Source organism: uncultured Polaribacter sp. (assembly GCF_947501385.1).
Taxonomy (GTDB): domain Bacteria; phylum Bacteroidota; class Bacteroidia; order Flavobacteriales; family Flavobacteriaceae; genus Polaribacter.
Genome location: NZ_CANMVP010000006.1, coordinates 57,672 through 114,369, shown reverse-complemented (window position 1 = coordinate 114,369; position 56,698 = coordinate 57,672). Strand labels below are relative to the sequence as shown.

62 protein-coding genes and 2 tRNA genes (2 of these 64 only partly in view) are annotated in these 56,698 nt (G+C 30.3%); 37 read left to right on the top strand and 27 right to left on the bottom strand.

Annotation, left to right across the window (positions count from 1 at the left end):
• The 3 genes from Q0998_RS05785 to Q0998_RS05775 form a co-directional block, all read left to right on the top strand.
• Positions 1-58, top strand: the final stretch of a protein-coding gene (locus tag Q0998_RS05785; protein WP_299667478.1) for a hypothetical protein. It extends 1,334 nt beyond the left edge of the window; the window shows 58 of its 1,392 coding nt (coding positions 1,335-1,392); its start codon lies beyond the left edge, outside the window; the stop codon is at positions 56-58.
• Positions 58-1,272: a glycosyltransferase family 4 protein gene (locus Q0998_RS05780; RefSeq protein WP_299667475.1), complete on the top strand. Its 1,215-nt coding sequence runs from the start codon at positions 58-60 to the stop codon at positions 1,270-1,272. Before Q0998_RS05785 ends, Q0998_RS05780 begins: the two co-directional genes overlap by 1 nt.
• Positions 1,273-1,362: 90 nt before the next feature.
• Positions 1,363-2,742 (top strand): exopolysaccharide biosynthesis polyprenyl glycosylphosphotransferase, encoded by a 1,380-nt coding sequence (locus tag Q0998_RS05775; RefSeq protein ID WP_299667472.1) that lies wholly within the window; start codon positions 1,363-1,365, stop codon positions 2,740-2,742.
• Here Q0998_RS05775 and Q0998_RS05770 read toward each other — a convergent pair.
• The 3 genes from Q0998_RS05770 to Q0998_RS05760 form a co-directional block, all read right to left on the bottom strand.
• Positions 2,722-3,906: a DUF4105 domain-containing protein gene (locus Q0998_RS05770; protein WP_299667469.1), complete on the bottom strand. Its 1,185-nt coding sequence runs from the start codon at positions 3,904-3,906 to the stop codon at positions 2,722-2,724. The genes Q0998_RS05775 and Q0998_RS05770 overlap by 21 nt on opposite strands.
• 5 nt (positions 3,907-3,911) lie before the next feature.
• Positions 3,912-4,988, bottom strand: a complete 1,077-nt coding sequence (locus Q0998_RS05765; RefSeq protein ID WP_299667467.1) for a PorV/PorQ family protein — start codon at positions 4,986-4,988, stop codon at positions 3,912-3,914.
• 65 nt (positions 4,989-5,053) lie between these two features.
• Entirely contained in the window at positions 5,054-6,037 is a 984-nt protein-coding gene (locus tag Q0998_RS05760) for an alpha/beta fold hydrolase (RefSeq protein WP_299667465.1), read from the bottom strand.
• Between the two features lie 102 nt (positions 6,038-6,139).
• On the opposite strand from Q0998_RS05760, the gene Q0998_RS05755 reads away from it, so the two are divergent.
• Positions 6,140-6,883, top strand: coding sequence for a CDP-alcohol phosphatidyltransferase family protein (locus Q0998_RS05755; RefSeq protein ID WP_299667462.1), 744 nt, complete (start codon positions 6,140-6,142; stop codon positions 6,881-6,883).
• Positions 6,884-7,038: 155 nt separating this feature from the next.
• Here the strand turns inward: Q0998_RS05755 and lptB are convergent, their stop codons facing one another.
• The 4 genes from lptB to Q0998_RS05735 form a co-directional block, all read right to left on the bottom strand.
• Positions 7,039-7,776, bottom strand: coding sequence for an LPS export ABC transporter ATP-binding protein (gene lptB, locus Q0998_RS05750; protein ID WP_299667459.1), 738 nt, complete (start codon positions 7,774-7,776; stop codon positions 7,039-7,041).
• 140 nt (positions 7,777-7,916) lie between these two features.
• The gene (locus Q0998_RS05745) at positions 7,917-8,261 is read right to left on the bottom strand and encodes a carboxymuconolactone decarboxylase family protein (protein ID WP_299667456.1); all 345 of its coding nucleotides are present in this window, start codon (positions 8,259-8,261) and stop codon (positions 7,917-7,919) included.
• Positions 8,236-9,063, bottom strand: a complete 828-nt coding sequence (gene tatC / locus Q0998_RS05740; protein ID WP_299667453.1) for a twin-arginine translocase subunit TatC — start codon at positions 9,061-9,063, stop codon at positions 8,236-8,238. Before tatC ends, Q0998_RS05745 begins: the two co-directional genes overlap by 26 nt.
• Positions 9,063-10,031 (bottom strand): KpsF/GutQ family sugar-phosphate isomerase, encoded by a 969-nt coding sequence (locus tag Q0998_RS05735; protein WP_299667451.1) that lies wholly within the window; start codon positions 10,029-10,031, stop codon positions 9,063-9,065. The genes tatC and Q0998_RS05735 overlap by 1 nt, the downstream gene beginning before the upstream one ends.
• Positions 10,032-10,168: 137 nt before the next feature.
• Between Q0998_RS05735 and Q0998_RS05730 the strand changes: the two genes are divergently transcribed.
• Complete coding sequence (locus tag Q0998_RS05730) at positions 10,169-12,352, top strand: ATP-dependent DNA helicase RecQ (protein WP_299667448.1); 2,184 nt, start codon at positions 10,169-10,171, stop codon at positions 12,350-12,352.
• Here the strand turns inward: Q0998_RS05730 and Q0998_RS05725 are convergent.
• The 5 genes from Q0998_RS05725 to Q0998_RS05705 all read right to left on the bottom strand — a co-directional run bounded on the left by Q0998_RS05725 (position 12,349) and on the right by Q0998_RS05705 (position 16,931).
• Positions 12,349-12,990 carry a response regulator transcription factor gene (locus tag Q0998_RS05725; protein WP_299667445.1) on the bottom strand — a complete coding sequence of 214 codons (642 nt, stop codon included), beginning with the start codon at positions 12,988-12,990 and terminating at the stop codon, positions 12,349-12,351. The genes Q0998_RS05730 and Q0998_RS05725 overlap by 4 nt on opposite strands.
• A gap of 62 nt (positions 12,991-13,052) precedes the next feature.
• Positions 13,053-14,966, bottom strand: coding sequence for an ATP-binding protein (locus Q0998_RS05720; protein ID WP_299667443.1), 1,914 nt, complete (start codon positions 14,964-14,966; stop codon positions 13,053-13,055).
• Complete coding sequence (locus tag Q0998_RS05715) at positions 14,963-15,421, bottom strand: hypothetical protein (protein ID WP_299667440.1); 459 nt, start codon at positions 15,419-15,421, stop codon at positions 14,963-14,965. Before Q0998_RS05715 ends, Q0998_RS05720 begins: the two co-directional genes overlap by 4 nt.
• A gap of 110 nt (positions 15,422-15,531) precedes the next feature.
• Positions 15,532-16,209 carry a ZIP family metal transporter gene (locus tag Q0998_RS05710; RefSeq protein WP_299667437.1) on the bottom strand — a complete coding sequence of 226 codons (678 nt, stop codon included), beginning with the start codon at positions 16,207-16,209 and terminating at the stop codon, positions 15,532-15,534.
• Positions 16,206-16,931: a class I SAM-dependent methyltransferase gene (locus Q0998_RS05705; protein ID WP_299667434.1), complete on the bottom strand. Its 726-nt coding sequence runs from the start codon at positions 16,929-16,931 to the stop codon at positions 16,206-16,208. The genes Q0998_RS05710 and Q0998_RS05705 overlap by 4 nt, the downstream gene beginning before the upstream one ends.
• A gap of 275 nt (positions 16,932-17,206) precedes the next feature.
• Here Q0998_RS05705 and Q0998_RS05700 point away from each other — a divergent pair, with 275 nt between their 5' ends.
• Both Q0998_RS05700 and priA read left to right on the top strand, forming a co-directional pair.
• Positions 17,207-18,400, top strand: coding sequence for a class I SAM-dependent RNA methyltransferase (locus tag Q0998_RS05700; RefSeq protein ID WP_299667432.1), 1,194 nt, complete (start codon positions 17,207-17,209; stop codon positions 18,398-18,400).
• Between the two features lie 459 nt (positions 18,401-18,859).
• On the top strand, positions 18,860-21,304 hold the full coding sequence (gene priA / locus Q0998_RS05695) for a primosomal protein N' (protein ID WP_299667429.1): 2,445 nt from the start codon (positions 18,860-18,862) through the stop codon (positions 21,302-21,304).
• Here the strand turns inward: priA and Q0998_RS05690 are convergent.
• The gene (locus Q0998_RS05690) at positions 21,301-22,929 is read right to left on the bottom strand and encodes a hypothetical protein (RefSeq protein ID WP_299667426.1); all 1,629 of its coding nucleotides are present in this window, start codon (positions 22,927-22,929) and stop codon (positions 21,301-21,303) included. The genes priA and Q0998_RS05690 overlap by 4 nt on opposite strands.
• 207 nt (positions 22,930-23,136) lie before the next feature.
• On the opposite strand from Q0998_RS05690, the gene Q0998_RS05685 reads away from it, so the two are divergent.
• The 9 genes from Q0998_RS05685 (at position 23,137) to Q0998_RS05645 (ending at position 29,284) form a co-directional block, all read left to right on the top strand.
• Positions 23,137-23,694: a sigma-70 family RNA polymerase sigma factor gene (locus Q0998_RS05685; RefSeq protein ID WP_299667423.1), complete on the top strand. Its 558-nt coding sequence runs from the start codon at positions 23,137-23,139 to the stop codon at positions 23,692-23,694.
• Complete coding sequence (locus Q0998_RS05680) at positions 23,681-24,505, top strand: hypothetical protein (RefSeq protein WP_299667420.1); 825 nt, start codon at positions 23,681-23,683, stop codon at positions 24,503-24,505. Before Q0998_RS05685 ends, Q0998_RS05680 begins: the two co-directional genes overlap by 14 nt.
• A 59-nt stretch (positions 24,506-24,564) precedes the next feature.
• The gene (locus Q0998_RS05675) at positions 24,565-25,680 is read left to right on the top strand and encodes a hypothetical protein (RefSeq protein ID WP_299667417.1); all 1,116 of its coding nucleotides are present in this window, start codon (positions 24,565-24,567) and stop codon (positions 25,678-25,680) included.
• A gap of 216 nt (positions 25,681-25,896) precedes the next feature.
• Positions 25,897-26,985, top strand: coding sequence for an alanine dehydrogenase (ald, locus tag Q0998_RS05670; RefSeq protein ID WP_299667414.1), 1,089 nt, complete (start codon positions 25,897-25,899; stop codon positions 26,983-26,985).
• Between the two features lie 104 nt (positions 26,986-27,089).
• Positions 27,090-27,431 carry a 30S ribosomal protein S6 gene (gene rpsF / locus Q0998_RS05665; protein WP_299667411.1) on the top strand — a complete coding sequence of 114 codons (342 nt, stop codon included), beginning with the start codon at positions 27,090-27,092 and terminating at the stop codon, positions 27,429-27,431.
• Positions 27,432-27,434: 3 nt separating this feature from the next.
• Positions 27,435-27,731 (top strand): 30S ribosomal protein S18, encoded by a 297-nt coding sequence (gene rpsR / locus Q0998_RS05660; RefSeq protein WP_299667408.1) that lies wholly within the window; start codon positions 27,435-27,437, stop codon positions 27,729-27,731.
• A 14-nt stretch (positions 27,732-27,745) separates the two neighbouring features.
• Entirely contained in the window at positions 27,746-28,192 is a 447-nt protein-coding gene (rplI, locus tag Q0998_RS05655) for a 50S ribosomal protein L9 (RefSeq protein ID WP_299667405.1), read from the top strand.
• 130 nt (positions 28,193-28,322) lie between these two features.
• Complete coding sequence (locus Q0998_RS05650) at positions 28,323-28,790, top strand: DUF6495 family protein (RefSeq protein WP_299667402.1); 468 nt, start codon at positions 28,323-28,325, stop codon at positions 28,788-28,790.
• A 116-nt stretch (positions 28,791-28,906) separates the two neighbouring features.
• On the top strand, positions 28,907-29,284 hold the full coding sequence (locus Q0998_RS05645) for a DoxX family protein (protein ID WP_299667399.1): 378 nt from the start codon (positions 28,907-28,909) through the stop codon (positions 29,282-29,284).
• Here Q0998_RS05645 and Q0998_RS05640 read toward each other — a convergent pair.
• Together Q0998_RS05640 and Q0998_RS05635 are read right to left on the bottom strand one after the other, a co-directional pair.
• Positions 29,281-29,631: a DoxX family protein gene (locus Q0998_RS05640; RefSeq protein ID WP_299667396.1), complete on the bottom strand. Its 351-nt coding sequence runs from the start codon at positions 29,629-29,631 to the stop codon at positions 29,281-29,283. The two genes, Q0998_RS05645 and Q0998_RS05640, sit on opposite strands and share 4 nt — an antisense overlap.
• 92 nt (positions 29,632-29,723) lie before the next feature.
• A complete protein-coding gene (locus Q0998_RS05635) occupies positions 29,724-30,410 on the bottom strand; it encodes an NAD-dependent deacylase (RefSeq protein ID WP_299667394.1) in 687 nt (228 codons plus the stop codon).
• Between the two features lie 39 nt (positions 30,411-30,449).
• Between Q0998_RS05635 and Q0998_RS05630 the strand changes: the two genes are divergently transcribed.
• Together Q0998_RS05630 and Q0998_RS05625 are read left to right on the top strand one after the other, a co-directional pair.
• Positions 30,450-31,121: an RNA methyltransferase gene (locus Q0998_RS05630; protein ID WP_299667391.1), complete on the top strand. Its 672-nt coding sequence runs from the start codon at positions 30,450-30,452 to the stop codon at positions 31,119-31,121.
• Between the two features lie 6 nt (positions 31,122-31,127).
• Entirely contained in the window at positions 31,128-31,718 is a 591-nt protein-coding gene (locus tag Q0998_RS05625; protein WP_299667388.1) for a DUF1801 domain-containing protein, read from the top strand.
• A 103-nt stretch (positions 31,719-31,821) separates the two neighbouring features.
• Here the strand turns inward: Q0998_RS05625 and Q0998_RS05620 are convergent, their stop codons facing one another.
• The 3 genes from Q0998_RS05620 to tsaE form a co-directional block, all read right to left on the bottom strand.
• Positions 31,822-32,190: a DUF4258 domain-containing protein gene (locus tag Q0998_RS05620; protein WP_299667385.1), complete on the bottom strand. Its 369-nt coding sequence runs from the start codon at positions 32,188-32,190 to the stop codon at positions 31,822-31,824.
• Positions 32,191-32,307: 117 nt separating this feature from the next.
• Positions 32,308-33,504 (bottom strand): alanine dehydrogenase, encoded by a 1,197-nt coding sequence (locus Q0998_RS05615; protein ID WP_299667383.1) that lies wholly within the window; start codon positions 33,502-33,504, stop codon positions 32,308-32,310.
• 4 nt (positions 33,505-33,508) lie between these two features.
• Entirely contained in the window at positions 33,509-33,919 is a 411-nt protein-coding gene (tsaE, locus tag Q0998_RS05610; protein WP_299667380.1) for a tRNA (adenosine(37)-N6)-threonylcarbamoyltransferase complex ATPase subunit type 1 TsaE, read from the bottom strand.
• Positions 33,920-34,198: 279 nt separating this feature from the next.
• On the opposite strand from tsaE, the gene Q0998_RS05605 reads away from it, so the two are divergent.
• A complete protein-coding gene (locus tag Q0998_RS05605; protein ID WP_299667377.1) occupies positions 34,199-34,429 on the top strand; it encodes a DUF4160 domain-containing protein in 231 nt (76 codons plus the stop codon).
• Positions 34,430-34,437: 8 nt separating this feature from the next.
• Complete coding sequence (locus tag Q0998_RS05600; RefSeq protein ID WP_299667374.1) at positions 34,438-34,665, top strand: DUF2442 domain-containing protein; 228 nt, start codon at positions 34,438-34,440, stop codon at positions 34,663-34,665.
• Positions 34,666-34,758: 93 nt separating this feature from the next.
• On the opposite strand, the gene Q0998_RS05595 is transcribed toward Q0998_RS05600, so the two are convergent.
• Entirely contained in the window at positions 34,759-36,306 is a 1,548-nt protein-coding gene (locus tag Q0998_RS05595) for a bifunctional response regulator/alkaline phosphatase family protein (protein ID WP_299667372.1), read from the bottom strand.
• A 144-nt stretch (positions 36,307-36,450) separates the two neighbouring features.
• On the opposite strand from Q0998_RS05595, the gene Q0998_RS05590 reads away from it, so the two are divergent.
• From Q0998_RS05590 to Q0998_RS05535, 12 genes are all read left to right on the top strand, one after another.
• Entirely contained in the window at positions 36,451-37,662 is a 1,212-nt protein-coding gene (locus tag Q0998_RS05590) for an HD domain-containing protein (protein ID WP_299667369.1), read from the top strand.
• Positions 37,663-37,707: 45 nt separating this feature from the next.
• Complete coding sequence (gene lpxD, locus Q0998_RS05585) at positions 37,708-38,742, top strand: UDP-3-O-(3-hydroxymyristoyl)glucosamine N-acyltransferase (RefSeq protein WP_299667366.1); 1,035 nt, start codon at positions 37,708-37,710, stop codon at positions 38,740-38,742.
• On the top strand, positions 38,742-40,133 hold the full coding sequence (locus Q0998_RS05580; RefSeq protein ID WP_299667363.1) for a bifunctional UDP-3-O-[3-hydroxymyristoyl] N-acetylglucosamine deacetylase/3-hydroxyacyl-ACP dehydratase: 1,392 nt from the start codon (positions 38,742-38,744) through the stop codon (positions 40,131-40,133). The genes lpxD and Q0998_RS05580 overlap by 1 nt, the downstream gene beginning before the upstream one ends.
• A gap of 4 nt (positions 40,134-40,137) precedes the next feature.
• Positions 40,138-40,923, top strand: a complete 786-nt coding sequence (gene lpxA / locus Q0998_RS05575) for an acyl-ACP--UDP-N-acetylglucosamine O-acyltransferase (protein ID WP_299667360.1) — start codon at positions 40,138-40,140, stop codon at positions 40,921-40,923.
• 86 nt (positions 40,924-41,009) lie between these two features.
• Positions 41,010-41,576, top strand: coding sequence for an elongation factor P (gene efp, locus Q0998_RS05570; RefSeq protein ID WP_299667357.1), 567 nt, complete (start codon positions 41,010-41,012; stop codon positions 41,574-41,576).
• Positions 41,577-41,667: 91 nt separating this feature from the next.
• Positions 41,668-42,597, top strand: coding sequence for a UDP-3-O-(3-hydroxymyristoyl)glucosamine N-acyltransferase (locus tag Q0998_RS05565; RefSeq protein WP_299667354.1), 930 nt, complete (start codon positions 41,668-41,670; stop codon positions 42,595-42,597).
• Positions 42,598-42,756: 159 nt separating this feature from the next.
• Positions 42,757-43,632: a succinate--CoA ligase subunit alpha gene (sucD, locus tag Q0998_RS05560; RefSeq protein ID WP_299667351.1), complete on the top strand. Its 876-nt coding sequence runs from the start codon at positions 42,757-42,759 to the stop codon at positions 43,630-43,632.
• 122 nt (positions 43,633-43,754) lie between these two features.
• On the top strand, positions 43,755-44,501 hold the full coding sequence (gene fabG, locus Q0998_RS05555; protein WP_299667348.1) for a 3-oxoacyl-[acyl-carrier-protein] reductase: 747 nt from the start codon (positions 43,755-43,757) through the stop codon (positions 44,499-44,501).
• A gap of 45 nt (positions 44,502-44,546) precedes the next feature.
• Positions 44,547-46,574, top strand: coding sequence for a VWA domain-containing protein (locus Q0998_RS05550; protein ID WP_299667346.1), 2,028 nt, complete (start codon positions 44,547-44,549; stop codon positions 46,572-46,574).
• Between the two features lie 71 nt (positions 46,575-46,645).
• Complete coding sequence (locus Q0998_RS05545) at positions 46,646-47,536, top strand: cation diffusion facilitator family transporter (RefSeq protein WP_299667344.1); 891 nt, start codon at positions 46,646-46,648, stop codon at positions 47,534-47,536.
• Positions 47,537-47,577: 41 nt separating this feature from the next.
• Positions 47,578-48,408: a prohibitin family protein gene (locus tag Q0998_RS05540; protein ID WP_299667342.1), complete on the top strand. Its 831-nt coding sequence runs from the start codon at positions 47,578-47,580 to the stop codon at positions 48,406-48,408.
• 160 nt (positions 48,409-48,568) lie between these two features.
• Entirely contained in the window at positions 48,569-48,691 is a 123-nt protein-coding gene (locus Q0998_RS05535; protein ID WP_299667339.1) for a hypothetical protein, read from the top strand.
• Positions 48,692-48,760: 69 nt separating this feature from the next.
• On the opposite strand, the gene Q0998_RS05530 is transcribed toward Q0998_RS05535, so the two are convergent.
• From Q0998_RS05530 to Q0998_RS05520, 3 genes are all read right to left on the bottom strand, one after another.
• Positions 48,761-49,564, bottom strand: coding sequence for a carboxypeptidase-like regulatory domain-containing protein (locus tag Q0998_RS05530; RefSeq protein ID WP_299667337.1), 804 nt, complete (start codon positions 49,562-49,564; stop codon positions 48,761-48,763).
• A 69-nt stretch (positions 49,565-49,633) separates the two neighbouring features.
• Positions 49,634-49,717, bottom strand: a tRNA-Leu gene (locus Q0998_RS05525).
• A 47-nt stretch (positions 49,718-49,764) separates the two neighbouring features.
• Positions 49,765-49,837 (bottom strand) — tRNA-Lys (locus Q0998_RS05520).
• 96 nt (positions 49,838-49,933) lie between these two features.
• Between Q0998_RS05520 and Q0998_RS05515 the strand changes: the two genes are divergently transcribed.
• Positions 49,934-50,449, top strand: coding sequence for a shikimate kinase (locus Q0998_RS05515; protein WP_299667335.1), 516 nt, complete (start codon positions 49,934-49,936; stop codon positions 50,447-50,449).
• On the opposite strand, the gene Q0998_RS05510 is transcribed toward Q0998_RS05515, so the two are convergent.
• Both Q0998_RS05510 and Q0998_RS05505 read right to left on the bottom strand, forming a co-directional pair.
• Positions 50,441-50,944: a phosphoribosyltransferase domain-containing protein gene (locus Q0998_RS05510; RefSeq protein WP_299667333.1), complete on the bottom strand. Its 504-nt coding sequence runs from the start codon at positions 50,942-50,944 to the stop codon at positions 50,441-50,443. The genes Q0998_RS05515 and Q0998_RS05510 overlap by 9 nt on opposite strands.
• Positions 50,941-51,321: a S4 domain-containing protein gene (locus tag Q0998_RS05505; RefSeq protein WP_299667331.1), complete on the bottom strand. Its 381-nt coding sequence runs from the start codon at positions 51,319-51,321 to the stop codon at positions 50,941-50,943. The genes Q0998_RS05510 and Q0998_RS05505 overlap by 4 nt, the downstream gene beginning before the upstream one ends.
• Positions 51,322-51,400: 79 nt before the next feature.
• On the opposite strand from Q0998_RS05505, the gene Q0998_RS05500 reads away from it, so the two are divergent.
• Complete coding sequence (locus Q0998_RS05500) at positions 51,401-52,219, top strand: peptidylprolyl isomerase (RefSeq protein WP_299667330.1); 819 nt, start codon at positions 51,401-51,403, stop codon at positions 52,217-52,219.
• Between the two features lie 74 nt (positions 52,220-52,293).
• Here Q0998_RS05500 and Q0998_RS05495 read toward each other — a convergent pair whose 3' ends face one another.
• From Q0998_RS05495 to Q0998_RS05485, 3 genes are all read right to left on the bottom strand, one after another.
• Positions 52,294-52,887 carry a porin family protein gene (locus tag Q0998_RS05495; protein ID WP_299667328.1) on the bottom strand — a complete coding sequence of 198 codons (594 nt, stop codon included), beginning with the start codon at positions 52,885-52,887 and terminating at the stop codon, positions 52,294-52,296.
• A gap of 47 nt (positions 52,888-52,934) precedes the next feature.
• The gene (locus Q0998_RS05490) at positions 52,935-53,888 is read right to left on the bottom strand and encodes a transketolase family protein (RefSeq protein WP_299667326.1); all 954 of its coding nucleotides are present in this window, start codon (positions 53,886-53,888) and stop codon (positions 52,935-52,937) included.
• A 127-nt stretch (positions 53,889-54,015) separates the two neighbouring features.
• Positions 54,016-54,594, bottom strand: coding sequence for a Maf-like protein (locus tag Q0998_RS05485; RefSeq protein WP_299667324.1), 579 nt, complete (start codon positions 54,592-54,594; stop codon positions 54,016-54,018).
• Between the two features lie 192 nt (positions 54,595-54,786).
• Between Q0998_RS05485 and raiA the strand changes: the two genes are divergently transcribed.
• From raiA to Q0998_RS05470, 3 genes are all read left to right on the top strand, one after another.
• Complete coding sequence (gene raiA, locus Q0998_RS05480; protein ID WP_299667321.1) at positions 54,787-55,089, top strand: ribosome-associated translation inhibitor RaiA; 303 nt, start codon at positions 54,787-54,789, stop codon at positions 55,087-55,089.
• Positions 55,090-55,170: 81 nt separating this feature from the next.
• On the top strand, positions 55,171-56,292 hold the full coding sequence (locus Q0998_RS05475; protein WP_299667318.1) for an alkene reductase: 1,122 nt from the start codon (positions 55,171-55,173) through the stop codon (positions 56,290-56,292).
• Between the two features lie 24 nt (positions 56,293-56,316).
• A protein-coding gene (locus Q0998_RS05470; RefSeq protein WP_299667315.1) for a redoxin domain-containing protein crosses the window boundary here: on the top strand, positions 56,317-56,698 show its 5' portion. It continues 128 nt past the right edge of the window; only the first 382 of its 510 coding nucleotides appear in the window; its start codon is at positions 56,317-56,319; its stop codon lies beyond the right edge, outside the window.

Genomic DNA, 56,698 nt, shown 5'->3' with positions numbered 1-56,698 from the left:
TGATATTCCAAAAAATAAAAACGGAAAATTCAGAGCCGTAATAAATAACCTAAGTTGATGTTTAAAGTAATCTGGATCATAAATCAAACCGCGGGAAATTTAGATTCTGGTTGGGGAGAAAGACATTTTTTCCTCAGTAAATATTGGGTTCAAAAAGGATATAAAGTAACAATAATATCAGGCTCTTACAATCACCTTTTTCTGAAACAACCAACAATTAAAAACAAATGGTTTACAATAGAAAAAGTTGAAGAAAACATAGATTTCTGTTGGGTAAAGATTCCTAAGTATACAAGTACTGGATTTATGAAAATTATAAGTAACTTTATTTATACATTTAAATTATTTTTTTTGACTTCAAAAGTTATTGAGAAACCAGATATTATATTGGTTTCCTCAATGCCAATTTTCCCTATTTTAAATGGTTTTTTTTTTAAGAATAAATATAATGCAGAAAAGTTGATTTTTGAGATTAGAGACTTATGGCCACTAACTCCAATGAATTTAAAAGGATACTCTAAAAATCATCCATTTATAAAACTCTTAAGTTTCTTTGAGAAGTATGCTTACAATAAATCAGACCACATTGTTTCTTTATTACCCAATACCTCTAGTTATATAAATTCCATTATAAAAAGAAAGAAAGAGATTCATTATATTCCTAACGGAATCGATGAAAGTTTAGGTGAAAAAGATAATATTTCTCAAGAAACTATTAATTTAATTCCAAAAAATAAATTTATTATTGGCTACGCAGGTACTATAGGATTAGCTAATGCAATGGAATTTTTTGTAGATGCTTCATTAATGATAAATCACAATCATATTCACTTTATAATTGTAGGCGATGGGTATTTAAAGAGTAAATTAAAAATCAAGGTAGCGGAATCTTCAAATATTACTTTTATTGAAAAAATTAGTAAATCTAGAGTTCAAAGTATATTAAGTTACTTTGATGTATGTTATATTGGTAGATATAAATCGCCATTATATCATTATGGGGTTTCTTATAATAAATATTTTGACTACATGCTAGCTAGAAAACCAATATTAGAATCTTCGGAGCATATAAAAGACCAAGTTGAACAGTCTGGATGTGGTATAATAGTTGAGCCAGAAAATTCTAAAGCTATTGTAGAAGGGATTTTAAAAATTTATAATATGAGTGAAAAAGATAGAATTATAATGGGGCTTAAAGGATATAAGTTTGTGAAGAAATATCATAGTTTAGAATTTTTAAGCAACAATTATTTAAAAATTTTTAATCTCTAAATGACAATAAAAATATCATTTTTAATTTTTAAATATTTAACTTGTTCTCTTTAACTTTTAAAATTCTTCTATAATTTTACTTTTTAATAAATGAATCAAAAAAACTACTTTAATATTTCTGAAAGAAAAATATTTCTTAGAATTATCGATGTAATCGTTCTTATTTCGAGTGTTTTATTATCATTTGAATTTTTAAAATTTGATTATTTCGATTTTAAAAATGAATATATTTTTAGCTGGTTATTTTTATTGATTGTTTATTATTTAATATTTGGTGAAATTTTTCAATTATTTAACCTAAATATTTCAAATAACAGATATTTAGTTACAAGAAGTATCGTTGTAACTGCTTTTGCAACAGTTGTTTTTTATGTTTTTACTCCTTTTTTATCACCTATTTTACCGACCAATAGACTGCAAATTCTCTACTTTTTTCTTATTATCGTAATTCCAATAATTATTTGGAGATTCTTATATATTCAGATAATTTTTTCTCCAAAATATTTTAAAACAATTATTTTTATCGGGAAATCAGAAAAAATAGAAACCATGGTTCGCCGAGTTAAAAGTGATAATTTCCATCATCTGAAGGCTTATTTTTCAGATAAAAGTTTAGAAAATATAGAAGGATTTCGAAATATACATTCAGAAAAATTAGCGGAGTTTTTTGTAGACAACACTATTAACGAAATTGTTGTTTCAAAAGAAGGATTATCTCAAGAAGTCATCAATTCTTTAAATAAAGAGTTGATCTATTTATTCCAAAAAGGATTAAATATCATAAGTTTTGAAAGTTTTTACGAAGAAATTACCAATAGAGTCCCTAAAAATTATCTAGACCATGATTTTTATAAAAATATAAATTTTAGTAAAAATAATACAAATCGATTTTATCTTTTTGGATTAAGAGTTACAGATATTATGGTTTCTATTATTGGTATTTTAGTATTTTTAATTTTATTTCCCTTTATTTTAATTGGAAATTTGTTAGCAAATAAAGGTTCATTATTTTACTCTCAAAAAAGAGTGGGGCAGAATGGAGAAATCTTTAAAATCTATAAACTCCGTTCTATGATTAAAAATGCTGAAAAAAATGGAGCAGTATGGGCTAAAAAAAATGATACAAGAATTACTGCCTTTGGTAAATTTTTAAGAAATACTAGATTAGATGAGGTTCCACAGTTTTTTAACATTTTAAAAGGAGAAATGAGCATCATTGGTCCTAGACCAGAAAGGCCAGAATTTATTAAAAATTTGGAAGATCACATACCGTTTTATGCCATCAGAAATGTAATAAGGCCTGGTTTAACAGGTTGGGCACAGGTGAATTATCCGTATGCAACCTCTATTGAAGAACAAGAAATTAAACTAAGATATGATTTGTATTATATTAAAGAACGCAATGCTTTCTTAGATTTCAAAATCTTAATTAAAACAATTACTACCGTGTTATTTTTTAGAGGCCAATAAATATTTGTATAAAAATAAATAGCGAACAAATAGTATTAAAAATAAGGGAATGAAAGCCATAGAAAATAGCTGCATCTCTAAAATCCATAAAAACGGAACTGCTAAAAGCAATATTAGAAGCGTTAGTATATAAGCTCTTAACCACATTCTAATTTTCTTTTTTAACAATAGAAACGCAACAATCAAATTGGGTGCAAATGCCCATAAAATATTAAAATTATTTGGCGCTGTTGTATGTGAAGAAAACAACCATAAATAGGCAAGAATACAGCCAACAAATCCTGTTGTAAAAAAGATTGTAAAATCTAAATATTTGGATCTTTTTTTAAACTTCACATCTCTATAAGTTACAAAAGCCACAATCAATAATAGAATTATAAAAACGTTTAATGGACTGAATAAAGTAGCATCTTGAGGAATCTCATCAAAATTTAATAATACTTCTTCTTTTTTAACCAAGTCTACGAACGTGTCATCCCTTTGAATCGTACTGTGCTTAAATACTTGGTACACATAATCTGGTAAATACATGTATTCAAGCTGACTTCTTTCTTTGTCTAAAATTGTCCCAGCAATTAAATTGATACCAAAATTACCCCAAGTATTCCAATGAATCTCTTGATTCATTAAGCTTCTTAACGTTTTATTTTTTTGAATTTTTTCTGTATTGAATGCATATGTATTTCCTAAAACCTCCTTGGTAATATCTCTAAGTTTTGTAGCGCAATTGTCAAAAAACGGATCATAGAGATAGGTTGCGTTTTCAGGCAAAGCATTATTTTCTAAATAATTAAAAAACTGTTGTTTTTCATTTTGATTCAAGTTTAAAACTTGTTGTTTTAACCATCTTTTGTCTTTTTGATAGCTTGCTAAAAAGTATTTAAAATCGTACCGTGCTAATAAATAATACATTTTTCCTTGCGCAAAATTTAGAAGGAAATTAGGTGCTTCGAAATCGAAAACTCCGTAGTTGTAAATTAAATCTAAATTTAAAACAGGATCTTTAACTCTGATGGCGGAATGCCCGAATTTTTCATACAATTCTTCTCCAGGACCAGCAGTTACAATTGAAATTTCTGAATACACAGAAAGATTTACTTGAGACAGATTGTTTTGTATTATTAGAATAAATAGGATTAAGAAATAGCGTATTTTTCTATTCATATAAGTTAACGTCTAAAAAAAGTATAATCAAAAGTTATTGAAAAGATATTAGAATACAAAGCATTGCCCACACTTCCAATATTTGTTAGTGCATAATCTACTTGAATTCCCTTGTAATTGAAACCAACCCCAAAATTAGGTTGTAATGAAAGTGATTTTGAGTTGTCAAATTGAGCGACATATTGAAAATTACCAACGCCAGCTCTTAGATACACCAATTGATCATAATCTAATTGAAAGCCTATTGCCGGATCGATACTTCCAGCATCAGAAGAAAAAATATCATTTGTTTTTGCAAATCGAATATTTAAATCTACTTCTGTAAGCAAATTAAAAAAACGACCCATTCTAAAATCTCTAGCGACACCTAATTGTAACTTTGGCTTCGTGATTTCTGTAGTTTCTGGTAATTCTTGATTCTGTCCAGGAATTGCATCTTTAATTTTATCAAATTCTGCTTCATTGATTGCCCAGCTATTAAAAGTGGTAGTAATATCTCTTGCCATCAACCCAAATTTCCAATCATTTCTTTCAAACTGAATGCCTGCATCAAAACCAAAGCCCCAAGAAGAAGCAAAATCGCCTATTGTTCTTCTAACAATTTTAGCATTTATACCAAATTTCAAATCTTTAAAAATAAGTTTTCTAGCATACGCAATGTTAAATGCATAATCTGCCGCAGAAAAAAGACTAATTCGATTAAAATCGATGTTCCCTTCACTATCTATTAATTCTGTAGTATTTAAGATATCATCTACACCAAAACGAATCACAGAAATACCAAAAGCGCTATTTTTATCTATAGGCATTGCAAACGCAGCGTGGTTGTAATTTGCAATTCCTGCAAAATAAGAAGCATGCATTAAAGAACCTTGATAATCTTCTATGCCTACTAAACCAGCCGGATTCCAATAAATCGCATTTACGTTATTTGTAGTAGCAACAACGGCTTTGCTCATACCCAAAGCGGCAGCGTCTACACCAATTGTTAAAAATTCGTTGGAATAATTTCTAAATGCTTGTGCATTTAAAAGAGTAGAAAAGAATAAGAATAAAAGTAAAATTCTGAAATTCAAAAGCATAAATTTTTTCTGTAACAAATATCTAAAATCCTATTAAAATAACATCTATTTTAAGAAGATATTGTTTAAGAAAGTGGAATTCTAATATGATCTTCAATAAATCTTTCGATCCTTAATTCTAACCAAATGTTTTCATTAGGTTTGAATGAGCTCATAAAACCTACATGACCTCCATAATCTGGAATTTCTAAATAAAAATTCTTTGATGTTAAAGCTTCTTTTCTCGGATAGCATGCTGCAGATAAAAAAGTATCATCTTTTGCGTTGATTAAAAGGGTTGGTCTGTCTATTTTAGAAATATAAGGTTTAGAACTTGCTTTTGTCCAATAATCTTCGGGGTTTTTAAAACCGAAAACAGGTACTGTATACAAATGTTCTAAATGTTTAAACTTCGTAGCTTTAAATAATTTGCCTTTGTCTAACTTGTATTCAGGAAATTTAAATGCCTTTTCTAAAACTTTGTTTTTCATCGTTTTAAAAAACAGTTCTATGTATAATTTATTCTTTAATTTTTCCATTTCTACTTCTGCAGAAGCAATATCAATTGGTACAGAAATAGCAATTCCTCCTTTTATTTTTTCTGATAATTTTTGTTGATATTCACCTAAATATTTTAATGTTAAATTACCCCCCAAACTAAAACCAACAATAATCAAATTATCATAATTATAGGTTTTTAACAGATGATAAATAACAAAATCTACATCTTCTGTTTTTCCACTATGATAGGTGGCTAGTAATAAATTATCTTCCCCACTACAACTTCTTAGGTTAAAACAAACGGTATCTAATCCTTTTTTATTTAAATGATTAGAGGTAGAAGCCATGTATTTAGATTCTGAACTTCCTTCTAAACCATGAATCAATAAAACCAAGGTTTTAGAACCTACTAAAGAAAAATCTAAGTCTATAAAATCATGATCCCAAGTTGTAATTCGTTTTCGCAAATAATTACAAGTATCTTTCATAAACAGCGGTCTGTACATGGTATTGAAATGACCGTTTTTAAATGGCAAAGTAGGAGAGAAGTCTGATTCTAAAATTGGCATGAAAGAAGTTTGATTGGTTTTCTTAAAAATACGCAAAAAAAAACGATTTTAGAAAACCACCAAAGTAGGATTTCTTATTTTAGCTTTTTAATAAAAAAAAACATGAAAAAACACATTCCTAATTTAATAACACTCGGTAATCTTTTTTGTGGAACACTTGCTACCATTTTTGCTGTTCAAGGTAATTTTGTTCTTGCTGGGCTATTTGTTGTTCTTGGAATTTTATTTGACTTTTTTGATGGTCTTGCTGCACGTCTACTAAATGTTTCTGGAGAATTAGGCAAACAATTAGATTCTTTAGCAGATATGGTAACCAGTGGCGTTGTTCCTGGAATAATTATGTTTAGTTTATTATCTAACGGAGTAGTTGATGGATTTTCATTCGATGAATCTGAAACAATGCTTTGGTCTGGATTTAAATTTGCTCCAGTTCAACTTATCGGTCTAATTCTAACACTTGGTGCTTGCTATAGATTGGCAAAATTCAATATAGACACAAGACAATCTGAATCTTTTATTGGTTTGCCAACACCAGCAATGAGTTTATTTGTTATTTCTTTGCCACTAATACAAATGAATACAGATATTCAAGTGGTACAAGACTTAATAGCGAATAATTACTTTTTAGTAGCGATTACTCTAATCTTAACCTATTTGATGAATGCAGAATTACCATTATTTTCATTGAAATTAAAAGAATATTCAGTAAAAAATAATTTGTTAAAATATCTATTTCTTTTAAGTTCTTTGCTGATGATTACTACGCTACAATATTTATCAATTCCTTTGATTATTGCAGTGTATATCATTTTATCAATAATTTCTAACGTTAGAAAGAAAACGTAGACGTGAAAAAAGCATCCACTTGATAAGTGGATGCTTTTATTTATTTAGATTCCCGTTCCTGCTTGCCGCAGGCAGGTTCACGGGAATGACAATTTCAACGGAAACCCCGAGGCAGAGCCTCGAGAAATTCTTTTCGATTAAAATATAGATAATTTCTAAAAAACTTTCTTCTTTTTCAACTCAAAATCTTTCCCAAGATATACTTTACGCACCATTTCGTCTGCAGCTAATTCTTCTGGTGTTCCTTCTTTTAAGATACTTCCGTTGTACATGAGATATGTTTTGTCTGTAATGGCAAGTGTTGCTTGTACATCATGATCTGTAATTAAAATACCAATATTTCTATCTTTTAAATGTGCTACAATGCTCTGAATATCTTCTACAGCAATGGGATCTACACCTGCAAAAGGTTCATCTAACAAGATAAAATTAGGATCTGAAGCCAAGCAACGTGCAATTTCTGTTCTTCGTCTTTCTCCTCCAGAGAGTAAATCTCCTCTGTTTTTACGAACATGACCAATGTTGAACTCTTCAATTAAAGATTCTAACTTTATTTTTTGTTCTTTTTTAGAAAGTCCTGTAAATTGTAAAACAGATAGAATATTGTCTTCTACAGATAGTTTTCTAAAAACAGAGGCTTCTTGCGCTAAATAACCAATGCCTTTTTGTGCACGCTTGTACATGGCATCTTGGGTTATTTCTTCATCATTTAAATAGATATGACCCGCATTTGGTTTTACCATACCAACAATCATATAGAAAGAAGTGGTTTTTCCAGCCCCGTTGGGTCCTAACAAACCAATAATTTCACCTTGCTGAACTTCTAAAGAAATTCCTTTTACCACTTTTCTACTTCCGTAGATTTTTTGAATGTTTTCTGCTCTTAAAATCATAATTCAAAGGTACTAAAACTGTTAAAGGTCCATTCTTAAATAATTAATAAATCTCTTTTACAAATTTAGAAATACTAATTTTGAATACTGAATACTGAATACTGAATACTGAATACTGAGTACTGCTTACCGAATACCGCTTACTCAGACTCCAAAGCTTCCCAATATTCTACTGCTTTTCTCAAATGAGGAATTACAATAGTACCACCAATTAAATTAGCAATAGACATGGTTTCCATCATTTCTCCTGTAGTAACGCCGTTTTTTTTTGCAGCTTCTAAATGGTATTGTACACAATCATCGCATCTTAACACTGTGGATGCCACTAAACCTAATAGCTCTTTGGTTTTTACAGGTAAATGGCCTTCTTTAAAAGCGTTTGTATCTAAATTAAAAATTCTTTTAATAACTTTATTATCAGAAGCTAAGATTTTATCGTTCATTTTAGAACGATAATCATTAAATTCTTGGACTTTTTTGTGCATCTTTTTGTTGTTTTTTTATCACCATTTTAGAGACTTTAATACTTATTTCATATAAAATAAGTATTGGTATTGCTACAATAACTTGACTAGCAATATCTGGAGGCGTAATAATTGCTGCTAAAATTAACACAACAACTAACGCATGTTTTCTGTATTTTTTTAAGAATTCTGGAGTTACCAAACCAATTTTAGTTAAAAAATAAATTAGAACGGGCAGTTCAAAAAGTATTGAAACCCCAAGTAACATATTGGTAACAAGTCCAATATGAGAATCCATTGTAAAGTTATTCTGAATTAAATCTGTAATTTGATAATTGTATAAAAAATGAATTGATATTGGTGCAATTACATAAAAGCTAAAAGCAATTCCAGAGAAAAATAAACAAGAAGCAACAAAAATAAATCCTCTTGAATTTTTAATTTCTTTTTTTGTTAAACCCGGGGAAACAAAACGCCAAACTTCCCACAAAAGATAAGGGAAAGAGAGAATTATTCCTAAAATTAATGAAGACCAAATAGCATTCATTAACTGTTGTGTTGGTTTTAAACTTATTAAGTTGTCTTTAAATGAAACATTGCAAAAAGTGCTATCTACTCCAAATAAATTAAAGAAATCACAAAACAGTTGATAGGTAATAAAATCGGGTTTTCTATGCGCTAACAAAAAGTGTTCATAGACTTCTTTTTGAAAAATAAACAATAAAATTCCGATGATACATATTGCTGCTGCACTTCTTACCAAATGCCACCTTAATTCTTCTAGATGATCTAGAAAAGACATTTCTTTTTGTTTTTCTACCATTAGAAAATTCCTTCTTTAATTAAATCGTGTAAATGAACAACACCCACATATTTTTTATGATCATCAACCACTAAAATTTGAGTAATACTATTATTCTCTAATTTTTCTAATGCTTCTATCGCCATAGCATCTTGATACACTGTTTTTGGGTCTTTACCCATAATATCTTTTGCCGTAAAATCATTTATAGCTGTTGTTTTACTTAGCATTCTTCGAATATCACCATCTGTAATAATACCAACAAGAGCATCATTTTCCAATACAGCGGTTACTCCTAATCTTTTTTCTGAAATTTCTACAATCACTTTTGCGATTGAATGATCGATTTCAACTTTAGGGACTTGATTGTTTTTGATCAAATCAGAAACTCTCAAATACAAACGTTTTCCTAACGCGCCACCTGGATGATATTTTGCAAAGTCTTTGCTAGAAAATCCTCTTAAATCTTGTAAACAAACCGCCAAAGCATCTCCCATTACTAATTGTGCAGTTGTACTTGTGGTTGGTGCCAAATTATTAGGACAAGCTTCTTTTTCTACAAAGGTATTTATTGGAAAATCTGAGTTTTTGCCTAAAAACGAATCAACATTTCCTGTAATTGCAATTATTTTATTTCCGTAATTCCTTATCAAGGGAACTAAAACTTTAATTTCTGGTGTATTTCCGCTTTTAGACAAACAGATAACAATATCATTTTCTTGCACATTTCCTAAATCTCCATGAATAGCATCTGCTGCATGCATAAAAATTGCAGGAGTTCCTGTAGAATTTAGTGTGGCAACAATTTTAGTAGCAATATTTGCACTTTTTCCTATTCCAGTAACAATAACTCTTCCATTAGCGTTCAATATAAAACGAACTGCCTTTTCAAAATTATCATCTAACAAGTTTGCCAAATTTGCAATAGCCTGACTTTCAATTAGAATTGTTTCTTTTGCAGTTTGTAAAACTGTATTTGATTTTTTCAATAGTTATGTATTTTATCAGAATAAAAAAAAGTTATATCTTTAGATTAATAAACAAGCAAATTTACTACAAAAAATAGTTACAACAAATATAATAGCAGGTTTGTGAGTTGTTTTTAATGTTAAACGAATATTTATAAATGGATTTACATAGTCCTCTAAAAAAGTTCTTCGGATTTAATAAATTCAAAGGCTTACAAGAGCAAGTTGTTAAGAGCATCGTTAATGGTAATAATACATTTGTTATCATGCCAACGGGAGGTGGTAAATCTCTCTGTTATCAACTACCTGCATTAATGCAAGAAGGTACAGCAATTGTAGTTTCTCCATTAATCGCTTTAATGAAAAATCAAGTAGATGCCATAAGAGGTATTTCTGAACATAATGGTGTTGCACACGTTTTAAATTCGTCTTTGAATAAAACAGATGTAGCGCAGGTAAAATCAGATATTACAAGCGGCATAACAAAACTTTTATATGTTGCACCAGAATCTTTAGTGAAAGAGGAATATGTTACTTTTTTAAGAACTCAAAAAATTTCTTTTGTAGCCATAGATGAAGCACATTGTATTTCTGAATGGGGGCATGACTTTAGACCAGAATACAGAAATTTACGACATATTATCAAAGCAATTGATAATGTGCCTGTGATTTGTTTAACTGCAACTGCAACAGAAAAAGTACAAGAAGATATTTTAAAGACTTTAGGAATTACAGATGCAAATAGATTCAAAGCTTCTTTTAATAGACCGAATTTATTTTATGAAGTTCGTCCAAAAACAAAAGATGTACAAAAAGATATTATCCGTTTTGTAAAACAAAGAGCAGGAAAATCAGGTATTATTTACTGCTTGAGTAGAAAAAAGGTGGAAGAAATTGCTCAGATTTTACAAGTAAACGAAATCAATGCAGTGCCTTATCACGCTGGTTTAGATGCAAAAACAAGAGTAAAGCATCAAGATATGTTTTTAATGGAAGATTGTGATGTTGTTGTTGCCACCATAGCATTTGGAATGGGAATTGACAAGCCAGACGTTCGTTTTGTGATTCATCATGATATTCCTAAGAGTTTAGAAAGTTATTATCAAGAAACGGGTAGAGCAGGACGTGATGATGGAGAAGGATATTGTTTGGCCTTGTATGCTTATAAAGATATAGAAAAGTTAGAAAAATTTATGTCTAGCAAACCAGTTGCAGAACAAGAGATTGGGCATGCACTGCTACAAGAAGTTGTTGGTTATGCAGAAACTTCTATGAATAGGCGTAAATACTTATTGCATTATTTTGGAGAAGAATTTGACGAAATAAATGGTGATGGTGCAGATATGGATGATAATTCTAGAAATCCAAAGAAAAAACATGAAGCCAAAGATGATGTGGTAAAATTATTGTCTGTTGTAAAAGATACCTTGCAACAATACAAATCTAAAGAAATTGTAAATACAATTATTGGGAAAGAAAATGCTTTATTAACTTCTCATAAAACACATTTACAGCCATTTTTTGGAATTGGAAAAGATAAAACAGCTGCTTATTGGATGGCTTTAATTCGTCAGATTTTAGTAGTCAATTTTATCAGAAAGGAGATAGAACAATATGGTGTGGTCAAACTAACAGATGTCGGCGCAGAATATTTAAAAAACCCAACTTCTTTTCTAATGACAGAAGATCATTCTTATTCTGAAGAAAATGACAATTCTATCATTACAAACTCTAAAGCTTCAGGAGGTGTTGCAGATGATAAATTGGTGAAGTTTTTAAAAGATTTACGAAAGAAAGTGGCTACAAAACACAAAGTACCACCATTTGCTGTTTTTCAAGATCCTTCTTTAGAAGATATGGCTTTAAAATATCCAATAACACTAGATGAGTTATCTAAAGTGCACGGTGTTGGTGAAGGAAAAGCAAGAAAATTTGGTAAAGATTTTGTACAATTAATAGCCAATTATGTGGATGAAAATGATGTGTTAAGACCAGATGATTTAATTGTAAAAAGTACAGGAGTTAATTCTGGATTAAAATTATACATCATTCAAAATACAGATAGAAAATTACCTTTAGAAGACATTTCTAAATCTAAAGGTTTAAAAATGGATGAACTCATCAAAGAAATGGAAGCGATTATCTTTTCAGGTACAAAATTAGATATCAATTATGCTTTAGATGATTTATTAGATGAAGAGCAACAAGAAGAAATTTATGATTATTTTATGGAAGCAGAAACAGATAAAATTCAAGATGCCATAGATGAGTTTGATGGTGATTATGATTTTGATGAGCTGCGTTTAATGCGAATTAAATTTATTAATGAAGTTGGGAATTAAAACTGATATTTCTTATCAACAGCATATTTAACGAGTTCGCTACCAGAAGATAAGTTAAGCTTACGAATCATGTTTTTTCTATGTGTATCTATCGTTGTTTTGGCTATAAACAAGGCTTCAGATATTTCCTTAGAAGTATTTCCGTTGGCAATTAAATGTAATATTTCTTTTTCTCTGTTTGATAAAACTATTTTTTCTGACTTTCCAATGGTAACATTTTCATCGATATAATCATTCATAAAATTGAATGCCACATTTGGATCAAAAAAAGTTTCACCATTCGCAACCGTGACTATAGCTTTCGATAACATTTTTATACCAGAATTTTTTAAAATATAACCCGTTGCACCAGCATCTAGCATTTGTTTAATTGCGTCTGGCTGATCGAACATTGTCATCGCTAAAACATGAATATGAGGAAATTGTTTTTTTATGATTTTTGTGGCTTGAATCCCATCCATACGCGGCATTCTAATATCTGTAATAACCAATTTGGGCTGCTTTAAAGAAACTAATTTTACCAAATCTTCGCCATTATTCACAGCACCAATAATGTTTATTTCTTCGTCATATTCAAAAAAAGATTTTACACCATCAATTAACATTTGATGATCTTCTGCCATTAGTATCGTTATCATAGGGTTATTTTTTATCAAAAATAGCGATTTATAAAACTTTAAAAATCACTACAAGTAAGTAATTAGTCTGTAGGAATATTCATAATGATTGAGCTTCCTTTGTTTATAGTAGTATCGATTACAAAAGTTCCATTCAAATGCATAACTCTCGTTTTTATAGAGCCAATTCCCATTCCATCTTTTTGATTTACTTTGTTGATGTCAAAACCTTTTCCGTCATCTTCAACAATAATATTTAGATTTTGATCATAAGAAGAAATATTGATGGTCGCATTATTAGCCTCTGCATGTTTGATTATGTTTGTAATTAATTCCTGAATAATTCTAAAAACAGTAATTTCTAAACTATTTTCTAGTTTTTTATCCAACCCAAAATGAATGACTTCGATGTTAATTTTATCTGCGGAAGTAATTTTTTCTGCCATCATTTGTACAGCAATCAATAAACCTTGATTTGCAATGACACCCGCATTTTTTGCATGTGCCATACTTCTTACTTTTAAATAGGCTTCATCAATTAGGCTTTCTGTTTTGTTAAACAATTCCTCTTGATTTATTTTTTTCTTTTCTTTATTAAATTGAAGATTCTCAAAATGTAATTTTAAAGTTGCTAAAACAGAGCCTAAATTATCATGTAAATCTTCTGCAATGCGTTTGCGTTCTTTTTCTTGTCCATCTACCATTGCATTAATCGTAGTAATTTCTTGTTCTTTTAAAAGGGTAAGGTTTTTTTGAGTTTGGATTTCTTTTTCTTGCTCAGCTAGTTTTCTTTTTCTTTTGGAGTTTTTTAGTGATAAAATCCCAATTGTCCCTCCTAATAAAATGAATAGGAGAGCACCTATTAAGAAGTTTCTATTTTTTATTCTTTTGGCTTCTGTTTCTAAATTTTGCGCTTTTAATATTAAATTCTCTTTCTCTTTTTTTTCTGTTTGATATTTAGTCTCAATATCTTCTACTTTCCCTATTAATGATTGATTCTTCAATACATTATTAAGTGAATCATATTGTTCTAAGTAATATAATGATTTTTGAAAATTTTTAAGCTTTTTATTATTTATGGATAGGCTTTTATAAAGATTTACTTCAAATTCTGGAAATTTATCAAGTTTTATATTTTTTAATGCAATTTCTAGTTCCTTATTCTCTTTTATAAAATTCTCTTTTCTTTTTTCTATAATTGATAGGTCTTTATGTATGTGAGCAAGTGTTCTTTTTGATGTAAATTTATTTATTGCTTTTTTATTATAGTAAAAAGCGGAATCTACATTATTGTAATGATTAAGGTAGATTGAACCAATATTTTGATAAATTGTATTAGCATCTCTTTGAGATTTCATGAATATTAAAGCTTCTTGAAAACTCTTTAGTGCTTTTTCTGGTTCATTATTATCATCATAAAACACCGCTAGACTATTTAAACTGTATGCAATTCTACTTGGTGTTTTTCCTTTTTTAGATTCTTTTACATATAATTTTAAATAGGCAAATTCTTTTTCTCTATTGTCTAATTGTCTATATAATGAATACAAACCAGAATAAATTACTGTTTTTTTATCAAAATGTTTAAGTGAATCATTTTCATAAAATTTTAATGCTTTTACAAAATAATTTGCGCTAGAATCTATTTGATTTTGAGATCCCTTTAAAAATGCAATATTAATATTATGATTTGCTTTAGTTTTTTCAGATAGCTTGATTTTATACTTATTTATTATTGAAATTTGTTGTTGGCAACTATCAAATTCTTGTTGAATAAAATGATAAAAAAAAGTATTCTTATTCAATAAAAATCTATCTTCAAAAGATTTGTTTTCTTTTAAAGATAGAATGGATATTAATTCTTTTGCTTTCTTTGGTTTTCTATTTCTAATAGCTTGTTCTATAGAATCATTGAGTTGTTCAATAGATAAATTTGTTTGACAAAAAAGAGAGAGAGGAAATAAATAAAATAGTAATTTTATAAAGAATAATCTCATTTTTTAATTCCATCAAAAAGAGAATTTGTAGGTGCAAAAGGAGGATATGTAGGTATTGGGTCTGTAGGTAATCCACCATGCCTATAATCTGAACTTGCAATTTTTGTATCGGTATTTAAAATACCAATTATAATATTTTTTTTATTTTTTATTTCTAATATAATTTCTGAATAATCTTTACATTCTATTAGAACTTGAACAGCAATTACATTCCCTTTATTATTCTTTGGTTCATTCGTTTTAATATAAATATGAAAAAAACCTTCGGAATCCCTACCTAAATTAATACCGTTAATTATTTCAGTATTTTCATGAGATAAAAAATAGATCAAGATTTGTTTTTCATTTTTTTGATTTGAAAATAATCTACTGTGCGGGGCATATTTTAAAGAAAATATATCTTTGAATGTTTGTGATGGTGAATAAATATTAATCTTTGATTTTTGAATTTTCATTTTAGTTAGTTTTTATCAGTTAGTAATACTTTCCCAAATATCATAAATATTCGAAACATAGATATACCTACAAATAGGTATATTTCTTTCCTTAAATGTAGGGAAAAAAACTATAAAGTAAAAACAGTTAACAAAACACCTAAAAGAATCGCCATAAATTTTTTCAAATTAAATTGATGATTCTCAGAACTTTCAAAAAGAATGATGGTGGAGATATGTAAGAAAACCCCAACAATAAGTGCCGTTATTTCTATATAGTAGGTGGAAAAGAATTCAATTTTATCTCCTAATAAAACTCCTAAAGGACTCATCAATCCGAAGAAAAAAAGAAACCCAAAAATTGTCTTTTTAGGATATTTTGTCTGAATTAAAAAAGTTGTCAAAACAATGGCAATCGGAATTTTATGTACCACAATTGCCCATAATAAATTACTATCCGCATGATGGATTGGTAAACCTTCAGAAAAAGCATGCAAGCAAAGACTTGTAAAAAGTAAAGTTGGAAATTTCTTTCCATCTGAATGCATGTGGATATGACCATGTTCTGCACCTTTAGAAAAAGATTCTAAAACCGATTGTAAAATAATACCGACTAAAATAAAAATACCAACTGTTTTATAATTACTAGTTGCTGTATATACTTCTGGTAATAAATGTAGAATCGTAACAGAAAGTAGGTAAGCGCCACTAAAAGCTAGCAATAACCGCACAATTTTATTACTAGGTTTTGCCAATAAAACAATTAACGAACCTAAAAGTACAGAAGCAATTAGTAAGATATAATTCATTTTGCTACTAAAATTAATCGATTAGAATTTTCAGCATCAAACTTATTTAAGTTGTAATCTCCAAAAACATGGGTAATTGTAAAACCAACTTTATCAAAATAAGAAGTCATTTTTTCTAAATCTAAATATTTTACTCGCTCTGTATAAGAGTGAGTTTTTCCGTCTACTAGAAAAGAAATATGTTTTAAAATAAAACCATTTGTAATTTCTCTTGTGATATGAAAGGTAATATTTTCTACAATTTTTGTTTCTTGTTTTACCAAGTTTTCTTTTACAAGTTTGGCATTTAAAAAATCGAACACAAAATAACCATCTTTTGTCAGTCCGTTTTTTATGTTTTGTAAAATTAAAATATCTTCACGATCATCTTCAAAATACCCAAAACTTGTAAACAGGTTAAAAATTGCGTCATACTTATTATTGAAAGGCTTGCGCATATCATGAACTTTAAAATCTAAAGTGTCATTTTCAAACTTTTTAGCAGCAAGTATGCTATTTTCAGACAAATCCCCACCAGTAACTCGATATCCTAAGGAATTCAGAAAAACAGCATGACGCCCTTTACCACAAGGTAAATCTAAAATATGAGTCGATTTTTTTAAGTTTAAGAGCTCTGTGATATTTTGAATAAATAATTGGGCTTCACTCGTATTTCTGTTTTTATAGAGAATGTGATAATACTTTGTATTAAACCAATCTGTAAACCAATCTTTTGTTTTCATATATAATAGAAAAAGTATGCTTCTTTTGTTTTACAAAAAGTTATCGTTGCAGTTTTTATTTCAGTCTGTAAAAGTAACCAAATCTTACGTGCTTCGAAATGAAATTTCAACAAACTACTAATTTTTATAAAATTGACGAGTTACACTTGTTATTAATGAATAAAATAATAAATATTTCAAGAATCTAACGTGTTATTCAACTAAAAGAAAAATTCGTGAACTCGTGGCGAATTATCCTATTTATAAAACGTATTTTTGCAGTCAATTTTACAAGTATGGAAAGAGATTTTAAAATGGTAGCCACTACACTTTTTGGTTTAGAAGGTGTTTTAGCTGAGGAGTTGAAAGAGTTGGGTGCTCAAGATGTAAAAGAAGCTGTAAGAAGCGTTTCTTTTAGAGGAGACAAAGGTTTTATGTACAAAGCAAATATTGCTCTAAGAACTGCTGTTCGTATTTTAAAGCCTATAAAAACTTGTAAAATTTATGATGAAGAAGATTTATACGAATCTATTCAGAAAATAAAATGGGAAAACTTTTTAGATGTAGAAGGTACTTTCGCAATTGGAGCTGTTGTAAATTCTAAGAATTTTACTTCTAATTCGCATTATATTTCTTTGAAATCTAAAGATGCAATTGCAGATTATTTTCGTCATAAATATAGCAAAAGACCCAATGTAGATTTAAAATATCCAGACGTTAAAATTCACATTCATATTCAGAAAGACTGGTTAACCGTTTCTTTAGACTCTTCAGGAGATTCTTTGCACAAAAGAGGCTATAGAACGGCAACCAATATTGCACCAATTAATGAAGTTTTGGCTGCTGGTATGGTTTTATTATCGGGTTATACGGGCGAAGAAAATTTTATAGATCCTATGTGTGGTTCTGGAACTATTTTAATTGAAGCAGCAATGATTGCGAATAATATTCCTGCAAATATCAACAGAAAACTCTTTGCTTTCGAGCATTGGAAAGATTATGATGAAGAACTATATTTTACGATTCAAGAATCTTTATTGAAGAAAATAAGAAGCTCTCATTTTAAGATTATGGGCTTTGACAAAGCACCTTCCGCAGTTCAAAAAGCACAGGCGAATGTTGAAAATGCTAATTTAGATGAATTTGTTGGTGTGCATCATGTTAATTTTTTCAACTCTAAAAAAGAGGTTTTTGGAAATACCACTATTTTGTTCAATCCACCTTATGGTGAACGTCTAAATATCGATACAGAAGAATTTTATAAGAAAATTGGCGATACGTTAAAAAATAATTATCCAGGTTCTACTGCTTGGTTAATTACCTCAGATACCGATGCTTTAAAATCTGTAGGCTTGCGAACCTCTAGAAGAATTGCTTTAAAAAATGCCGATTTAGACTGTAAGTTTGTGAAGTACGAGTTGTATGAAGGAACCCGTAAATTTAAAGAACATACAGAAGATACTGATGCTGAGATAGTTTCTGAAGATTAAAACATTTTTTTAGTCATGCTAGGAACGAATTAATCTATCAGTAAGTATCGTGATTTTTTTTAGAAGCTATTTCCTGCTTTTCGCACTCGCTTTTTTTATTCAGAAAAAGAATAAAAAAGAGCTCAAACAATTGCTACAATCAGGGCTAAGTATGTTTGCCAACTTTATTTATAAATTGGTACTCATTTTAATTCATTCTATTTTATGCCGAACGAAAAATTAGGAGGAATCTCATATTAATATAAAAGATTTCTCAATCATTAGTTTTTCTCTAATTTCGAAACGACATTCGTTATTTAAATTAAGTTTTCATATAAATTTTACGTAATTTTGAATCTCAATTGTCATTCAGAAGGAACCTGCCTGCCGCAGTCAGGGTATGAAGGAAGAATCTCTACATTTAAAATAGAGATGCTTCACTTTGTACCTTGTCCAGAATGACAAATACTTTAAAAACATTTGCCACATTTTATAGACATCATATTACCCATTCCAATTCAGAGAACATTTACCTATACTGTAACTGAAGACGAAGCAAATTTCTTGCAAAAAGGAATGCGTGTCGCGGTTTCTTTCGGGAAAACAAAGATGTATACCGGTTTGGTTTTTAATATTCATACCAACGCACCAACGTTATATGAAGCCAAAGAGATTCATCAAATTTTAGATGAAAAACCGTTGGTGAATGAACAGCAATTACAACATTGGCAATGGATTGCTAATTATTATATGTGTTCTCTAGGAGATGTGTACAGAGCTTCTTTGCCCTCTGCATTCTTGTTGGAAAGTGAAACTATTATTTATAAAAATGATGCCTTTTTAGACGATTCTATTTTGGAAGATGATGAGTTTTTAATTTTTGAAGCGCTACAACATCAGTCGCAGTTAACCATTCATCAGGTTGTCGATATCTTAGGTAAGAAAAAAGTAATGCCTACTGTAAATGAGCTGATCAAAAAATCTGCCATTTATATCAAAGAAGAAATTTACGAACAATACAAACCTAAATTGGTAAAGTATGTTCGTTTGCATTCAGATTATAGTTCAGATGAATCTTTAAACTCCCTTTTATCAGAACTATCTAGAGCAAAAAAACAACGAGATGCTGTTTTAACGTTTTTTCAATTAGCAACTACCAAAAAACCAATCAAAGCAAAAGATTTAACAGAAAAAGCCAAGGTTTCTTCTGCTATTTTAAAATCTTTGGCAGATAAAAATATCTTCGAAATTTATCATATTCAAACAGATAGAGTTCAATACAAAGGAAATACCAACGATTTAAAAGTATTAAATGAGTTTCAAGAAAAAACACTTGCTGAAATCAAAGAGACTTTTAAGGAGAAAGACGTTACACTTTTACATGGAATAACAAGTTCTGGAAAAACAGAAGTCTATACAAAACTGATTCAAGAAGTTTTAGACAAAGGAAAACAGGTTTTATTTTTATTGCCAGAAATTGCTTTGACTACACAAATTATTGTACGATTGCAGTTTTATTTTGGTGAACAAATTTCTGTTTTTCACTCAAAATATTCAATCAATGAAAGGGTAGAAGTATGGAACAATGTTTTAGAGAATAAAACAAAAGCACGGATAATTTTAGGCGCAAGATCTTCTATTTTCCTTCCATTTTCAAATTTAGGTTTAATTGTTGTTGATGAAGAACACGAAACTTCGTATAAACAGTTTGAACCTTCACCGCGGTACAATGCAAGAGATGCAGCGATTGTTTTAGCAAAGATTCACAATGCTAAAATCTTATTAGGTTCTGCAACTCCTTCTTTAGAAAGTTATTTTAATTCACAAGAAAATAAATATGGTTTTGTAACATTGAACAGGCGTCATGGAAATGTACAATTGCCAAAAATAGAATTGATTAACGTAAAAGAAAAGTACAGAAAAAAGGAAATGAATGGTCATTTTTCGGATAGAATGCTCAAATTAATTCAAGAAGCTTTAGACCTAAAAGAACAAGTTATATTATTTCAAAATAGGCGTGGTTATTCTCCAGTTGTGGAATGTAAAACCTGCGGAGTTTCGCCTGAATGCCCAAATTGCGATGTTACATTAACGTTTCATAAATTTAAAAACGAATTGCGTTGTCACTATTGCAATTATCAACGCGCAATGCCCAATAGCTGTGGTGCTTGTGGAAGCAATACTCTAGATACCAAAGGTTTTGGAACTGAACAAATAGAATTGGAATTGAAAGCAATTTTTCCTGATTTTAAAATTGGTAGAATGGATTTAGATACCACACGTGGAAAATACGGCTATCAGAAAATTATCGGAGCTTTTGAAGCCAGAGAAATTGATGTTTTGGTCGGAACACAAATGCTATCTAAAGGATTGGACTTTGACAATGTCTCTTTAGTTGGAATTTTAAATGCCGATACCATGTTGAATTTTCCAGATTTTAGGGCGCATGAACGTGCATATCAAATGATGGTGCAAGTTTCTGGAAGAGCTGGAAGAAGTAAAAAACAAGGCAATGTGGCGATTCAGACCTACAATCCGTTTCATCAAATTCTACAACAAGTTTCGACAACTAGTTATACAGAGATGTATAAAGAACAGTTGCAAGAACGTTGGCAATACAAGTATCCGCCGTATTATAGATTGATTAAAATTACGTTAAAGCATAGAGATTTTAACAAAGTAGATAGCGGAGTCAATTGGTTGTTTAAAGCATTATACAGCTCTTTTGGTGAACATGTTTTAGGACCCACAGCGCCAGCAATTGCAAGAATTCGAAATCAATATATTAAGAATATCGTAATTAAAATTCCACCAAAACAGAGTTTGGCAAACACAAAAAATCAGATTACAAAAATTAGAAACACCTTTGAAGCGGTAAAAGATTTTAGACCCATTCGTTTTATTATTGATGTAGATGCTTATTAGAGCATATAGCTGTTTAACTTTAATAATTGCGTTTTTACATTATGAATTGTAAATTCATAAACGTTTATTTGTTTTCTTTGATTGGGTTTTCCCCAATTATAATAACTTGTAACTTTTAAAATTGTTGGTTTGTATTGTTTATTACCCAAATATGTAAAATTAACCAACCAATCTCCATATTTTAATCTCTCAATTAGAATTTCTTTTGAGGTATATCCTTTCTTTTTCTGGTCGATGATTAAATCGTTATTAATTTTTGTAGAATTTTCAATTGCATATACTTCATCATTTGGATTTACAAATTCAAGAATAAATTCAGCTTCAGAGGTATTCCATTCAAAGACTAATCGTACATCACTCTTAGTAGTTTTTTCGACATTGCTTATTTTGATTTTTTTATGGGAACCATTTTTATCTTTATGATAGCTAGAAATTATTTCAGAAGAGAAGATTTCTCCAATATCGTTATTTTCTATTTTAAAACCTTTATTTAAATAGAACTTATAAATTAACCATGTGCTCCTGTAATCTTTTAAGTCTAAAAAAGCCTGCGCTAAATCTCTATAGGATTGTGCATATTCTGGTCTAAGATTCACCAATTTTTTGTAAACGACCAAAGCTTTTGTATGTTCATTTAATTCTTGATATTTATAAGCAATTGCTTTTAAATCCTCTGGATTGCTAGTAGCCAATTCTTCATAATCTGAAAGAACTTTTAATAATATATCTTTATCGGCATATTTTTTTTCAAGATAATTTATAATATTAAAATGATAATTAACTTGAGTTTTATATTTTGAGTGTTGCTCTAAATAGACATGTAGTGCTTCTTTTGATGTGGCTGTATTTTTAAATTCATGAATGTAATCTGGAGTATATACAATTCTATCTTTATATAGTATAGCATCATAATTGTAATAATCAACATCAGAAAAGAAATAATTATCATAATTAATATCTTCAATTTTAGAATAATCAATAGTAGTTTTCACCTTTATGATGCAGCCATTTAAATCAGAATTAAGTATCGTTACATTTTTTACCTCAGAAATATAAATAGGAATGGGAATATTGTAATAAAAATCATCTATTTCCCACAAAACAGGGCCATCTAATTCTGCTCCTTTTATATAAAGAATATTTTCTCCAAAATTATTTTGTTTGGCATGTAAAAAAGGAATTTTTTCTAAAATAGCTGCTGTTAATGTTGCCGCATTTTTATCTAAGCTTTTTCCATCAATAGCTATTATAACAACATTTGTTGACGAAGACCCGATATTACTACCCCCTAATTTTAAAAGCTTGTTTTGTTTATTTTTAAGAATGGTATTTTTATTTCTCATAACAATATTAAGAGTTGCAGTTACATCTTCAACTAAAATCATACTATTTTTTAGTCCCGGATATTTAAAACTCAAAATATCTCCAGCCTTGGCATCAATTTTATAAAAACCTTTAGAATCGCTTGAAGTACTTGTAATTGTATCACTTATGGAAATTTTAACATAAGCAAGTGGAGCTTTTTCATGATATATAAAGCCAGAAATGGTTTTAAAGTTATTGTTAGTTTGTGAATACAGTATAAACGGAATAATCGCAATAAGTAAGAAGATTTTTTTTTTCATTGTTGTAGTTAGTTGGTATTAAAAAATCATCAATTTTTATGCCATAAAAGTACTATACATCAAGTCTAACACATTAATAGGCAGATAAAATCATCAACCAATGATTACAAATCAAAAAAAACTAATTATTATTTTTCCTCCAAGCAACCTTTTTAAAACTTTGGGAGTCTATATATTTGTAAGGCAGTAAAAACGGAATCAAGAGGCTTGAAAATTATAAAATTGCATAACGAGAAATCGCTCATAAAAAAAGCGAGTGAAAACAATAGAGAAGCGCAAAAACAATTGTTTGAGCAGTTTTCACCTAAAATGATGGGCGTTTGCAGGCAATATGTAAAAGATTTGCACCATGCAGAAGATTTGATGTTGCAAGGGTTCTTAAAAGTTTTTACCAATTTGCAAAAGTTTAAACATGAAGGTAGTTTTGAAGGTTGGATTCGTAGAATTATGGTGAATACTTGCATTTCTTATCTCCGTAAAAAGAATTTAGTCGATGTATCTGATGAAGATTTTGTTTTTAACGATGCAGCCACAGAAAGTTTAGAAAATACTACTGTAGAAGACATTCAGAAACTTATCGATAAATTGCCAGAAGGATACAAAATGGTGTTTAATTTATTCGCCATAGAAGGGTATAAACATTCAGAAATTGCAGAAAAATTAGGTGTTTCTGAAAGTACATCAAAATCGCAGTTATTTAAAGCGCGTAAATTATTGCAGCAAAATTATTATAAAATGAATACAATAATTCATGAAAACAAATAAATTAGACAACAACATAAAAGAGAAGTTTGCGAATAGAACTTTAGAACCATCAGTTTCTGCTTGGGAACGTTTGTCGGCACAATTAGACGAACAACCACAGCAAAAAAAGAAAGGTTGGTTTTTTTATATCGGCTATGCAGCAAGTATTTTGATTTTAATTTCAGTAGGATTCTACCTATTTTCTGAAGATGAACAAATAGTTATTCCTAAGAATATCATAGTACATACTAAAATAGATACAATTTCTATCAACAATAAAATAAATGAAATCTTTAATGAAGTTCCTATTGAGGAAGCAATTGTTAAGAATGATAAAGCAACCCAAAAACAAGAAAATATAATGAAGCCTAAGGCCTTCATTCCGAAGAAAAAGGAAGCTACAACTAGAAAAGTAATTGCTAAAAATAAACCTAAACAAATAGAGAAAACAAGAATAGCTAAATTTAAAGAAAAAACACAAAATGTCATTCCGAATCTCGAAGTTTCGGGAGAGGAATCTAAAGTATCAGAAACCGTTCAAACAGTAAAAAATAGCCGAATTAAAGTAAACGCAGAAGATTTATTGTATGCAGTAACACATACACCAAATGAAGTAAAAACATATTACGCAAAATATAATGTGAGTAGAGATGCTATTTTAAAAACGATTAAAAGTGAGCTCAAAAAATCGAATTTAAAAGTGAATCCTGAAACCATTTTAGCAGAAGTAGAACAAAGTATTCATGAAGACGATTTTCAGAATAATTTCTTAAAATCCTTAAAGAAAAAAATATCGAATATTGCTACTGCAATTGCAAGTAGAAATGATTAAAAACGTTACTGCGCTTCATCTTATTCCTAAATTAATAAAAAAACTTAAAACTCATAAAAATGAAAAAAACTCTACTATTATTAGCCTTTTTTGTCACCATAGCTGTAACATCACAAGAAAAAACATTTGAAAAAGAAGTCCGTAAGATTTCTAAAAGAATAGAGCTGATTACAAAGACTCAGAAAGATTCTTTAAAAATGAAAGTGAAAGAAATTGATCGAAAATTAGCCAATGGAGAAGTCACAAAGACCACAGCAGACACATTAAAAAAGGAAATCGCTGCATACCACGCTAAAAAAATAGAAACTCAAGTGGGCGAGCAAGAGCGTTTGTTGCAAATCTTAGTACAAGACAAAACAAATGGTAAAATTGCAAGTTCCAAGGAAGATCAATTTGATGATGACGATGTAAATACGTTTACCATTGGAAGTAAAACCTTCAAATTTAAAGATAATGATGAGTATTATGACACCCAAACAGAGAAGAGAGAAGCAAGGAAAAGAAAATTGAAGAAAAAAGGAAAAACAAGTAGAAGCACAACTAGTCAGTTTATATTTGCAATGGGTGTAAATAACGTTTTGACAGATCATAAACTAGCCTCCTTAAATGATTCTGAATATAAATTTTGGCAGTCTCATTTTTATGAATTAGGTTTTAGCTGGAAAACGAGATTTACAAAAGAGGCCTCTCAATTATATTTTAAATATGGTTTGTCTTTTCTTTGGAATAATTTAAGAGCAGACAACAATCAATATCATGTTAAAAATGGAGATATGACTGAATTACAAGTGTTTTCAGAAAATTTATCAGAAAGTAGATTAAGACATGTACAAATGAATTTCCCTGTGCATTTAGAGTGGGATTTTTCAAAAAACAAAAAATATAAAGACGGCTTTGTATACGACAGAACCAATAGATCTGTACGTTTAGGAGTTGGTGGTTTTGTTGGTTTTAAATTAGGAACAAGACAATATTTAGAATATAAAGATGCACAAGGAACAGAATTAGAACAATTACAATATGATAACTTTCATATGAATACGGTCAATTATGGTTTGAGTGCATATTTAGGTTATAGATCTACAAGTTTATATGTGAAGTATGATCTGAATCCACTTTTTAAAGATACCGAAATTAGAAACATTTCTATGGGAATTCGTTTTGATCTGGACTAGTATTTTTAGCAAATGAACCATACACTTTATAAAAAGTCAGCCGTAAAAAGCTGACTTTTATATATTCTTCATTATTATCAATTTTAATTAGATAATATTAATTTTTTTAAGAAGTATTTGTGTGAAATCAGAATAATTAGCTCAATGGATATTTTAGCTATTTAATCACAGAAAAACAAACTATTTTTACGTGCTTATAATACTTAAATAAGCAAAATGAAAATAGGAATTCCTAAAGAAATTAAAAACAACGAGAGCAGAGTAGGTATGACGCCTGCAGGTGTTTTTGAACTAACCAAGAAAAATCATACAGTTTATATACAATCTACAGCTGGCGAGGGCAGTGGTTTTTTCGATAAACATTATATAGATGTTGGCGCAACTATTTTAGCAACCATAGAAGATGTGTATGGGCAAAGTGAAATGATTGTAAAGGTAAAAGAACCCATTGCATCAGAATATCCTTTAATTAAAGAAAACCAGATTGTTTTTACGTATTTCCATTTTGCCTCTAGTGAAGCTTTAACAAAAGCAATGATTCAAAGTAAAGCGATTTGTATTGCTTACGAAACGGTAGAAGATGAAGAAGGAACCTTGCCATTATTAACACCAATGTCTGAAGTTGCCGGAAGAATGGCTGTGCAACAAGGCGCAAAATATTTAGAAAAACCAATTAAAGGACGTGGAATTTTACTAGGAGGCGTTCCAGGAGTTGCGCCAGGAAAAGTCTTAATCTTAGGCGCAGGAGTTGTAGGTGTACAAGCTGCAAAAATGGCGGCAGGTTTAGGCGCACATGTAACTATTATGGACATTAATATGAAACGTTTACGCTATGTAAATGACGTACTACCAAACCATGTAATTACGGCTTTTTCTAATGAATATAGTATCAGACAAAATATAAAAACGCACGATTTAATCATTGGTGGAGTTTTGGTAAAAGGAGGAAAGGCGCCAAAATTAATCACCAAAGACATGTTAAAAGAGATGAGACCCGGAACGGTTGTGGTTGATGTAGCTGTAGATCAAGGCGGATGTTTTGAAACCACAAAAGCAACAACACATGAAGATCCTACCTATATTATAGATGATGTTGTACATTATTGTGTCGCAAATATGCCAGGAGCAGTTCCATATACATCTACAATAGCTTTGACCAACGTAACTCTGCCCTATATTTTAAATATTTCAAACAAAGGTTGGGAAAAAGCTTGTGGAACAGACAAAGCACTATTAAAAGGATTAAGTATTGTGAAAGGAGAAGTGGTTTATAAAGAAATAAACGAAGCTTTTGATTTAAAATAAGTTTCAAACTTTTATCCTAATTAAACATTTAAAAATTAATGATGAGGATAAGTAAAAAGTTCTTATATTTGCACCCTTAAAAATAAACAATAAATATTTAATTTATGAATCATTACGAAACTGTTTTCATTTTGAATCCCGTTTTATCTGACACTCAGATAAAGGAGACAGTACAAAAGTTCGAAGATTATTTAGTTTCTAAAGGAGCTGAAATGATCTCAAAAGAAGATTGGGGCTTAAAGAAATTAGCATACCCAATTCAAAAAAAGAAAAGTGGTTTTTATCACTTATTAGAATACAAAATTTCTGGTCAAGAAATTACTGCATTTGAGTTAGAATTTAGAAGAGATGATAGCGTTATGCGTTACCTTTCTGTTAGATTAGATAAACATGCTGCTGCTTGGGCTGAAAAAAGACGTGAACGTGTTAAATCTACTAAAAAATAAGACATGGCAACAATAGAACAACAAGCAAAAGGTGGTAAATCTGCTGACGTTAGATATTTAACGCCATTAGATATAGACACGAAGAAAGAAGCAAAATACTGTAGATTTAAAAAGAAAGGTATCAAGTATATCGATTATAAAGATCCAGACTTCTTAATGTATTTAGTAAACGAACAAGGTAAAATCTTACCAAGACGTTTAACAGGAACCTCATTAAAATATCAACGTAAAGTTGCGCAAGCAATTAAAAGGTGTCGTCATTTAGCGCTAATGCCTTATGTTGGAGATTTATTAAAATAATAAAGGCGTAGACAATGGAACTGATATTAAAACAAGACGTAGAAAATTTAGGATTTAAAGATGATGTTGTAGCCGTTAAAAACGGGTATGGTAGAAACTTTTTAATTCCTACAGGACAAGCTATTTTAGCTACCTCTTCAGCTAAGAAAGTATTAGCAGAGAATGTAAAGCAAAGAGCTTATAAAGAAGCTAAAGTAATTGAAGATGCTAATAAAATAGCAGAAACAGTGAAAGGATATGATATTAAAATTGCATCTAAAACAGGTTCAGGAGACAAGTTATTTGGTTCTGTGAACAATATAGATTTAGCTGCAGCAATAGCTAAAGCAGGAACAGATCTAGATAAGAAATTTATTAAGGTTGTTGGTGGTTCTGTGAAAAGATTAGGTAAATACGAAGCTTCTGTAAGATTACACAGAGCAGTAGTTGCTGATATTACTTTTGAAGTAGTAGCTGAATAAGTTTTACTTTAAATAAATATACAAAAAGCTCGTTAGAAATAACGAGCTTTTTTTACTTCAAATTCCAAAACTTGAACTTCTAACTTCTAACTTCTAACTTCCAACTTCTAATTTCCAACTTCCAACTAAAATGAAATACAGACAACTTACCAAAGAACAATTTGAAAGTTTACATGAAGATTTTGCACGTTTTTTAGCTTCTCAAAGTATCGATGTAAAAGAATGGAATCAGATAAAACAAGAAAAACCAGACGTTGCAGAAGAAGAAATGAATGTTTTTTCTGATGTTGTTTGGGATGATGTGTTAACCAAAACACAATACATAGAACACTTTTCTAAGACTTCTGTCAACTTGTTTAAATGCGATGCCGAAGAAATTCATAGAATTGCCATAAAAATTAATTGGGATATCAATTTACTAGAACAAAAAGGATTTGAATGGTTAATGCAAAATCCTATGGACAATTCTGTAGATATCTTTAAAGGTTCAAAACCTTATCATACAGAGAGAAATCTAGAGATTTTTGACTTGATGGAAAAAGGAAGTTCCATTTCTAAAGGAGAAATTTTTGAATATTTTAATCAGTTGGTCTCTTAGTTGAGCTGCTTTAAATGAATGTCTTAAAAAGAAGAAAAAAATAAAACGATTAATTCTTTTTAAGAATTTTCTTTTTTATAATTTAGTCGATATAATTAATTTACAAATAAAAATCTATGGAATTAAAAGACTACGTTATAATTGTATTAAAAATAATTATTGGTGTAAGTATCTTAAATGTTTGGTTGTTACAATCAAAAAAGAACACAAAATGGCGAGGTGGTAATGCTAAAACTATTATTGAAGAGTTCAAATTATACGGCCTCTCTAAATCATTTTGTTATATTATTGGCTTCTTAAAAATAAGTTTAGCGCTATTGTTATTAGCTTCCATAGCATTTGAATTTTTAACTTTGATTGCAACGATAGGTTTATCAATACTACTATTGGGATCAATAATAATGCATATTAAAATAAAAGACGAATTGTACAAATCCTTTCCTGCTTCGTTATTTTTAGTACTAAACTTGATTGTTATTTTTTTATCGATTTAGAAATATTTACTAAAAGTTTTTAGCGCTATAAATAAATTGAGTGCAGCAAAAGTAAAAGCTGGTGAAGATTTAATAAAATTATCCTTTATTTTTATTCTTACTAAGAATCCAGCAAGCATTAATAAAAATAATCCAATTGAAGATAATAGCAAGATTATTGGACTAAAATAGTACCCAATTAATAAACCAGCGGCTCCTATTAACTGAAGAACTCCAATTAACTTTCGATACATTGGTAGTCTGTATCTTTCGAATTCAGCGATAATAAATTTTGAATAAAAACAATTGATCCCAAAATAAATAAAAGCCAAACTTGAAAAATAAATTAATAGTGTGAGTAAATCCAAAGGTGTAATTTAAATTAAAGAAGTTTTTTTGTATAGTATAACAATCTCAAAAATACTAAAATATTATGATCTTTTTTGATAGAAACGATAAACTAAATTTGAGATACCATTTTCAAGAATTTACGCGTTCCAGAGCTGGCAACATCTTTAATAATTGTTAAATGATTAAAATCATTCTTGGAAATAGAAGGTTTCGGGTCTATAAAATAAATAGGTGTAGTTGGTTTTATATAATTCACCAAACTTGCTGCAGGATATACTTGCATAGAAGTACCAATAACTACTAAAATATCTGCAGTTTGTGTAATTTCTATCGCTTTATCAAGCATAGGTACCATTTCTCCGAACCACACAATATGGGGTCTTAATTGACTTCCCTTTTCACATACATCGCCTAAAACTAAATCTTTTTTCCAGGTTAAAACTTCATGTTCATTCATAGAACTTCTTACTTTTAAAAGCTCTCCATGCAAATGAATGGTATTTTTACTTCCTGCACGTTCGTGCAAATCGTCTACATTTTGCGTAATGATTTCCACTTGGAAGTCTTTTTCTAATTGAACCAAATTATAATGTGCTTCATTCGGCAAAACTTCTAACAATTGTTTTCTACGCTGATTATAAAACTCTAAAACCAACTCTGGATTTGCAGCAAAACCCTCTGGAGTGGCAACCTGCATCACATCATGTCCTTCCCACAAACCGTCTGAATCTCTAAAGGTATTAATACCACTTTCAGCAGAAATTCCTGCGCCTGTTAAAACAACTATTTTCTTCATATTTAGTAAAAATAATAATTAAATGATATGTTTGTATATATGATTGACAAAAAACTATTAAATTATCTTGAAGATTATTTAACAGCAAAACGAAAAACTTTGTTTAAAAACGTTTTAGAGAATAGAACGCGTCATTTTACGGTAGTTTTAGAAGACATTTATCAAGCCCATAATGCAAGTGCTGTTGTAAGAACTTGTGATATTTTTGGAATTCAAGATGTACATATAATTGAAAATAAATATACGAACAAAGTATCTAGACACGTGGCAAAAGGCTCTCAAAAATGGTTGAATCAATATAGGTATAGAGAAGATGGCGACAACACAAAAATGTGTTTAGAGCGTTTAAAAGCAAAAGGCTATCAAATAATTGCAACTACACCACACAACGATTCTTGTGTATTACAAGATTTTGATATTTCTAAAAAAGCGGCTTTTGTATTTGGAGTAGAAGCAGCAGGAGTTTCTGATGATGTGATAGACCATGCAGATGGTTTTTTAAAAATACCAATGGTGGGCTTTACAGAGAGTTTAAATATTTCTGTAGCGGCTGCAATTATTTTACAAGATGTCACATCAAAATTGAGAAATTCTGATGTAGATTGGCAATTATCAAACGAAGAAAAAGAAATTTTGTACCTTAATTGGGTGAAAACAACCATTAAGAATGTAGAAAAAATAGAAGAACGATATTTTCAAGAATTAAAATAAATAGAAATGAATGCTGTTGAACAATATATAAACAAGAAAGAAAAATGGCGAAAAGAACTAGAAACTTTACGAGCTATTTTTTCTGATTTACCCGTTGAAGAAACAATTAAATGGGGCGCGCCAACGTATGTTTTTCAAGGAAAAAACATCGTAGGTTTGGCTGGTTTTAAGAATTATTGTGGTTTGTGGTTCTTTCAAGGAGCATTGTTAAAAGACAAGAAAAACGTATTTGTAAATGCACAAGAAGGAAAAACCAAAGCAATGCTGCAATGGCGTTTTTACTCTTTAGAAGAAATTGATACAAACTTAATAAAAGAATACATTTTAGAAGCCATAGAAAATGTAAAATTAGGTAGAGAAATAAAATCAGACAGAACTAAAAAAGAATTGTTAATTCCTGATGAGCTTCAACAAGAATTAAATGCTAACAAAGAATTTAAAAGCAGTTTTAATACACTTTCTTTAAGTAAACAAAGAGAATATGCAGATTATATTTCTGACGCAAAAAGAGAACAGACAAAATTAAAAAGACTCGAAAAAATAATTCCACTGATTTTAAATGGCGTAGGACTGAATGATAAGTACAAGAAGTGTTAGTGTTTGTAATACCTGAAGAAGCAGAAAACTATTTCAGATAAACAAACATTTTAAAAGTTTTTAATGGATTCCTGCTTTTGCAGGAATGACAGTCTAATTAATATCAGTCAACAATCACTTTCTTAATGGTTGCCGTAGAATCGCAACGTTTTACCAATAAACTTACGTTTTTTAGTTCTTTTGTTCCTGTTATATAATATTCTGCACAAGGCTGTTTTCTCGGATTCCCTTTTCCAAAATCAACATCGCCTACATATAAAATAGTAGAAATTTTTGTAGTGTCAATATCGTATCGGAGCATCGATTTTTTAGCTTCATCAGAAAAAACACGTTCTCTAATTCTAATCGTTTTTAACGTTCTTGCATCCATACCATAATCAAAAGAAGCATTTTTCTTTTGCCAGAAAAAATATACGGCAATAGAACCTAAAGACAGGCCGACTAAATAATATCCAATTCGTTTTAAAAGCATTCTATAATTTTGAACTGCAAATTTATGGAAAAGGAGTTGTTTCTTCTGATAATATTGAAAGTTATTTTATAGAGATTTATAAATTTTTATGCTTTGTTTACTTCTTCTTATAAACAATTATAAAATCAATAAATTAATATCTCTAAAAGGCAAATCAAACCAATCTGCAACGGTTTTATTGGTTAGGATTCCGTGATAAAAATACATTCCGTTTCTTAAACTTTTATCAAACCTAGCTGTATTTTCGAAACCGCCTTCTTCAGCAATATTCAATAAATAAGGCGTAAAAATATTACTAATAGAAACGGAGGCTGTTCTTGCATATCGCGCAGGAATGTTAGGCACACAATAATGAATTACCCCGTGTTTTACAAAAGTTGGTGTACTGTGTGTGGTCACGTTTGATGTTTCGAAACAACCACCTCTATCGATACTAACATCTACAACAATAGCACCTTCTTTCATTTTTTCAATCATTTCTTCTGTTGCACAAATGGGAGATCTGTTTTTGCCTCTAATAGCTCCAATAGCAACATCACAACGCATTAATGCTTTTAAAACCGATTTTGGTTGCAAAGTTGATGTGTAAATTGGTGCGTGCAAACAGTCTTGCAATTTTCTTAACTTGCTGATAGAATTATCAAAAACTTTTACTCTGGCACCTAAACCAATGGCAGTTCTTGCGGCATATTCACCTACAGTTCCCGCTCCAAAAATCACCACACTTGTTGGCGGTACGCCACCAATATTACCAAATAATAAACCATTTCCTTTGTTAACACCACTCATTAATTCGCCAGCAATTAGTATAGAAGCGGTTCCTGCAATTTCACTTAATGATTTTACAATTGGATAGGTGTCGTGTTCATCCTTTATATAATCGAAGGCAATTGCAGTAATTCTCTTATTTGCCAAACACTCAAAATATTTTTTAGTTTGTGTTTTTAATTGCAAAGAAGAAATTAAGATTGCTTGCGGATGTATGTATTCGATTTCTAGTTCTGTTGGTGGAGCCACTTTTAAAACAATATTGCATTTAAAAGCTTCTTCAACATTGTAAGAAATTTTTGCCCCAGCATCAGAATATTCCTTGTCTGTAAAGTTTGCGCCATCTCCTGCACCAGTTTCGATAACAACTCTATGTCCGTTTGCAGTTAAAGCACCAACTGCATCTGGTGTTAAACAAACTCGTTTTTCACTTAGATATGTTTCTTTTGGTAGGCCAATAAATAATTCTCCTTTTTGTTTTTTAATTTCTAGCATTTCTTCTTGAGGAAGTAATTCTTCTTTACTAAATGGAGAAAATGGACTCATATTTTTATGATGTTAGTTTTATATTACGTTGGCCATTTTCAAGAGTTGATAAATGGATTTCAACGGATTCTAAAGGTAATAAATTTTCGACATTCTCAGGCCATTCAATAAGACACCAATTGTCATTGTATAAATACTCTTCAATTCCCATGTCTAATGCTTCTTCTTCATCTTCAATTCTATAAAAATCAAAATGAAAAATTGTCTCGTTTTTTGAAGTTTGATATTCATTTACCAAAGAGAAAGTAGGAGAGGAGATGGTATCAAAAACACCCAATTGACTGCAGATTTCTTTGATGAGTGTTGTTTTACCAACACCCATTTCTCCGTACAATAAAAGTGTTTTATTTTTTGTGGATGCAATAATTTCTGACGCAATTTCAGATAAATTTTTTAAAGAATAATTTTTATTCATGTTGCAAAAATAACAAACCTCAAAGTATTTTAATACTTGCGAGGTGTGATTTTAAATTTTTATTTCAATAATATTTTCTGACTATAAACGAATAAAAAATAATATAGATTTGTTTACTGCTAAATAAAATTACTTCTGACTATAAATCACAAAAAGTAAGATCATCACTTCTAAAGAAATTGTGTTGATATGTATTTTTACAAAAAGAGTAAAGTTATTTGAGAAAAAAAAAATAGGAATATTTTTTTTTGTAATTTAGTAAAATTAGAAATCATAAATATGCCAACACTATTTAGAGCTTTTGGTTTAAGGTTCTTTTTCTATTCTAATGAGCACATTCCCATCCACGTTCATGTAAGAAATGCAGATGGTGAAGCTAAATTTGATATTGAAACAATGGAATGGGTGAAAAATAAAGGATTAAAAAACAAAGATTTAAAACTTGCAGAATCTTTAATAGAAGAAAATAAAGATTTAATTATCAGTGCTTGGTCTAATTATTTTATATGAATTAAATTATGGAAATATCAAAAATTTGGTTTGAGAATAATAGTATTTTCTTGGAGACAAAGAAAGGAATAAAAAAATCTATGCCTTTAGAATGGTTTCCTAAATTAGAAAAATCAACAAAAAAACAACGCTTAAACTATGAGCTTTCTCCTTTTGGTATTCATTGGGAAGAAATAGATGAAGATTTAAGCTTTGAGGGATTTTTTGAATTCAAAAAAGATGATATAAAGGTTTAAAATTTATTCAATTTTAGTATTCAAGACAAAAACATGTTTTTTTGAATAAATTAAAAAAACTAAAACAAAAATGAATTTGAGCTTTACTGAAAATTACTTCGGACTATAAACCGCACAAGGAATGATTACTTCTTCTAAAGAAACACCACCATGTTGATAGGTGTTTTTAAAATATTTCACAAAATGATTAAAGTTGTTCGGATAGGCAAAAAACAAATCTTCTTTCGCAAAAATAAACGGGCTATTCATTGCTACTGTTGGTAAGAAAATGTCCTTCGGATTTCTAACTGCATATACATCTTTCTCTTCGTAGGAAAGACTTCTACCTGTTTTATAACGGAGATTAGAACTGATGTTTTTATCACCAATTACTTTGGTAGGGTTTTTACAATTAATGGTTCCATGATCTGTTGTAATAATTAATTTCTGTCCTAATTGCTGTGCTTTTTGAATGATTTCAAACAAAGGCGAATTCTTAAACCAACTTAACGTTAAACTTCTGTAGGCTTTGTCATCTCCAGCCAATTCTTTAATTACTTCCATTTCTGTTTTGGAATGTGAAAGCATATCTACAAAATTGTAAACCACGGCAGTTAAATCATTTTGTTTGGTTCCGTTGTAATTATCTGCTAAATCTTTTCCATTTTTTAAATTGGTAATTTTATAGTATTCGTGTTTAATATCAAGTCCTAAACGCTTTATTTGTGCCGATAAAAATTCATTTTCATACAAGTTCATTCCACCTTCATCAGTATCATTTTTCCAAAAACTAGGATGACGCTTTTCCATTTCTGAAGGCATCAGTCCAGAAAAAATAGCATTTCTAGCATATTGAGTTGCGGTAGGTAAGATTGAAAAATAGGTGTATTCTTCGTCCTTTTTGTAGTAATTATTAATTAGTGGTTCTAAAATTCTGTATTGGTCATATCGAAGATTATCTACCACAACCCATAAAACTCCTTGATCTTTGCATAATTCAGGAACTACATAGTCTTTAAACATAGTGTGTGAAAAGGTAGGTTTGTCATGTGCTGTTAAAAAATCTTCGTAATTTTTCTTTATAAATTTAAAAAACTGTGTATTTGCTTCTTGTTTCTGGCTTTCTAAAATTCCTAACATGCCAGGATCACTAATGTTTTCTAGTTCTAATTCCCAATGAATTAGTTTTTTATACAAGTCAATCCAATCTTCATAAGAATTTACCATCGCCAAATCCATAGAAATTTTCCGAAATTCTTGTTGGTAATTAGAAGTTGTTTTTTCAGAAACCAAACGCGAATTATCTAAATTTTTCTTCAAACTCAATAAAATCTGATTTGGGTTTACAGGCTTAATTAAGTAATCCGCAATTTTAGAACCAATGGCTTCTTCCATAATATATTCCTCTTCGCTTTTAGTAATCATTACTACGGGTAAATTGGCTTGTTTTTGTTTGATTTCAGAAAGTGTTTCCAAACCTGTTAAACCCGGCATGTTTTCATCTAAAAAAACAATGTCAAAATTTTCTTCGTCTACTAAATCAATAGCATCAGCACCATTTGTACAGGTGGTAACCTTATAATTTTTTCGTTCTAAAAAAAGAATATGTGGTTTTAACAATTCAATTTCATCATCCACCCATAAAATTTGTATACTACTCATATATTGTTTTTAGATTTTAACATGTAACGTTAAAAGTAACTATTTGTTATCCTTTCTTGCTTTTAAAAATAATAAAATATTGCCAAAAAAAATAATGTTTGTATTTTGCCATAGATTGATAAAAACTCTCTTTTGAAGAAAAAAATGCCCAACAAACTTAAAATATTGAATGATCCAATTTATGGGTTTATTCAAATACCAAATTCATTAATTTTCGATATTATAGAACATCCTTACTTTCAGCGTTTAAGAAGAATTACGCAGATGGGTTTTTCTAATTTGGTGTATCCAGGAGCAAATCATACACGTTTTCATCATGCCATTGGGTGCATGCATTTAATGCAAAAAGCAATTAGAGTGTTACGCTTTAAGCAGGTTAAAATCTCTAAAGAAGAAGAAAATGCTCTGTGCATTGCTATTTTATTGCATGATATTGGTCATGGTGCTTTTTCTCATGCATTAGAACATAGTATTGTAAGCGGCATTAGTCATGAAGAAATTTCTTTGAAATTTATGAAGAAATTAAATAAAGAATTTGCTGGAGAACTGAGTTTGGCTATCGAAATTTTTGAAGGTAAAAATACCCGCAAATTTTTATGTCAGTTGATTTCTAGTCAGTTAGATATTGATCGGTTAGATTATTTAAAACGTGACAGTTTTTATACAGGTGTAACAGAAGGAAATATTTCATCAGACCGATTAATTGCCATGATGGATGTAAAAGATGATGAATTGGTCATTGAACAAAAAGGGATTTATTCTGTAGAAAAATTTTTAATTGCTAGAAGACTAATGTATTGGCAAGTATACTTACATAAAACAGGTTTGGTGGCAGAAAATATATTGGTAAATGTTCTAAAAAGAGCAAAAGAATTGGCAGAAAACGGAGATACGCTACATGCAAGTTCTTCCTTACATTATTTTTTATACAATCAAATTTCAAAAGAAAATTTTACAAATGAAACTTTAAATATGTTCTCTAAGTTAGATGATTATGATGTGTTGTCTGCTATTAAAGAATGGGTAAACCATGAAGATAAAATTCTATCACTACTTTCAAAAATGATTGTTGATAGAAAGTTGTTGCGCATAGAAATTAGACAAGAAATATTTAAAGAAACCTATATAAAAAAGAAAAAAGATAAAGTAATTAAGAAATTAAATATTACTGAAGAGGAAGCGAATTACTTTGTGTTTCATCAAGAAATCAGCAATCAGGCCTATAATTTAAAATCGCCTATCTATATTTTAAGTAAAAAAGGAAAGCTAAAAGACATTGCAAAAGCATCAGATCAATTAAATTTACAAGCATTGACAATACCCGTTGTAAAACACTTTATTTGTTATCCAAAATAAAATGAGATTAGAGGAAACGGTATAATTTTTATATTTTTGCGGTTAATGAAATTTAAAGCACAACAAATAGCAGATATTTTAGAGGGTGATCTAGTTGGTAATCCTGAAGAAGAAGTCTCTAATCTTTCGAAGATTGAAGATGGAAAAAAAGGGTCTTTAACTTTTTTATCCAATCCTAAATACAATTCATATTTGTATTCTACAAATGCCTCAATAGCAATTGTTAATAAGAGTTTTATACTCGAAAAAAAAGTAAGAACTACCTTGATAAAGGTAGACGATGCTTATAAATCTTTTTCTAAATTATTAGAATTTTATAACGAAGTAAAAAATAACAAAGTAGGTAGAGAACAGCCTCATTTTATTGCAGCATCAGCTAAAATAGGTGAAAACGAATATATTGGTGCCTTTGCTTATATTGGAGAAAATGTACATATTGGTAAGAATGTAAAAATTTATCCGAATTCATATATTGGAGACAATACCGAAATTGGTGACAATACAACGCTGTTTTCTGGAGTAAAAATTTATTCTGAAACCATCATAGGTAAGAATTGTAAAATACATTCAGGTGCTATTATTGGTTCTGATGGTTTTGGTTTTGTACCAGATAATGAAGGAGAATACAAGGCAATTCCTCAAATTGGGAATGTAATTATAGAAGACAATGTAGATATAGGTTCAGCTTGTACCATAGACAGAGCTACGCTAGGCGCTACTATTATTAGAAAAGGAGTTAAATTAGACAATCAAATACAAATTGCGCATAATGTAGAAATTGGCAAAAACACAGTTATTGCAGCGCAAACAGGAATTGCTGGTTCTACTAAAATTGGAAAAAATTGCGTAATTGGTGGTCAAGTAGGTTTTGCTGGGCATTTAACAATTGGAAATAATATTCAAATACAAGGTCAATCTGGAATTACAAAAAACTTAAAAGATAAAGCTAAAGTACAAGGAACTCCAGCGATAAAGTATACAGATTATAGTAAATCGTATGTATATTTTAAGAATTTGCCAAAATTAGTAACAAAGATCAATCAACTAGAAAAAGAATTGAAGACTCAAAACAAAATATAATGAGTAAGAAACAGAAAACAATACAACGAGAGATCAGTTTATCTGGTGTAGGTTTACATACCGGGAATACTGTAAAAATGACTTTAAAACCTGCTCCTGTAAACCACGGTTTTGCATTTAGTAGAGTAGACTTAGAAGGTGCTCCAACTATAGAAGCAAGAGCAGAATATGTTGTAAATACACAAAGAGGTACAAATTTAGAGAAAAACGGTGTTCAAATTCAGACTTCAGAGCATGTGTTGGCTGCTGCTGTGGGTTTAGATATCGATAATTTATTAATTGAAATAGATGCTTCAGAACCTCCAATTATGGATGGTTCTTCTAAATATTTTGTAGAAGCTTTAGAAAAAGCGGGTTTGCAAGAGCAAGATGCAGATATTGAAGAATATGTGGTAAAAGAAATCATTTCTTATAAAGATGATGTATCTGGAAGTGAAATTATTTTAATGCCTTCAGAGGAATACCAAGTAACCACGATGGTAGATTTTGGAACCAAAATTTTAGGGACTCAAAATGCTACTTTAGAACGCATGTCAGATTTTAAAGAAGAAATAGCAGATGCTAGAACGTTTAGTTTCTTACATGAAATAGAAATGCTATTAGAAAATGACTTGATTAAAGGTGGAGATTTAAATAACGCCATTGTATATGTAGACAAAGAATTGTCTGATAGTACCATGCAAAAATTAAAGAAAGCCTTTAATAAAGAAAACATTACGGTAAAATCTAATGGAATTTTAGATAATCTGACTTTGCATTGGGCTAATGAAGCTGCGCGTCATAAATTATTAGATGTTATAGGAGATTTGGCTTTGGCAGGCACAAGAATCAAAGGTAAAATTATAGCAAATAAACCAGGACATTTAGTAAATACGCAGTTTGCCAAGAAATTGGCTAAAATTATTAAGTTAGAAAAGAGGAACAATGTACCGCAGTATGATCTAAATTTACCACCTTTGCTAGATATCCATCAAATTATGGATATTCTTCCTCATAGACCACCGTTTTTATTGGTTGATAGAATTATAGAATTATCTGATAAACATGTAGTTGGAATGAAAAATGTAACAATGAATGAAAATTTCTTTGTTGGTCATTTTCCAGGAGCTCCTGTGATGCCAGGTGTTTTACAAGTAGAAGCAATGGCGCAGTGTGGAGGTATTTTAGTTTTAAGTACAGTGCCAGACCCAGAAAATTACTTAACATATTTTATGAAGATGGATAATGTAAAGTTTAAACAAAAAGTGTTACCTGGAGATACTTTAATTTTTAAAGCAGAATTAATTACACCTATTAGAAGAGGAATTTGTCACATGCAAGCATACGCTTATGCAAATGGAAAGTTAGTTGCAGAAGCTGAATTAATGGCGCAAATTGCAAGAAAAAAATAGATTTATGAATCAACCGTTAGCATACGTTCATCCGCAAGCAAAAATTGCAAGAAATGTAGTTATAGAACCCTTTACAACCATTCATAATAACGTAACCATCGGTTCTGGAACTTGGATAGGATCTAATGTGACCATCATGGAAGGTGCAAGAATTGGAAAAGATTGCAAAATTTTTCCTGGAGCCGTTATTTCAGGTATTCCACAAGACTTAAAGTTTGATGATGAAGAAACTACTGTAGAAATTGGCGATAATGTTACCATTCGTGAATGTGTTACCATTAATAGAGGTACATCAGATAGAATGAAAACCAAAATTGGTGACAATTGTTTAATTATGGCGTATTGTCATATTGCGCACGATTCTTTTGTTGGAGATAATTGTATCTTTTCAAACAATTCAACTTTGGCAGGTCATGTTACTATTGGAGACAATGTTGTTTTAGCGGGCATGGTTGCCGTACATCAATTTGCTTCTGTAGGCAAACATGCGTTTGTAACTGGAGGTTCTTTGGTTAGAAAAGACGTTCCACCTTATGTAAAAGCTGCACGTGAACCCTTATCTTATGTGGGTATTAACTCTGTAGGTTTAAGAAGACGCGGGTATACTACAGAGAAAATTAGAGAAATTCAGAATATATATAGAATTTTATTCCAAAGAAATTACAATTACACTCAAGCAATTGAGATAATAGAAGCTGAAATGGAAGCAACACCAGAAAGAGACGAAATTATTCAATTTATCAAAGATTCTCATAGAGGAATCATGAAAGGATATTTTAACTCAAATTAAATTGTTAGCTTAAAAGAATACATTAAAATATTACACCTAATTAATAATTTCATAAAAATTATTATCATAAAATAAAAGCATTACAAATGGCTACAACATCAGATATAAGAAACGGATTGTGTATCAAGTACAACAACGACATTTATAAAGTAGTTGAATTTTTACATGTAAAACCAGGTAAAGGGCCTGCATTTGTAAGAACAAAATTAAAAAGTGTTACCAATGGAAAAGTAATAGACAATACATTTCCTGCAGGAAGAAAAATAGAAGATATACGTGTAGAAACCCATAAATTTCAGTATTTATACAATGAAGGGGAGACATATCATTTTATGAATGAAAAAGATTATTCTCAAATTCAATTGCAGAAAACAGCTTTAGATTCTCCAGATTTAATGAAAGAAGGTGAAATTGTAACCATTATTATCAATGCAGAAGATGACATGCCATTATCCGTTGATTTGCCTGCAAGTGTCATTCTAGAAGTAACACACACAGAACCTGGTATTAAAGGAAACACAGCCACCAATGCAACAAAACCTGCAATTGTAGAAAGCGGTGCAACGGTAAATGTCCCCTTATTTATCAATGAAGGTGATAAAATTAAAGTTGAAACTACAAAAGGTACGTATCAAGAAAGAGTAAAAGAATAGATTTTAGTTTGCAGTCGGCAGTATTCAGTTTGCAGTTCCTTAAAACCGCCGACTGAATACTGCAAACTGCTGACTGTAGACTAAGATAGCAATGAAATTTAGAAACATTCAAACATTATATCAAATAGCTTCATTAATAGATGCAGAATTTATCGGTGATGCTGATTTTGAAATTCTTGGAATCAATGAAATTCATGTTGTAGAAAGTGGAGATATTGTTTTTGTAGACCATCCCAAATATTATGATAAAGCCTTAAATTCTGAGGCAACTACTATTTTAATCAATAAAAAAGTAGCTTGTCCTGAAGGAAAAGCACTATTAATCTCAGATGATCCTTTTCGTGATTTTAATAAAATTACAACACATTTTAGTCCTTTTATAGCCTCTAAAGTAAGTATTGCAGACACTGCAATTATTGGAGAGGGAACCATCATTCAACCCAATGTTTTTATTGGCAATCATGTTACTATTGGAAAAAACTGTGTAATTCACCCGAATGTTGCTATTTATGACCATTCAATAATTGGAAACAACGTGACCATTCATGCGAATACCGTTTTAGGAGCAGATGCTTTTTATTATAAAAACAGACCAGAAGGTTTTGATAAATTACTATCTGGAGGAAGAGTTGTATTAGAAGACAACGTAGACTTGGGTGCTTCTTGTACGATTGATAAAGGTGTTACAGGAGATACAACTATTGGTAAGGGAACAAAAATAGACAATCAAGTACATGTTGGTCATGACACTGTTATTGGTGAAAAGTGTTTAATAGCTTCACAAACAGGAATTGCTGGTTGTGTAATTATCGAAGATGAAGTAACCATTTGGGGGCAGGTTGGTACAAACAGCGGAATTACAATCGGTAAAGGTGCTGTAATTTTAGGCCAAACAGGTGTTACAAAATCGGTGGCTGGAGGAAAGTCTTATTTTGGAACACCAATTGCAGAATCAAGAGAAAAATTAAAGGAAATGGCCGAAATAAAACGTTTTTTAAAAGACCAAAAAAAGAATAGTTAAATTTTAACTGTTTATAAAGAAATTAGCGACTAAGAAAAGTTAGATTTCCTTTTTTAAAAACAATCAATAAGCTATTTTTGCAATATAAATTAAATCAAACTCCATTTTATTTTCCCTTTGGGAAATGTCTGTAAAGACAATGGGATTAAAAACAAACCAATGAGTGTTTTAGTAAATAAAAATTCAAAAATTATTGTACAAGGCTTTACGGGTAGTGAAGGTACTTTTCACGCTGGTCAAATGATTGATTACGGAACCAATGTTGTAGGAGGTGTAACACCAGGTAAAGGAGGTCAAGAACATTTAGGGAAACCTGTTTTTAATACCGTAAAAGAATCTGTTGATAAAGTAGGAGCTGATACTTCAATTATTTTTGTACCACCTGCTTTTGCTGCAGATGCAATTATGGAAGCTGCAGATGCAGGAATCAAAGTAATTATTTGTATTACTGAAGGAATTCCTACCGCAGATATGGTAAAGGTAAAAGCATACATCGATAATAAAGAGTGTAGGTTAGTAGGTCCTAATTGTCCAGGAGTCATTACTCCAGACGAAGCTAAGGTTGGTATTATGCCAGGTTTTATCTTCAAAAAAGGAAAAGTTGGTATTGTTTCTAAATCAGGAACATTAACGTATGAAGCGGCAGATCAAGTTGTAAAACAAGGTTTTGGAATTACTACTGCAATTGGTATTGGAGGAGATCCTATTATTGGAACCACTACAAAAGAAGCGGTGGAATTGTTAATGAATGACAATGAAACAGAAGCAATAGTTATGATTGGCGAAATTGGTGGAAATTTAGAAGCGGAAGCTGCACAATGGATTAAAGCCGATGGAAATAGAAAGCCAGTGGTTGGTTTTATCGCTGGTCAAACTGCACCTGCTGGAAGAACTATGGGACATGCAGGAGCAATTGTAGGTGGCGCAGATGATACGGCACAAGCAAAAATGAAGATTTTAGCTGAAAACGGCGTTCACGTTGTGAGTTCACCAGCAAAAATTGGAGAAATGGTCGCAAGTGTTTTAAATAAATAAATGTATTTGTGAGTTCGATGTGTTCCGAAGCTTTGGAAAAAGAGAACTATTCAAAAATAAAATAGTAAATTCCCGCCTTAAAGCGGGAGTTTGCATTTAACAAAACAACTAAATCATAGATTATGAAATTATTAGAAAATAAATCAGCAATCATTACAGGAGCAACCAGAGGTATTGGGCGTGGTATTGCAGTAGAGTTCGCAAAACAAGGCGCTAATGTTGCTTTTACGTATAGCTCTTCTGTAGTTGCAGCAAATGCTTTAGAAGAAGAATTAAAAACATATGGAGTCTCAGCAAAGGGATATCAATCGAATGCAGCAAATTTTGATGCAGCGCAAGAATTAGCAAAAGAGGTTCATAAAGAATTTGGTGCTATTGATATTTTAGTCAACAATGCAGGAATTACAAAAGACAATTTATTACTTCGTATTTCTGAAGACGATTTTGATCAAGTCATAGAAGTAAATCTAAAATCGGTTTTTAATTTAACAAAAGCAGTAATTAGACCCATGATGAAGCAAAGAAGTGGTTCTATAATTAATATGAGTTCTATTGTTGGTTTAAAAGGAAATGCCGGTCAGGCAAACTATGCGGCCTCAAAAGCTGGTATTGTAGGGTTTTCTAAGTCTGTTGCTTTAGAGCTAGGCTCTAGAAACGTAAGAAGTAACGTAATTGCCCCTGGTTTTATAGAAACAGAAATGACGGAAAAATTAGATGAAGCTACCGTTCAATCTTGGCGAGATGGAATTCCGTTAAAAAGAGGAGGTTCTCCTCAAGACATTGCAAATGCCTGTGTCTTTTTAGCTTCAGACATGAGTTCTTATATCACAGGACAAACACTTTCTGTTGATGGAGGAATGTTAACATAATTTTATCATAGCAAGGGACTTAAGTCCCTTGTTTAAAAAAACACATTGCAAACAACAACCATTTTATATATTATCATCGCTTTGTTATTGAGTCTTTCAGTAGCATTTTTTCAATATTTTTATAAAGCGAAAAGTAAGGCGAAAATAAATAGTTTACTATTTAGTTTAAAAGCCCTCGCTCTATTTTTAGTACTTCTTTTATTTATAAACCCGAAAATAAAAACAACAAAATTAGAAAATAGCAAACCAACTTTATCTGTCTTGGTAGACGATTCTAAATCTATTTCATTTTTTAAAGAAGAAAATAATATTGAAGGTTTTGTAAATAAACTTAAAGAGAATGGCACTTTACGAGATAAATTTAATTTAGAATTTTGCTTTTTTAATAGTGATTTAAGAATTTCAGATAGCGTATCCTTCTCAGGTAACGAAACCAATATTTACAAAGCACTTTCTGAAGTTGACAAATTAAATAAAAATAAAAACGCGCCAATAATACTACTTACAGATGGTAACCAGACTATTGGTAACGATTATGAGTTTATAAATTCGAAACAAACGGTGTATCCTATTGTTTTTGGAGATACAACCAAATACCAAGATTTAAAAATTAGTCAGGTAAACGTAAATAAATACAGTTATATTAAGAACAAGTTTCCAGTAGAGGTTATTTTAAATTATGATGGAAACGAATCTGTTCAAACAAAATTTTCAATTTTTAGTCGAGGAAGCACTGTTTTCTCTAAAAGCGTACAATTTTCAAAAGACGAAAATTCTAAAATAATTACAACAAATCTAACGTCAGCAAAAGAAGGAATTAATTATTATACAGCAGCCCTTCAAAAAATAAAGAACGAAAAAAACACGAGAAATAACACCAAAAATTTCTCTGTAGAAGTAATTGATGAACAGACAAAAATAGCAATTCTTACGTCTGTTTTACATCCTGATATTGGTCTTTTTAAAAAAGCGATTGAAAGCAACAAACAGCGTTCTGTAGAAGTTTTTATGATTGATAAATTTAAAAATGAATTCAATGATTATCAATTGGTTATATTATATCAGCCAAACAATCAGTTCAATGCTATTTTTAGTAAAATTAAACAAGAAAATGCTAATTTTCTATTGGTTTCTGGAGCCAACTCAGATTGGAATTTTCTGAATAAACAGCAATTGGGTTTCTCTAAAAAAGCCCTAAATCAGACAGAGAATTATGGTGCTATTTATAACCCTTCTTTTTTAACTTTTCTACAAAAAGATATTGGTTTTAATGAATTTTCACCTTTATTGGATCAATTCGGAGAAGTTACTTTTTCGAAAGATCATCAAGATTTATTATTTCAAAGTATAAACGGAGTTCAGACACAACAACCGCTCTTATCTGTTTTAGAACAAAACAATCAGAAAACTGCGGTAATTTTTGGTGAAGGAATTTGGAAATGGAGAGCTGCCAGTTATCTAAATAGTAATTCATTCCAAGATTTTGATCAATTTTTAGGAAATTTAGTGCAATATCTTTCTTCCACTAAAAAAAGGAATCGTTTAGAGGTAAATGCAGACAACTTATATCCTGCAAATTCAATAATTCGCATTTCTGCTTTTTATACAGATAAAAATTATCAGTTTGATGCGAGAGCATCCTTAGAAATTACGGTAACTAATAAAGAAACAAAAGAAATTACAAAGCTTCCTTTCTCATTAATAAACAATTCTTATCAAATAGCAATAGAAAACCTTATCTCAGGTGAATATGACTTTAAAGTCGCGGTCTTAGGACAGAATATTACCAAATATGGTAGTTTTAAAATAACGGATTATGAAATTGAAGAGCAATTTACACACGCAAATGTGAACAAATTAAAAAAATTAGCTTTAAAAACAGGAGGGAAGCTATATCATAAGAATCAGACTGAAAGTTTAATGCAAGATTTAATAAATAATACATCTTATTATACCACACAGAAACCAATTGTTAAAGAACAGAATTTAATAGATTGGAAATGGATTTTATTTTTTGTAATTGGTTTATTTACAACAGAATGGTTCATTAGAAAATACTATGGAAAAATTTAGCATATAATCAATCAATTTTTTTATGTTTATTTTGCATCCTTTTATTAAATTAATCGTCTTCTTTAAAAAATATGGGACACAGCCATCATCATGATACTTCATCAAAAAATATAGGAACCGCTTTCTTTCTGAATTTATTTTTTACCATGGTTGAATTTGTTGGAGGTTTTTATACCAATAGCTTGGCAATTACTTCTGATGCAATTCATGATTTAGGAGACAGTATCAGTTTGGGAATGGCTTGGTATTTTCAAAAAATATCAAAGAAAAAAGCAACACAAACATATTCTTATGGTTTTAAACGATTTTCGCTATTAGGAGCCATTATAAATTCAGTAATTCTATTAATAGGATCAATTTTTATCATTTCTGAAGCGATTCCTAGAATTATGAGCCCACAAGCTTCAGATGCAAAAGGCATGATGTGGTTTGCGCTTTTAGGTATTATTGTAAACGGAGCAGCTGTTTTAAAATTAAAAAGCGGAACTTCTATTAATGAACGTGTGGTTTCTTTGCATTTATTAGAAGATGTTTTAGGTTGGGTTGCAGTACTAATTGCTAGCATTGTGATGCAATTTTGGGACCTTCCTGTTTTAGACCCTATTTTATCAATTTTAATTGGGCTCTTTATTTTGTACAATGTTTTTAAAAACGGAAAAGAAAGTATTCGAATTATTTTACAAGGCGCACCAATGGAGCTTTCTGTAGAGGAAATTCAAACAAAAATCCTTCAACATAAAGGTGTAAAAGGTATTCATGATTGTCATTTATGGTCTATGGACGGTGAATATAATGTGTTCACAGCACATTTAATTGTTGAAGAGCTACTGAATCCAAAAGAAGATACATCATTAAAAAAAGAAATTAGAAATATTTTGCACGATGATTTTGGTTTAGAACACATAACATTAGAATTAGAACTTTCTCATGAAGATTGTGAGTATATAGATTGCGTTTCCTAAAGTTAAGTCGTAAATTTGAATGAATTTAAAATAATTTACAAATGGCAAATAATCAAATGGATATAAAATTCCCAAAAAGTGGCGTTTTTTTCATAATAATAGCAGTTATAGCAATTATATTAATCTCAAAATCTACCATAACAATCGGTCCTGGTGAAGGAGGTGTTATTTTTGAGTCTTTAGGAGATGGTATTGATACTGAAAAAACATACGGAGAAGGTTTTCATATTGTTGCACCTTGGAATAGAATGATTGTAAGAAAAGTACGTCAGCAATCTATTTCAGATGAAATGAATGTACTTTCAGTGAATGGATTAGAAGTTAAAGTAAACGGAACCATTTGGTATGAGCCAGAGTTTGCTAACTTAGGAAAATTAATTAAGACGAAAGGGCAAGATTATGAGCGAGAATTGTTAGATCCAGCCATTAATGCTGCGGCAAGAAGTGTGGTAGGACGTTACACACCAGAACAATTGTATTCTAGTAAAAGAGATGTTATTGAACAAGAAATTCTAGAAGAAGTTCAAAATGTTTTAAAAGATCAATATTTATCTGTAACACGTGTTTTAGTAGAAGATGTTAAGTTACCAAGTACTATTAGAATTGCGATTGAAACAAAATTAAAACAAGAGCAAGAGTCTCTAGAATACGAGTTTCGAATTTCTAAAGCAAAAAAAGAAGCTGAAAGACAAAAAATTGATGCGGAAGGAAAAGCAATTGCGAATAAGATTTTAAGTGCTTCTTTAACTGACAAAATTTTACAGGAGAAAGGAATAGATGCAACCTTAGAATTGTCTAAGTCACCTAATAGTAAAGTAATTGTAATTGGTTCAGGAAAAAATGGCCTACCGATTATTTTAGGAAATCAATAAGAACACAATACATTGAAATATAAAAATCCAGCATTTGCTGGATTTTTTTTGTTTCAAACTTTTTAAACGTATTTGCTAAAATTATGTTAAACAAAAAATATACTGTAACTAATTAAAGATGCAGTCGTCATATAGATGTAAATAAAATAGAAATACACAGATGATAATATCAACCGAAACCACCAACAAAGAGACTAAAAAAATAGCCATTGTAATGTCTAAAAGAATGACTTGGAACTCCAGGAGAAAGTATAACTATAAATACATTACAACCGTATTTTAGTTATTAATTAGTTAGTTTTTAATAGTTGATGAAGGTCAGGAACCAAGTTTCTGGCCTTTTTCAATATTATTAATTTTTTACAGGAATTTTATTGCGCTCTATTTTACCGTTTTTTAAAGCCTTGTAGTTTTCATAACAGTCTAAAACTGCTTCAATCATTTGTAAATCTGACGCTTTTTTAATAAAATAAGCAGAGTAGTTGCAATCGGTTAACAATTCAGAAAGCTCTTGTCTATCCATCTCTAAATACTCCATCATAACTTCTCTATCAAATTTACCAGCAAGCATTTTACGTAAGTTGTCTTCTTTCTTTAGTGTTTGCAACTTTTGAAGTTGTTTCGGTTTTTTTCCGAAGAGATTGTACAAGAAATCTACGGGTTGAAATAAGGCTGCAATAGGTGAGGAGAAGTTTTTGCTTCTAGGCTTGCCAACTTCGTAGGTTTGAGGTAATCCATTGATATGAATTCTTGTAAACCGATCTTTTGGTACTTGTTTTACATCCACTTCTAAAACTCCTATTAGTTTTGTAGATTTTATAACTATTTCTCTTACTTCTTCTGGTTTTTCATACAAAGCTATTTCTAATTCATTTCCTTTCAATAAATCGTTTGTAACTTTTAATTTGATGGATTCATAACCTAAATAAGATACTAAAATAGTATCATTAACTCTTGTTGGCAGTTCAAAAAAACCTTTATCATTTGTAATGGTTCCTTTTACGGTATTTAAATTTAGTATATGTGCTGCACTTAAAACTTTATTGTTTTCAGCATGTATTACCTGTCCTTTAAGAACTGTAATCGCTAATGAATCGGTTTGAGAAAACGTGCCTAAAGTAGCTAATAAGCACAAAATAAATATCAATCTTTGCATACTGCAATATTACAGATATTACATTATAATTTGGTTAATTATTTGTGAAAGAAATAAAAAATAAAAAAGTGCGCACGAGAAGATTCGAACTTCCACGTTCTTACGAACACAGCCCCCTCAAGGCTGCGCGTCTACCAATTTCGCCACGTGCGCAAAAAATTTTAAAGAAAAATGGTTAAGCGTTCGCTTAACCATTTTAGTGACCGGGCTGGGGCTCGAACCCAGGACCCTCTCCTTAAAAGGGAGATGCTCTACCAACTGAGCTACCAGGTCCTTTTCTTAAATCGGTTGCAAATATACTATCAATCATTCAAATTATTGGTATAATTTTTAAATTATTTTATAGATATTTGTTGAAATTCAAATAAAATGAAAATTATTCTTTTAGGGTATATGGCATCAGGTAAATCTACTATTGGTAACGCACTTTCTAAAAAGCTGAATATGAATTTTATAGACTTAGATGACTACATTTCTAAGCATGAAAAGTGTAGTATTCCAGAAATTTTTAAAACCAAAGGAGAAATTTATTTTAGACGCATTGAAAATAAATATTTAAAAGAAATTCTAAATTCTAAAGATAATTTTATACTTTCTTTGGGTGGAGGAACACCTTGCTATGCAAATAATATGGAACTGATGCATAACTCTGAAGCAACCTCTATTTATGTAAAAGCAAGTATTACTACTTTGGTGACAAGATTAATTAAAGAAAAAAGTAAAAGACCATTGGTTGCAGCTTTAGAAGATGAGCAAATAACAGAATTTGTGGCCAAACATCTTTTTGAAAGAAGATTCTTTTATGAACAAGCCAAAATAGTTTTAAATACTGAACATAAATCTGTAGATAGTATTGTTACAGAATTGAGAATTGCATTACACTAAATAAGCAATTGCTTCTTTTTTATGAAACTCTACTTGTACGTGTTCTTTAATAGACGTGGATAGAGAAATGCCTTTAAAATCTGCTTTTACAGGATATTTTTTATGATTTCTATTAACAAGAACAGCCGTTTTAAATCGTTTTAAGGGTACCTCTAAAAAATGCTTTATTCCATAAATTAAAGTAGTACCAGAATTTAGAACGTCATCAACCAAAACTAAAGGTTTGTTTTTATAATTTTCAACAGATATAGATGTTGTAATAGGTAGCAAAGGCTTTTTCTTATCGATCATTACTTCACAAAGCAATACATTTAAAGTAGAAATTTCTTCTAAAGCACTCGCTATTTTTTTTGCAAATGTATATCCATTCCCAATAATACCAGCAATAATTACCTCTTTTTCAGAACTATTGCTTTCGTAGATTTGGTACGCAATTCGTTTAATTTTCTGATGAATCTGCGTGTTGTCTAAAATAATGTTGTTTGTTGTGATCATAAATCTTCGGTTGTATCTTCTTGATAATTGTCTAAATCTCTTCTGTCTTTCTTCGTAGGCCTTCCAATGCCTTTTTTCCGATAGTAATCTTTTGCAAATTTTAAAAGTGCTGTTTTTTCAAACTCATCTTTTGGTGTGACATCTTTTCTAAATTGATCTACCAATTTAGCACCAACTCTACTTTCTGGTATCCCTAACACTTTAAATTGATACTTAATTTGATTCTTTCTTACCAATAGTATTTCACCACCAAAAATCTCTTTAGAGGGTTTTAAATTACTTCCTGCTATTTTTACTTGGCCTTTTTTACAAGCTGTTGTGGCGATACTTCTCGTTTTAAAAACGCGAATGCACCATAAATATTTATCAATCCTCATAAAAAAAGTTAAAATATAATGTTTGTCTTTTTACAAAGGTATAAAAATGGTAAATTGCAAGCTTAAATTTTAAGATTAAATGAATAAAATAAAAAATATTTTTTTGCTACTACTTTTGGGAATAATAGTAATTTATTCTTGTGATGATGATAGCAGAGCTTTTGTAAACCCATTTGTAGATATAGATCACGAAGCTTTAGCTATTTCTGATGATGATACGTTGGTGAATTTTCTGAAAAACCATTACTACGATAAAGATTTAGACTCGGTAAAACCATTAATTTCTGGAAAAACACCTATTTACGATGACGAGCCAAACCTTAAAATTATGGATGCAAAAAGAAATGATATAGATTATAAACTTTACGTTTATAGTATATCAAAAGGAGATCCTTCTCCTGACGTTGATAAAGGTGAACCTTCTATTTCTGATTCTATTTTTGCTAAATATTCTGGTCAGGCTATTTTGTCTACAAATGAATTAAGTTCAGAATTTGATAGAAATACAAGCGGAGCGTGGTTTACCTATAATACATTAGCTGTTAGAGGATGGTCTTATGGGTTTATGAATTTTAAAGGTGGCTATTTAAAAAAGGAATCAAATGGAGATCCTTTTAACGGGCCTATAACCTATTTAAATGGCGGTAAAGGTATTTTGTTTATTCCATCAGGTTTGGCATATACGTCTATTGTTCTAAATAATCAAAATTCTCCTTTAGTCAATCAAAATCTAATGTTTTATATAGAGCTACTAGATTTTGTAAAAGATACAGACCATGATAACGATGGTGTACCCTCTTATTTAGAAGACGCGAATGGTGACGGTGATTTAGAAAACGATTTTAGTGATCCAAGCAACCCTACATTTCCAGATTATCGAAACCCGAATATTAATTAAATGTAATACTTTTATATAAAAAAAAGGCTCTTGAGAAATCAAGAGCCTTTTTAGTTTGTGTTAAATCTAAAATCTTATAGCTGTAAAGACAGTCCAAAAATAATTTGATTTGTTCTATTATCTACAGTTACATCAGCAAATTTAGCTTCTGTGTCAGACAAACCTCTTTCCCAACGAACATCTATACCAACTTTACCAAATTCTACACCAACGCCCATTTGAAGTCCGACAGAAAATTTATCAAAATCATCAGTAGATAAATTTGAAAACTCAAAATTATCGTCCAAAATATATTGAAAAGAAGGCCCAATAAAAGCATTTGCAACTCCTAAGAACTTTTTACCAAATAAAACAGGGACGTCAATTTTATTAAATTCATAATCTACAACTTCGTCATTGTTATCAGTATATTCACTATTTACTTGCGTATACACTATTTCAGGTCGTATATACAATCCAATTACTGGAATTTTTCCACGAAACCATAAACCTGCGTGAAAACCAGATCTAGATTTTGCGCCTTCAATAACATCACTTCCTGTAGAAGAAAAAGTTGCATCTCCGTTATTATTATAGTTTACACCAGCTTTAAGACCAAAATCAATTTGAGCGTTTGATGTTTGACTTAATGCAAAAGCCAAACTCATCATTAAAATTATTTTTTTCATGTTTCTAAATTTTAAAATTATTTTTGAGGGTTTTTATTAAAACGTTTTTATTTTCTAGAAATTACTTTTTTTACTGCTTTTATAACGGCATCTACATCTAAACCATATTTCTTCATTAGTTGTTCTGGTGTACCAGATTCACCAAAAGTATCATTCGTAGCTACAAATTCTTGCGGAGTAGTATGGTTTAATGCCAATGTTCTCGCAACACTTTCTCCTAATCCTCCGAATTTATTATGCTCTTCGGCAGAAACAATACAACCTGTTTTGGCAACAGATTTTAAAATAATGTCTTCGTCTAAAGGTTTTATCGTGTGAATGTTAATTACTTCCACAGAAATACCTTCAGCTTCTAATTTTTCAGCAGCTTGTAAAGATTCCCACACTAAATGTCCCGTTGCAACAATGGTTACATCTGTACCTTCGGTTAACTGAATTCCTTTGCCAATTTCAAACTTTGCATCTTCGGGCATAAATACAGGCACTTTAGGTCTTCCAAAGCGTAAATATACAGGGCCGTCAAAATCTGCAATTGCAATCGTGGCAGCTTTTGTTTGATTATAATCACAAGGATTTATAACTGTCATTCCTGGTAACATTTTCATCAAACCAATATCTTCTAATATTTGATGTGTTGCACCGTCTTCACCTAAAGTAACTCCAGCATGAGAAGCACAAATTTTTACATTTTTGCCAGAATAAGCAACAGATTGACGAATTTGATCGTACACTCTTCCTGTAGAAAAATTTGCAAATGTTCCTGTAAAAGGAATTTTGCCCCCAATTGTTAGACCTGCGGCAATACCAATCATGTTTGCTTCTGCAATACCTATTTGGAAAAATCTTTCTGGATTTTCTTTAATAAATTGATCCATTTTTAAAGAACCAATTAAATCTGCACATAAAGCAACTACGTTTGGATTTGTTCTCCCTAATTCAGTTAGACCATCACCAAAACCAGAACGTGTGTCTTTTTTTTCTGTGTACGTGTATTTTTTCATTATAAAGTTGTTGTGTTGTAAAATTTTCGTAAAAATAAACTTTTATTTCTCTTTGAAGAAAAGAAAAGAAAAAATACAAAGAAGACTTTTTAACATAATGTGAGAAAGTATGCTGAATTGTATTCGTTTATAGATTCATCAATACTTCATAAAGCTTATGAACAGGCAAACCTACTACATTAAAATAACTACCTTCTATAGTTGTAATCCCTATAAAACCAATCCATTCTTGTATACCGTAACCACCAGCTTTGTCAAAAGGTTTGTAATTGGTGATGTAATAGTTAATTTCTTCATCAGAAAGTTCTTTAAAAGTAACTGTTGTTATATCCTGTATTATTTTTTGAAAAGAATTGCTTCTAATCGCTATTGAAGTGATGACTTCGTGTTTTTTTCCTGACAAATCTCTTAACATTTTAAAAGCTTCATCTGTATTTTTTGGTTTGCCTAATGCTTTTCCTTCTAACCAAACAATCGTATCTGAAGTTATTAGTATGTCTTTTTCTTTTAAATTGGTAAAGGATTTCGACTTTAAGTCTGCTAAGTAATCGGTAATTTCTGTTCCTTTTAATTCTTTAGGGTAAATTTCTTCGATTTCTTTTAGTTGAATTGTAAAATCAAGATTCAAGTCTTTAAAAAATTGTTGTCTTCTTGGAGAACCAGAAGCTAGAATTATATGGTAATCTTTCATTTTTTGTTGAAGCATGATGTTAAGTGTTCTGTAAGAATTAATCATTGTAAGCGCAAACAAATTTAATTATAAAAACAAAAAGTATGTTAAAATTGATACGGAATTTCAAATGAGTTCAAAATAGAACCAAATAGGCAAATGGAAGGGGAAGCGTATGCCTAATTTTACATCAGAAAATTTAATTAATAAATAAAAATATAAAATAGTATGAATATTAATTTTGAGTACCATGATGTAGAAGCTAGTGATAGATTAGAAGCATTAGCAAAAGAAAAGTTAGAAAATTTGTATACAAAGTTTCAAATGATTGTTAGAGCAGATGTATTTTTTAAAACAGAAAATACTTCTTCCACTCAAACAGGAATGATCTGTAACATCCGTTTGAGCGTTCCAGGACCAAGATTATTTGCAGAAGCGAGTCATGATAATTTTGTAAGTTCTATTCATGAGTCTGTGAAAGATTTAGATAGACAATTAACAAAGAAGAAAGGTAAAATGACAAGCTATTAAGACTTATAATTTGGAAGTCAATTGTTGATTTGTACTTCAATAATAAACTAAAATAATTTTTAAAGTAAAATAGAAAAGAAGATGATCAAAGAATATTTGTTACAACATTTTAATAATATCACAGATTTACCACTAAAGAATAGAGTTGTGATGGCACCAATGACGCGAAGTCGTGCTAATAACGAAGGAAATGTACCTACTGACGACTTACATGGTTTGTATTATGAGCAAAGAGCCTCTGCTGGTTTAATCATTACAGAAGGCTCACAAGTTTCTAAAGAAGCCGTTGGTTATATCAACACCCCCGGAATTTACAGTAAAGAACAAGTAGAAGGTTGGAAAAAAGTAACAGAAAGAGTGCACAAAGAAGGCGGGAAAATTTTTATACAACTATGGCATGTTGGTAGAATCTCGCATCCAGATTTTCATGATGGAAAATTACCTTTAGCACCTTCTGCGCTCAATGCAAATCAGAAAGTATATACGCCAGAGGGTGAAAAAGAAACAGTTACCCCAAGGGAAATGACTAAAGAGGATATTAAACAAACTGTTGAAGATTTTAAAAGTGCGGCTTTAAATGCTATAGAAGCTGGTTTTGATGGAGTGGAAATACACTCTTCTAACGGATATTTATTCCATCAATTTTTTAATAAAACATCCAATGAAAGAACAGATGAATACGGTGGAAGTATCGAAAACAGAGCCCGTTTCTTTTTTGAAGTTCTAGATGCAATTAAAGAGGTAATACCTCAAAAAAAAATAGGAGCACGTTTCAATCCTTCTTTACATGGTACTTTCGGAATGGAAATGGATGAAGAAACCATTCCTACTTTCGAATACATCATAAAGAAGTTGAATGATTATAACTTAGCTTACATTCACCTTTCTGAGCCTTTTACAGATGTGTCAAGTATATCGTATGCCGTGGAAAAAATTGCAGAACATTTTAGGCCTTTATATCATGGAACATTAATTATTAATGCTGGTTTTGATGAAGAATCTGGAAACAAAATTATTGAAGACGGCTATGCAGATATGGTTGCGTTTGGTAAATTATTTGTTTCAAATCCAGATTTAGTAGAACGTTTCGAACAAAATAAAGAACTAGCTGATTGGAATGAAGATACTTTTTATAGTACAGGACATAAAGGATATACAGATTATCCTACAGCAACAGTAGATTTAAGTGAAATTACAGCATAAGAATTTTTAAAAAATAAGAAAAAGATGATAAAACCTAGAGAAAAAGTCCCAAATCTAAAGATAAACTTAGTAAATGATACACAATGGAGTTTGCAAGATCAAAATCCTGAAAACTTTACACTAATTATATTTTATAGAGGAAAACATTGTCCGGTTTGCAAAAAGCAATTAGAACAATTGCAAAAAAGAGTAGATGATTTTACCGAAAGAGGTGTAAATTTAATTGCTATCAGTGCTAATACAGAAGAATTAGCAAAAGAAACCTATAATGAATGGGATATTGAAAGTATTCCTATTGGTTATGAGTTTCCTATTGAAGAAGCACGAAAATGGGGCTTATTTATTTCTGAAGGAATTAGTGATAAAGAACCAAAAGAATTTACGGAACCTGGATTGTTTTTAATAG

What these genes read in the sequence shown, in the direction of transcription:
- Q0998_RS05780 (WP_299667475.1), top strand. Translation starts at nt 58, where the DNA reads ATGTTTAAAGTAATCTGGATCATAAATCAAACCGCGGGAAATTTAGAT.
- Q0998_RS05775 (WP_299667472.1), top strand. Translation starts at nt 1,363, where the DNA reads ATGAATCAAAAAAACTACTTTAATATTTCTGAAAGAAAAATATTTCTT.
- Q0998_RS05770 (WP_299667469.1), bottom strand. Translation starts at nt 3,906, where the DNA reads ATGAATAGAAAAATACGCTATTTCTTAATCCTATTTATTCTAATAATA.
- Q0998_RS05765 (WP_299667467.1), bottom strand. Translation starts at nt 4,988, where the DNA reads ATGCTTTTGAATTTCAGAATTTTACTTTTATTCTTATTCTTTTCTACT.
- Q0998_RS05760 (WP_299667465.1), bottom strand. Translation starts at nt 6,037, where the DNA reads ATGCCAATTTTAGAATCAGACTTCTCTCCTACTTTGCCATTTAAAAAC.
- Q0998_RS05755 (WP_299667462.1), top strand. Translation starts at nt 6,140, where the DNA reads ATGAAAAAACACATTCCTAATTTAATAACACTCGGTAATCTTTTTTGT.
- lptB (WP_299667459.1), bottom strand. Translation starts at nt 7,776, where the DNA reads ATGATTTTAAGAGCAGAAAACATTCAAAAAATCTACGGAAGTAGAAAA.
- Q0998_RS05745 (WP_299667456.1), bottom strand. Translation starts at nt 8,261, where the DNA reads ATGCACAAAAAAGTCCAAGAATTTAATGATTATCGTTCTAAAATGAAC.
- tatC (WP_299667453.1), bottom strand. Translation starts at nt 9,063, where the DNA reads ATGGTAGAAAAACAAAAAGAAATGTCTTTTCTAGATCATCTAGAAGAA.
- Q0998_RS05730 (WP_299667448.1), top strand. Translation starts at nt 10,169, where the DNA reads ATGGATTTACATAGTCCTCTAAAAAAGTTCTTCGGATTTAATAAATTC.
- Q0998_RS05725 (WP_299667445.1), bottom strand. Translation starts at nt 12,990, where the DNA reads ATGATAACGATACTAATGGCAGAAGATCATCAAATGTTAATTGATGGT.
- Q0998_RS05720 (WP_299667443.1), bottom strand. Translation starts at nt 14,966, where the DNA reads ATGAGATTATTCTTTATAAAATTACTATTTTATTTATTTCCTCTCTCT.
- Q0998_RS05715 (WP_299667440.1), bottom strand. Translation starts at nt 15,421, where the DNA reads ATGAAAATTCAAAAATCAAAGATTAATATTTATTCACCATCACAAACA.
- Q0998_RS05710 (WP_299667437.1), bottom strand. Translation starts at nt 16,209, where the DNA reads ATGAATTATATCTTACTAATTGCTTCTGTACTTTTAGGTTCGTTAATT.
- Q0998_RS05705 (WP_299667434.1), bottom strand. Translation starts at nt 16,931, where the DNA reads ATGAAAACAAAAGATTGGTTTACAGATTGGTTTAATACAAAGTATTAT.
- Q0998_RS05700 (WP_299667432.1), top strand. Translation starts at nt 17,207, where the DNA reads ATGGAAAGAGATTTTAAAATGGTAGCCACTACACTTTTTGGTTTAGAA.
- Q0998_RS05690 (WP_299667426.1), bottom strand. Translation starts at nt 22,929, where the DNA reads ATGAAAAAAAAAATCTTCTTACTTATTGCGATTATTCCGTTTATACTG.
- Q0998_RS05680 (WP_299667420.1), top strand. Translation starts at nt 23,681, where the DNA reads ATGAAAACAAATAAATTAGACAACAACATAAAAGAGAAGTTTGCGAAT.
- Q0998_RS05675 (WP_299667417.1), top strand. Translation starts at nt 24,565, where the DNA reads ATGAAAAAAACTCTACTATTATTAGCCTTTTTTGTCACCATAGCTGTA.
- ald (WP_299667414.1), top strand. Translation starts at nt 25,897, where the DNA reads ATGAAAATAGGAATTCCTAAAGAAATTAAAAACAACGAGAGCAGAGTA.
- rpsF (WP_299667411.1), top strand. Translation starts at nt 27,090, where the DNA reads ATGAATCATTACGAAACTGTTTTCATTTTGAATCCCGTTTTATCTGAC.
- rpsR (WP_299667408.1), top strand. Translation starts at nt 27,435, where the DNA reads ATGGCAACAATAGAACAACAAGCAAAAGGTGGTAAATCTGCTGACGTT.
- rplI (WP_299667405.1), top strand. Translation starts at nt 27,746, where the DNA reads ATGGAACTGATATTAAAACAAGACGTAGAAAATTTAGGATTTAAAGAT.
- Q0998_RS05650 (WP_299667402.1), top strand. Translation starts at nt 28,323, where the DNA reads ATGAAATACAGACAACTTACCAAAGAACAATTTGAAAGTTTACATGAA.
- Q0998_RS05645 (WP_299667399.1), top strand. Translation starts at nt 28,907, where the DNA reads ATGGAATTAAAAGACTACGTTATAATTGTATTAAAAATAATTATTGGT.
- Q0998_RS05635 (WP_299667394.1), bottom strand. Translation starts at nt 30,410, where the DNA reads ATGAAGAAAATAGTTGTTTTAACAGGCGCAGGAATTTCTGCTGAAAGT.
- Q0998_RS05630 (WP_299667391.1), top strand. Translation starts at nt 30,450, where the DNA reads ATGATTGACAAAAAACTATTAAATTATCTTGAAGATTATTTAACAGCA.
- Q0998_RS05625 (WP_299667388.1), top strand. Translation starts at nt 31,128, where the DNA reads ATGAATGCTGTTGAACAATATATAAACAAGAAAGAAAAATGGCGAAAA.
- Q0998_RS05620 (WP_299667385.1), bottom strand. Translation starts at nt 32,190, where the DNA reads ATGCTTTTAAAACGAATTGGATATTATTTAGTCGGCCTGTCTTTAGGT.
- Q0998_RS05615 (WP_299667383.1), bottom strand. Translation starts at nt 33,504, where the DNA reads ATGAGTCCATTTTCTCCATTTAGTAAAGAAGAATTACTTCCTCAAGAA.
- tsaE (WP_299667380.1), bottom strand. Translation starts at nt 33,919, where the DNA reads ATGAATAAAAATTATTCTTTAAAAAATTTATCTGAAATTGCGTCAGAA.
- Q0998_RS05605 (WP_299667377.1), top strand. Translation starts at nt 34,199, where the DNA reads ATGCCAACACTATTTAGAGCTTTTGGTTTAAGGTTCTTTTTCTATTCT.
- Q0998_RS05600 (WP_299667374.1), top strand. Translation starts at nt 34,438, where the DNA reads ATGGAAATATCAAAAATTTGGTTTGAGAATAATAGTATTTTCTTGGAG.
- Q0998_RS05595 (WP_299667372.1), bottom strand. Translation starts at nt 36,306, where the DNA reads ATGAGTAGTATACAAATTTTATGGGTGGATGATGAAATTGAATTGTTA.
- Q0998_RS05590 (WP_299667369.1), top strand. Translation starts at nt 36,451, where the DNA reads ATGCCCAACAAACTTAAAATATTGAATGATCCAATTTATGGGTTTATT.
- lpxD (WP_299667366.1), top strand. Translation starts at nt 37,708, where the DNA reads ATGAAATTTAAAGCACAACAAATAGCAGATATTTTAGAGGGTGATCTA.
- Q0998_RS05580 (WP_299667363.1), top strand. Translation starts at nt 38,742, where the DNA reads ATGAGTAAGAAACAGAAAACAATACAACGAGAGATCAGTTTATCTGGT.
- lpxA (WP_299667360.1), top strand. Translation starts at nt 40,138, where the DNA reads ATGAATCAACCGTTAGCATACGTTCATCCGCAAGCAAAAATTGCAAGA.
- efp (WP_299667357.1), top strand. Translation starts at nt 41,010, where the DNA reads ATGGCTACAACATCAGATATAAGAAACGGATTGTGTATCAAGTACAAC.
- Q0998_RS05565 (WP_299667354.1), top strand. Translation starts at nt 41,668, where the DNA reads ATGAAATTTAGAAACATTCAAACATTATATCAAATAGCTTCATTAATA.
- sucD (WP_299667351.1), top strand. Translation starts at nt 42,757, where the DNA reads ATGAGTGTTTTAGTAAATAAAAATTCAAAAATTATTGTACAAGGCTTT.
- fabG (WP_299667348.1), top strand. Translation starts at nt 43,755, where the DNA reads ATGAAATTATTAGAAAATAAATCAGCAATCATTACAGGAGCAACCAGA.
- Q0998_RS05545 (WP_299667344.1), top strand. Translation starts at nt 46,646, where the DNA reads ATGGGACACAGCCATCATCATGATACTTCATCAAAAAATATAGGAACC.
- Q0998_RS05540 (WP_299667342.1), top strand. Translation starts at nt 47,578, where the DNA reads ATGGCAAATAATCAAATGGATATAAAATTCCCAAAAAGTGGCGTTTTT.
- Q0998_RS05535 (WP_299667339.1), top strand. Translation starts at nt 48,569, where the DNA reads ATGATAATATCAACCGAAACCACCAACAAAGAGACTAAAAAAATAGCC.
- Q0998_RS05530 (WP_299667337.1), bottom strand. Translation starts at nt 49,564, where the DNA reads ATGCAAAGATTGATATTTATTTTGTGCTTATTAGCTACTTTAGGCACG.
- Q0998_RS05515 (WP_299667335.1), top strand. Translation starts at nt 49,934, where the DNA reads ATGAAAATTATTCTTTTAGGGTATATGGCATCAGGTAAATCTACTATT.
- Q0998_RS05510 (WP_299667333.1), bottom strand. Translation starts at nt 50,944, where the DNA reads ATGATCACAACAAACAACATTATTTTAGACAACACGCAGATTCATCAG.
- Q0998_RS05505 (WP_299667331.1), bottom strand. Translation starts at nt 51,321, where the DNA reads ATGAGGATTGATAAATATTTATGGTGCATTCGCGTTTTTAAAACGAGA.
- Q0998_RS05500 (WP_299667330.1), top strand. Translation starts at nt 51,401, where the DNA reads ATGAATAAAATAAAAAATATTTTTTTGCTACTACTTTTGGGAATAATA.
- Q0998_RS05495 (WP_299667328.1), bottom strand. Translation starts at nt 52,887, where the DNA reads ATGAAAAAAATAATTTTAATGATGAGTTTGGCTTTTGCATTAAGTCAA.
- Q0998_RS05490 (WP_299667326.1), bottom strand. Translation starts at nt 53,888, where the DNA reads ATGAAAAAATACACGTACACAGAAAAAAAAGACACACGTTCTGGTTTT.
- Q0998_RS05485 (WP_299667324.1), bottom strand. Translation starts at nt 54,594, where the DNA reads ATGCTTCAACAAAAAATGAAAGATTACCATATAATTCTAGCTTCTGGT.
- raiA (WP_299667321.1), top strand. Translation starts at nt 54,787, where the DNA reads ATGAATATTAATTTTGAGTACCATGATGTAGAAGCTAGTGATAGATTA.
- Q0998_RS05475 (WP_299667318.1), top strand. Translation starts at nt 55,171, where the DNA reads ATGATCAAAGAATATTTGTTACAACATTTTAATAATATCACAGATTTA.